This window comes from Mesorhizobium salmacidum (SeqCode) (assembly GCF_037179605.1).
In the GTDB taxonomy this organism is placed as follows: domain Bacteria; phylum Pseudomonadota; class Alphaproteobacteria; order Rhizobiales; family Rhizobiaceae; genus Mesorhizobium; species Mesorhizobium salmacidum.
The window spans coordinates 1-54,590 of sequence record NZ_JAPYKS010000002.1 but is presented as its reverse complement, the minus strand read 5'-3'; the positions used below and the strand labels follow the sequence as shown (position 1 = coordinate 54,590).

General features: G+C 63.1%; 57 protein-coding genes, 1 other RNA gene and 1 pseudogene (1 of these 59 running past the window's edge). 39 read left to right on the top strand and 20 right to left on the bottom strand.

From position 1 onward, the window contains the following. Nucleotides 1–944, bottom strand: partial view of a Dyp-type peroxidase gene (locus tag O7A60_RS02870; RefSeq protein ID WP_337104937.1) — the 5' portion only. 43 nt of this gene lie to the left of the window's left edge; only the first 944 of its 987 coding nucleotides appear in the window; its start codon is at nucleotides 942–944; its stop codon lies off the left edge, out of view. Nucleotides 945–1,077: 133 nt separating this feature from the next. Between O7A60_RS02870 and O7A60_RS02865 the strand changes: the two genes are divergently transcribed. Continuing rightward, nucleotides 1,078–5,091: an AsmA family protein gene (locus tag O7A60_RS02865; RefSeq protein ID WP_337104936.1), complete on the top strand. Its 4,014-nt coding sequence runs from the start codon at nucleotides 1,078–1,080 to the stop codon at nucleotides 5,089–5,091. Nucleotides 5,092–5,136: 45 nt separating this feature from the next. Here O7A60_RS02865 and O7A60_RS02860 read toward each other — a convergent pair whose 3' ends face one another. The 3 genes from O7A60_RS02860 to O7A60_RS02850 form a co-directional block, all read right to left on the bottom strand. Beyond that, nucleotides 5,137–6,018, bottom strand: a complete 882-nt coding sequence (locus O7A60_RS02860) for a sigma-70 family RNA polymerase sigma factor (RefSeq protein ID WP_337104935.1) — start codon at nucleotides 6,016–6,018, stop codon at nucleotides 5,137–5,139. Between the two features lie 23 nt (nucleotides 6,019–6,041). Then, nucleotides 6,042–6,356, bottom strand: a complete 315-nt coding sequence (locus tag O7A60_RS02855; protein WP_337104934.1) for a hypothetical protein — start codon at nucleotides 6,354–6,356, stop codon at nucleotides 6,042–6,044. 104 nt (nucleotides 6,357–6,460) lie between these two features. Beyond that, nucleotides 6,461–6,892 carry a MarR family winged helix-turn-helix transcriptional regulator gene (locus O7A60_RS02850; RefSeq protein WP_337104933.1) on the bottom strand — a complete coding sequence of 144 codons (432 nt, stop codon included), beginning with the start codon at nucleotides 6,890–6,892 and terminating at the stop codon, nucleotides 6,461–6,463. 166 nt (nucleotides 6,893–7,058) lie between these two features. Here O7A60_RS02850 and O7A60_RS02845 point away from each other — a divergent pair, with 166 nt between their 5' ends. Continuing rightward, on the top strand, nucleotides 7,059–8,861 hold the full coding sequence (locus tag O7A60_RS02845) for a chloride channel protein (RefSeq protein WP_337104932.1): 1,803 nt from the start codon (nucleotides 7,059–7,061) through the stop codon (nucleotides 8,859–8,861). Nucleotide 8,862: 1 nt separating this feature from the next. Here O7A60_RS02845 and O7A60_RS02840 read toward each other — a convergent pair whose 3' ends face one another. The 4 genes from O7A60_RS02840 to O7A60_RS02825 form a co-directional block, all read right to left on the bottom strand. Then, complete coding sequence (locus tag O7A60_RS02840; RefSeq protein WP_337104931.1) at nucleotides 8,863–9,087, bottom strand: ribbon-helix-helix domain-containing protein; 225 nt, start codon at nucleotides 9,085–9,087, stop codon at nucleotides 8,863–8,865. Beyond that, nucleotides 9,084–9,281 carry a DUF4169 family protein gene (locus O7A60_RS02835; protein WP_337104930.1) on the bottom strand — a complete coding sequence of 66 codons (198 nt, stop codon included), beginning with the start codon at nucleotides 9,279–9,281 and terminating at the stop codon, nucleotides 9,084–9,086. Before O7A60_RS02835 ends, O7A60_RS02840 begins: the two co-directional genes overlap by 4 nt. An 11-nt stretch (nucleotides 9,282–9,292) precedes the next feature. After that, nucleotides 9,293–9,829, bottom strand: a complete 537-nt coding sequence (locus O7A60_RS02830) for an SspB family protein (protein ID WP_337104929.1) — start codon at nucleotides 9,827–9,829, stop codon at nucleotides 9,293–9,295. Between the two features lie 147 nt (nucleotides 9,830–9,976). Further along, nucleotides 9,977–10,666 carry a TetR/AcrR family transcriptional regulator gene (locus tag O7A60_RS02825; protein ID WP_140715886.1) on the bottom strand — a complete coding sequence of 230 codons (690 nt, stop codon included), beginning with the start codon at nucleotides 10,664–10,666 and terminating at the stop codon, nucleotides 9,977–9,979. A 185-nt stretch (nucleotides 10,667–10,851) separates the two neighbouring features. Between O7A60_RS02825 and O7A60_RS02820 the strand changes: the two genes are divergently transcribed. Continuing rightward, entirely contained in the window at nucleotides 10,852–12,057 is a 1,206-nt protein-coding gene (locus O7A60_RS02820; protein WP_337104928.1) for a multidrug effflux MFS transporter, read from the top strand. Nucleotides 12,058–12,197: 140 nt separating this feature from the next. Here O7A60_RS02820 and O7A60_RS02815 read toward each other — a convergent pair whose 3' ends face one another. Beyond that, complete coding sequence (locus O7A60_RS02815) at nucleotides 12,198–12,635, bottom strand: VOC family protein (RefSeq protein ID WP_337104927.1); 438 nt, start codon at nucleotides 12,633–12,635, stop codon at nucleotides 12,198–12,200. A gap of 329 nt (nucleotides 12,636–12,964) precedes the next feature. Beyond that, nucleotides 12,965–13,325: a transfer-messenger RNA gene (ssrA, locus tag O7A60_RS02810) on the bottom strand. A gap of 167 nt (nucleotides 13,326–13,492) precedes the next feature. Here ssrA and O7A60_RS02805 point away from each other — a divergent pair. The 8 genes from O7A60_RS02805 to O7A60_RS02770 all read left to right on the top strand — a co-directional run bounded on the left by O7A60_RS02805 (nucleotide 13,493) and on the right by O7A60_RS02770 (nucleotide 19,085). Further along, nucleotides 13,493–13,804 (top strand): DUF2853 family protein, encoded by a 312-nt coding sequence (locus tag O7A60_RS02805; protein ID WP_149902293.1) that lies wholly within the window; start codon nucleotides 13,493–13,495, stop codon nucleotides 13,802–13,804. Nucleotides 13,805–13,976: 172 nt separating this feature from the next. Beyond that, nucleotides 13,977–14,771 carry a thymidylate synthase gene (locus O7A60_RS02800; protein WP_337104926.1) on the top strand — a complete coding sequence of 265 codons (795 nt, stop codon included), beginning with the start codon at nucleotides 13,977–13,979 and terminating at the stop codon, nucleotides 14,769–14,771. Further along, nucleotides 14,768–15,187, top strand: a complete 420-nt coding sequence (locus O7A60_RS02795) for a hypothetical protein (RefSeq protein ID WP_337104925.1) — start codon at nucleotides 14,768–14,770, stop codon at nucleotides 15,185–15,187. The genes O7A60_RS02800 and O7A60_RS02795 overlap by 4 nt, the downstream gene beginning before the upstream one ends. Continuing rightward, nucleotides 15,166–15,561: a hypothetical protein gene (locus O7A60_RS02790; RefSeq protein ID WP_337104924.1), complete on the top strand. Its 396-nt coding sequence runs from the start codon at nucleotides 15,166–15,168 to the stop codon at nucleotides 15,559–15,561. The genes O7A60_RS02795 and O7A60_RS02790 overlap by 22 nt, the downstream gene beginning before the upstream one ends. Nucleotides 15,562–16,034: 473 nt before the next feature. Further along, nucleotides 16,035–16,829: a molybdate ABC transporter substrate-binding protein gene (gene modA / locus O7A60_RS02785; RefSeq protein WP_337104923.1), complete on the top strand. Its 795-nt coding sequence runs from the start codon at nucleotides 16,035–16,037 to the stop codon at nucleotides 16,827–16,829. Between the two features lie 26 nt (nucleotides 16,830–16,855). Beyond that, entirely contained in the window at nucleotides 16,856–17,560 is a 705-nt protein-coding gene (gene modB, locus O7A60_RS02780) for a molybdate ABC transporter permease subunit (RefSeq protein WP_337104922.1), read from the top strand. Further along, nucleotides 17,557–18,669 (top strand): molybdenum ABC transporter ATP-binding protein, encoded by a 1,113-nt coding sequence (gene modC / locus O7A60_RS02775; protein ID WP_337104921.1) that lies wholly within the window; start codon nucleotides 17,557–17,559, stop codon nucleotides 18,667–18,669. Before modB ends, modC begins: the two co-directional genes overlap by 4 nt. 74 nt (nucleotides 18,670–18,743) lie before the next feature. Further along, the gene (locus O7A60_RS02770) at nucleotides 18,744–19,085 is read left to right on the top strand and encodes a winged helix-turn-helix domain-containing protein (protein WP_127279684.1); all 342 of its coding nucleotides are present in this window, start codon (nucleotides 18,744–18,746) and stop codon (nucleotides 19,083–19,085) included. A gap of 107 nt (nucleotides 19,086–19,192) precedes the next feature. Here the strand turns inward: O7A60_RS02770 and cobF are convergent, their stop codons facing one another. Next, nucleotides 19,193–19,954: a precorrin-6A synthase (deacetylating) gene (gene cobF, locus O7A60_RS02765; RefSeq protein WP_337104920.1), complete on the bottom strand. Its 762-nt coding sequence runs from the start codon at nucleotides 19,952–19,954 to the stop codon at nucleotides 19,193–19,195. 197 nt (nucleotides 19,955–20,151) lie between these two features. Here cobF and O7A60_RS02760 point away from each other — a divergent pair, with 197 nt between their 5' ends. The 5 genes and pseudogenes from O7A60_RS02760 (at nucleotide 20,152) to O7A60_RS02740 (ending at nucleotide 24,123) form a co-directional block, all read left to right on the top strand. Further along, the gene (locus tag O7A60_RS02760; RefSeq protein WP_337104919.1) at nucleotides 20,152–21,165 is read left to right on the top strand and encodes a DUF4424 domain-containing protein; all 1,014 of its coding nucleotides are present in this window, start codon (nucleotides 20,152–20,154) and stop codon (nucleotides 21,163–21,165) included. Beyond that, on the top strand, nucleotides 21,165–21,683 hold the full coding sequence (locus tag O7A60_RS02755) for a dihydrofolate reductase (protein WP_337104918.1): 519 nt from the start codon (nucleotides 21,165–21,167) through the stop codon (nucleotides 21,681–21,683). The genes O7A60_RS02760 and O7A60_RS02755 overlap by 1 nt, the downstream gene beginning before the upstream one ends. Before the next feature lie 166 nt (nucleotides 21,684–21,849). Further along, the gene (gene hflK, locus O7A60_RS02750; protein WP_337104917.1) at nucleotides 21,850–22,965 is read left to right on the top strand and encodes an FtsH protease activity modulator HflK; all 1,116 of its coding nucleotides are present in this window, start codon (nucleotides 21,850–21,852) and stop codon (nucleotides 22,963–22,965) included. Nucleotides 22,966–22,967: 2 nt separating this feature from the next. Then, nucleotides 22,968–23,936: a protease modulator HflC gene (hflC, locus tag O7A60_RS02745; RefSeq protein WP_337105194.1), complete on the top strand. Its 969-nt coding sequence runs from the start codon at nucleotides 22,968–22,970 to the stop codon at nucleotides 23,934–23,936. Between the two features lie 6 nt (nucleotides 23,937–23,942). Further along, nucleotides 23,943–24,123 (top strand): annotated as a pseudogene (locus tag O7A60_RS02740) (DUF2065 domain-containing protein). Between the two features lie 30 nt (nucleotides 24,124–24,153). Here O7A60_RS02740 and O7A60_RS02735 read toward each other — a convergent pair. After that, on the bottom strand, nucleotides 24,154–24,279 hold the full coding sequence (locus O7A60_RS02735; RefSeq protein ID WP_281405555.1) for a hypothetical protein: 126 nt from the start codon (nucleotides 24,277–24,279) through the stop codon (nucleotides 24,154–24,156). On the opposite strand from O7A60_RS02735, the gene O7A60_RS02730 reads away from it, so the two are divergent. From O7A60_RS02730 to O7A60_RS02720, 3 genes are read left to right on the top strand one after another with little or no spacing between them, the layout of a single operon-like run. Next, on the top strand, nucleotides 24,269–25,786 hold the full coding sequence (locus O7A60_RS02730) for a DegQ family serine endoprotease (protein ID WP_337104916.1): 1,518 nt from the start codon (nucleotides 24,269–24,271) through the stop codon (nucleotides 25,784–25,786). The two genes, O7A60_RS02735 and O7A60_RS02730, sit on opposite strands and share 11 nt — an antisense overlap. 52 nt (nucleotides 25,787–25,838) lie before the next feature. Then, nucleotides 25,839–26,264, top strand: coding sequence for a putative toxin-antitoxin system toxin component, PIN family (locus tag O7A60_RS02725; protein ID WP_337104915.1), 426 nt, complete (start codon nucleotides 25,839–25,841; stop codon nucleotides 26,262–26,264). Next, entirely contained in the window at nucleotides 26,261–26,521 is a 261-nt protein-coding gene (locus O7A60_RS02720; protein ID WP_337104914.1) for a toxin-antitoxin system HicB family antitoxin, read from the top strand. The genes O7A60_RS02725 and O7A60_RS02720 overlap by 4 nt, the downstream gene beginning before the upstream one ends. On the opposite strand, the gene O7A60_RS02715 is transcribed toward O7A60_RS02720, so the two are convergent. Beyond that, complete coding sequence (locus O7A60_RS02715; RefSeq protein ID WP_337104913.1) at nucleotides 26,522–27,085, bottom strand: GNAT family N-acetyltransferase; 564 nt, start codon at nucleotides 27,083–27,085, stop codon at nucleotides 26,522–26,524. Next, nucleotides 27,082–27,969, bottom strand: coding sequence for a phosphoserine phosphatase SerB (gene serB, locus O7A60_RS02710; RefSeq protein WP_337104912.1), 888 nt, complete (start codon nucleotides 27,967–27,969; stop codon nucleotides 27,082–27,084). The genes O7A60_RS02715 and serB overlap by 4 nt, the downstream gene beginning before the upstream one ends. Between serB and miaA the strand changes: the two genes are divergently transcribed. Further along, nucleotides 27,959–28,948 carry a tRNA (adenosine(37)-N6)-dimethylallyltransferase MiaA gene (miaA, locus tag O7A60_RS02705; RefSeq protein WP_337105193.1) on the top strand — a complete coding sequence of 330 codons (990 nt, stop codon included), beginning with the start codon at nucleotides 27,959–27,961 and terminating at the stop codon, nucleotides 28,946–28,948. The genes serB and miaA overlap by 11 nt on opposite strands. A 105-nt stretch (nucleotides 28,949–29,053) precedes the next feature. Then, a complete protein-coding gene (locus O7A60_RS02700) occupies nucleotides 29,054–29,848 on the top strand; it encodes a GGDEF domain-containing protein (protein ID WP_027141716.1) in 795 nt (264 codons plus the stop codon). A gap of 225 nt (nucleotides 29,849–30,073) precedes the next feature. On the opposite strand, the gene O7A60_RS02695 is transcribed toward O7A60_RS02700, so the two are convergent. Beyond that, the gene (locus O7A60_RS02695; RefSeq protein ID WP_337104911.1) at nucleotides 30,074–31,906 is read right to left on the bottom strand and encodes an ATP-binding protein; all 1,833 of its coding nucleotides are present in this window, start codon (nucleotides 31,904–31,906) and stop codon (nucleotides 30,074–30,076) included. Nucleotides 31,907–32,060: 154 nt separating this feature from the next. Between O7A60_RS02695 and O7A60_RS02690 the strand changes: the two genes are divergently transcribed. The 3 genes from O7A60_RS02690 to O7A60_RS02680 are packed head-to-tail and all read left to right on the top strand — an operon-like array spanning nucleotide 32,061 to nucleotide 33,517. Then, entirely contained in the window at nucleotides 32,061–32,624 is a 564-nt protein-coding gene (locus O7A60_RS02690) for a helix-turn-helix domain-containing protein (RefSeq protein ID WP_337104910.1), read from the top strand. Between the two features lie 4 nt (nucleotides 32,625–32,628). Continuing rightward, on the top strand, nucleotides 32,629–32,937 hold the full coding sequence (locus tag O7A60_RS02685; protein WP_337104909.1) for a hypothetical protein: 309 nt from the start codon (nucleotides 32,629–32,631) through the stop codon (nucleotides 32,935–32,937). Between the two features lie 49 nt (nucleotides 32,938–32,986). Further along, on the top strand, nucleotides 32,987–33,517 hold the full coding sequence (locus tag O7A60_RS02680; protein WP_337104908.1) for a GNAT family N-acetyltransferase: 531 nt from the start codon (nucleotides 32,987–32,989) through the stop codon (nucleotides 33,515–33,517). 6 nt (nucleotides 33,518–33,523) lie between these two features. Here the strand turns inward: O7A60_RS02680 and O7A60_RS02675 are convergent, their stop codons facing one another. After that, nucleotides 33,524–34,411: a LysR substrate-binding domain-containing protein gene (locus tag O7A60_RS02675; RefSeq protein ID WP_337104907.1), complete on the bottom strand. Its 888-nt coding sequence runs from the start codon at nucleotides 34,409–34,411 to the stop codon at nucleotides 33,524–33,526. A gap of 119 nt (nucleotides 34,412–34,530) precedes the next feature. Here O7A60_RS02675 and tmpA point away from each other — a divergent pair, with 119 nt between their 5' ends. Further along, entirely contained in the window at nucleotides 34,531–35,682 is a 1,152-nt protein-coding gene (tmpA, locus tag O7A60_RS02670) for a 2-trimethylaminoethylphosphonate dioxygenase (RefSeq protein WP_337104906.1), read from the top strand. After that, nucleotides 35,679–36,263: a (R)-1-hydroxy-2-trimethylaminoethylphosphonate oxygenase gene (gene tmpB / locus O7A60_RS02665; protein ID WP_337104905.1), complete on the top strand. Its 585-nt coding sequence runs from the start codon at nucleotides 35,679–35,681 to the stop codon at nucleotides 36,261–36,263. The genes tmpA and tmpB overlap by 4 nt, the downstream gene beginning before the upstream one ends. Nucleotides 36,264–36,451: 188 nt before the next feature. Here the strand turns inward: tmpB and O7A60_RS02660 are convergent, their stop codons facing one another. The 3 genes from O7A60_RS02660 to O7A60_RS02650 form a co-directional block, all read right to left on the bottom strand. Continuing rightward, entirely contained in the window at nucleotides 36,452–38,260 is a 1,809-nt protein-coding gene (locus O7A60_RS02660; RefSeq protein WP_337104904.1) for an NAD(P)/FAD-dependent oxidoreductase, read from the bottom strand. 281 nt (nucleotides 38,261–38,541) lie between these two features. Then, nucleotides 38,542–39,426, bottom strand: coding sequence for an AraC family transcriptional regulator (locus tag O7A60_RS02655; RefSeq protein ID WP_337104903.1), 885 nt, complete (start codon nucleotides 39,424–39,426; stop codon nucleotides 38,542–38,544). A gap of 122 nt (nucleotides 39,427–39,548) precedes the next feature. Further along, complete coding sequence (locus O7A60_RS02650; protein WP_140715927.1) at nucleotides 39,549–39,665, bottom strand: helix-turn-helix domain-containing protein; 117 nt, start codon at nucleotides 39,663–39,665, stop codon at nucleotides 39,549–39,551. 373 nt (nucleotides 39,666–40,038) lie between these two features. On the opposite strand from O7A60_RS02650, the gene O7A60_RS02645 reads away from it, so the two are divergent. The 11 genes from O7A60_RS02645 to O7A60_RS02595 all read left to right on the top strand — a co-directional run bounded on the left by O7A60_RS02645 (nucleotide 40,039) and on the right by O7A60_RS02595 (nucleotide 51,577). Next, a complete protein-coding gene (locus tag O7A60_RS02645) occupies nucleotides 40,039–41,835 on the top strand; it encodes an acetolactate synthase 3 large subunit (protein ID WP_337104902.1) in 1,797 nt (598 codons plus the stop codon). Between the two features lie 78 nt (nucleotides 41,836–41,913). Beyond that, nucleotides 41,914–42,489: an acetolactate synthase small subunit gene (ilvN, locus tag O7A60_RS02640; RefSeq protein WP_013894763.1), complete on the top strand. Its 576-nt coding sequence runs from the start codon at nucleotides 41,914–41,916 to the stop codon at nucleotides 42,487–42,489. Between the two features lie 118 nt (nucleotides 42,490–42,607). After that, nucleotides 42,608–43,204, top strand: a complete 597-nt coding sequence (locus O7A60_RS02635; RefSeq protein WP_337104901.1) for a LysE family translocator — start codon at nucleotides 42,608–42,610, stop codon at nucleotides 43,202–43,204. Between the two features lie 91 nt (nucleotides 43,205–43,295). After that, nucleotides 43,296–43,586 carry a type II toxin-antitoxin system RelE/ParE family toxin gene (locus O7A60_RS02630; protein WP_337104900.1) on the top strand — a complete coding sequence of 97 codons (291 nt, stop codon included), beginning with the start codon at nucleotides 43,296–43,298 and terminating at the stop codon, nucleotides 43,584–43,586. Continuing rightward, a complete protein-coding gene (locus O7A60_RS02625; protein ID WP_337104899.1) occupies nucleotides 43,583–43,903 on the top strand; it encodes an addiction module antidote protein in 321 nt (106 codons plus the stop codon). The genes O7A60_RS02630 and O7A60_RS02625 overlap by 4 nt, the downstream gene beginning before the upstream one ends. 299 nt (nucleotides 43,904–44,202) lie before the next feature. Then, nucleotides 44,203–45,462 (top strand): efflux RND transporter periplasmic adaptor subunit, encoded by a 1,260-nt coding sequence (locus O7A60_RS02620; protein ID WP_337104898.1) that lies wholly within the window; start codon nucleotides 44,203–44,205, stop codon nucleotides 45,460–45,462. Further along, nucleotides 45,459–48,620, top strand: coding sequence for an efflux RND transporter permease subunit (locus O7A60_RS02615; RefSeq protein WP_337104897.1), 3,162 nt, complete (start codon nucleotides 45,459–45,461; stop codon nucleotides 48,618–48,620). The genes O7A60_RS02620 and O7A60_RS02615 overlap by 4 nt, the downstream gene beginning before the upstream one ends. Nucleotides 48,621–48,699: 79 nt before the next feature. Continuing rightward, nucleotides 48,700–49,305 carry a nitrile hydratase subunit alpha gene (gene nthA / locus O7A60_RS02610; protein ID WP_337104896.1) on the top strand — a complete coding sequence of 202 codons (606 nt, stop codon included), beginning with the start codon at nucleotides 48,700–48,702 and terminating at the stop codon, nucleotides 49,303–49,305. Continuing rightward, nucleotides 49,302–49,961 carry a nitrile hydratase subunit beta gene (nthB, locus tag O7A60_RS02605; protein ID WP_337104895.1) on the top strand — a complete coding sequence of 220 codons (660 nt, stop codon included), beginning with the start codon at nucleotides 49,302–49,304 and terminating at the stop codon, nucleotides 49,959–49,961. The genes nthA and nthB overlap by 4 nt, the downstream gene beginning before the upstream one ends. After that, nucleotides 49,948–50,313, top strand: a complete 366-nt coding sequence (locus tag O7A60_RS02600) for a nitrile hydratase accessory protein (RefSeq protein WP_337104894.1) — start codon at nucleotides 49,948–49,950, stop codon at nucleotides 50,311–50,313. Before nthB ends, O7A60_RS02600 begins: the two co-directional genes overlap by 14 nt. Nucleotides 50,314–50,449: 136 nt before the next feature. Next, on the top strand, nucleotides 50,450–51,577 hold the full coding sequence (locus O7A60_RS02595) for an ATP-dependent DNA helicase (RefSeq protein WP_337104893.1): 1,128 nt from the start codon (nucleotides 50,450–50,452) through the stop codon (nucleotides 51,575–51,577). Between the two features lie 50 nt (nucleotides 51,578–51,627). Here O7A60_RS02595 and O7A60_RS02590 read toward each other — a convergent pair whose 3' ends face one another. Continuing rightward, entirely contained in the window at nucleotides 51,628–52,056 is a 429-nt protein-coding gene (locus O7A60_RS02590) for a SpoIIAA family protein (protein ID WP_337104892.1), read from the bottom strand. Between the two features lie 160 nt (nucleotides 52,057–52,216). Between O7A60_RS02590 and O7A60_RS02585 the strand changes: the two genes are divergently transcribed. Beyond that, nucleotides 52,217–52,957: a pyridoxine 5'-phosphate synthase gene (locus O7A60_RS02585; protein WP_337105192.1), complete on the top strand. Its 741-nt coding sequence runs from the start codon at nucleotides 52,217–52,219 to the stop codon at nucleotides 52,955–52,957. 95 nt (nucleotides 52,958–53,052) lie between these two features. Beyond that, the coding region (locus O7A60_RS02580) for a potassium transporter Kup (protein WP_337104891.1) at nucleotides 53,053–54,590 on the top strand (1,538 nt) is incomplete at its 3' end.

The window sequence follows — 54,590 nt, the reverse complement described above, 5'->3', positions numbered from 1 at the left end:
GTCTGCAGCATGGGGCGGGTCGGGGCAAAGAAGGTCGTGCCGGTGTGCGGCGTAGAGACATCGAGCAGCCGGTCGTAGGCGCCCGGCGGATCGCCGACATACATGCGCTGCAGCATTTTCTCGGTGACCCAGAGATACCTGCTGTAGCCGATGAAGTAGGTTCCGAACTCGTTCTGCCCTGGCCTGCCGAACGGCATGTTGTCGCGCAATATGTCGTATTCGTTGCCGTCGGCATCTTCGATGGTGGCCAGCGACTTGTGCGATTTGCGGGGCGCGTCGTCGTCATCGATTTCGATGTTGTCGATCTTGGTGCGGCCGATGATCGCCTCCTGCTCGGGAGTCGGAATGCGCGCCCAGGCCTGCATATCGTGCAGATATTTCTGGACCACGACATAGCTGCCGCCGGCGAAGTCGGCATCCTCGTCACCGACCAGCGCCGAGGCTGGCAGATCGAGGCCGGTCGGGTTTGCGGTGCCGTCGACAAAACCGAGCAGGTCGCGGGCATCGAAATAACGAAAGCCCGTCACTTCGTCGACGACGGTCACGCCGGGACCAAGCCTGTCGAGCAGGATACGTTCGAATTCGAAGCACATGTCGGGCCGCTCGGCGCGGATATGAAAGAGCAGGTCGCCCGATGTTGTTGGCGCCGAATGGACCGCGCCCTTGATCGGCGCGAACGGCTTCAGCTCCAGCGGTCGCCGGCCGGGGCTGAGCCGGTCCCAGAGATCGCTGCCGATGCCGGCGATGCACGACAGGCGCCCGCCAAGATCGCGGAATCCGACAGTCTTGACCAGGTCGTCGAGTTCGCCGAGCACGGAGCAAACCCTGGCCAGGGCCGGCTGTTCGCCGGCGACGGTGACGACAAGGAAAATCGCCGACTGCGATAGCGGGGCCTCGACACTCTGCGCATCGATCGGCACGCGATCCCAGTTCTTGCCCGACATCCGAGAATCTCCGCTTTTTCCAGAATTTGTTTCAGATCGTCCGACGTGACGCAACACAGGATGAATTGCCTCTTTATCGACACGCGGATGCGGGTAGAGTGCGGCAGAATTTCAATCAACCTGTTCGGAGCGGATGCTCGCACGCCTGTTCGTGATCTTCGGTGGCCTGTTCGTGCTGGTGCTGCTTGCGGCGCTGGTGGTGCCGTACTTCGTCGACTGGACCGGCTACCGCGCCGAGTTCGAGCGCGAGGCAAGCGCCATCCTCGGCCGCAAGGTCACCGTGCAGGGCGACGCCACGGCAAGGCTGTTGCCGTTCCCCTCGGTGACCTTTTCCAACGTCGCCGTCGCCGGTGGCCCCGACGGCCAGCCGGCCATGACCGTCGAGACGTTTTCGATGGATGCCGAACTGGCGCCCTTCCTGCGCGGCGAGGTGCTGATCTTCGACATGCGGCTGGTGCGGCCGAAGGCGACCATAGACATCGCCGCCAATGGAACCGTCGACTGGGCGATGCGCCCGTCCTCACCCTTCGACCCCGGCCAGATTTCGATCGAGAAGCTGACGGTGACGGAAGGGCAGGTCGAACTGCGCCATGCCGCAGGCGGCCGCAGCCACATCTTTTCCGACATCAACTCGACCATTTCGGCCAAGTCGCTGGCCGGCCCTTGGCACATGGACGGCACGTTGCGGCTGGACGGGTTGCGGACCACGGTCGCGGCGTCGACCGGCAAGGCCGAACCCTCCGGGCAGATGCGGTTGCGGGTGAAGGCGGACCCCGATGCCTATCCGCTGGTCATCGAGACCGACGGCAATGCCGGCATCGTCAACGGCGCCGCCGGCTATTCCGGCCAGTTCAAGATTTCGGGTGCCGACAAGAATGGTGCTGGCAAGAATTCAGCCGAGCTGCGCGGCACGGATGGCGAGACGGTCAAGGTCAGCGCCGGCAAGCCCGATCCGGGATTCCGGCTGAACGGCAAGTTCTCACTCGACCACCAGAAGCTTGGCGTCGATGAATTCCGTTTCGAGACCGGTCCGCTCGAGAATCCCTACACCGCCGACGGCAAGGCTTCGGTCGATCTCGGCCAGAAACCGAGCTTCGCCATCGAAGCCAATGGCGCGCAGGTGCAGTTCGACGAGGCGGTGGGTGCGCCGGCTGGCGCGGGCCTGACACTGGACCAGCGTATCGCCGGGCTCGAACAGGCGCTGCTCGATCTGCCGAAGCCGACCATTCCCGGCACGGTCGAGGTCAAGCTGCCGGCGGTGGTGGCCGGCGACACCACGGTGCGCGACGTTCATCTTTCCGCCGAGCCGGTCGGTGACGGCTGGTCGGTGAAATCACTGGCCGCGACCTTGCCGGGCCGCACCAGGCTGGAAGCCGATGGCAAGGTCATGCTCAACGTGCAGGGCCATTTCGGCTTCACCGGCTCGTTGCTGCTGGCCGTGGCGCAACCTTCGGGTTTCGCAGCCTGGCTGTCGAAGGATGTGGACGAAGCGATCCGCCGTCTGCCTGCCGCCGGGTTCAAGGCCAAGGTCGATCTCTCGGAAAACCATCAATCCTTCAGCGATCTCGAATTGATCCTGGGCAAGGCGAAGTTTTCCGGCCGCATCGATTCCAGCCAGCCTGACGACGCAAAGCCCTCGGTGCTGATGCGGCTCGAGGGCGGTGATCTCGATGTTGACGGGCTGGCGGCTTTCGCCTCGATCTTCGTCAGCGACAAGGGCGCCAACCGTTTTGCCAGCAGCGACCTCGATTTCCAGATCAAGGCCGGCCCGGTCAGCGCCGGTGGCTTGACCGCCGACACGGTCGATACCGCGCTCAGGCTGCGGGACGGGCTGCTCGAAATCGACAGGCTTTCGGTCGGCGGACTGGCCGGTTCCTCGATCAGCGCCACGGGCCGGATCAAGGATTTTCCGGCGAGCCCTACCGGCAAGCTCGACGCCTCGGTGGTCGCGGTCGACCTGAAGCCGCTGATCGATGTCGCCGCGCAGCACTATCCTGACAATGCCGTGCTGAAGGGGCTCGCGGGCCGCGCCGCCGCTTATCCCGACCTGTTCCAGGATGCGCGCATCGACCTCGTGGCCAGTGCGGCCGACAATGGCGATGGCACCACGGGCCTGGCGGTCAGCGGGCAGGGCAAGGCCGGCGGCTCGGCGTTTTCGGCGTCGCTGTCGGGAAGGGGCGCGGTGGACAAGCTTGCCGACGCGCCGGTGACACTGACTTTCACGGCCAGGAACCCGGACGCAACCGCCTTGCTGGCACTCTATGGCCTGCCGGCGCTGCCACTCGGCATGCTGGGCGAAGCAAGTACCGATATCCAGGCCAAGGGCACGTTTGGCGGCGGCCTGGCGACGAGCTTCAGCCTTGCCGGTAACGACTTCAAGGCCGGCTTCGAGGGAACGGTCGCGGACACGCCGCAAGGTCCGACGGCCAAGGGCAAGGTCAATCTCGACGCCTCCGACATCGAACCTTGGCTGATGACGACGGGCGTTGGCCTGCCCGGCATGGGCGCCGGCATGTCGACATCGCTGGCCGCGCAGGCCGATTACGGCAATGGCCTGCTGGTGCTCTCCGGGCTCAGCGGCGCCATCGACGAGGCGGCTGTTTCCGGCGACATCAACCTCGATATCAAGCAGGGGGTCGACGGCAAGGATGGCGTGCCGCATCTGGCCGGTGCGCTGGCGCTCGACGAACTTGACCTCGATCCGATGGCGGTGGCACTGTTTGGCGATTCCGCTTTTCTCTTGGACAAGAACGGCGCCGGCAAGAGTGACAATGCCGACAAGAGTGAGGCCGACAAGAGTGAGAAGGCCGGTGCATGGCCGTCGGCGCCGTTCAGCCAGAAGTCCAGCCTGCCGTTCACCGCCGATCTCGACCTGACCACGGCTTCGCTTGCCGCCGGCCCGTTGGCCACCGCCTATGACGCGGCCTTCTCGCTCAAGCTCGACCCGGAAGGCATTCGGGTCGCCGACCTCAAAGCCAAATTCCTCGGCGGGGCGCTCTCCGGCCTGTTCGAGTTGAAGAACAATGAGGGCACCGGGCTTTTCACCGGACAGATGAAACTGGCGGGTGCCGACCTGGCTGATGTGTTGCCGAATGCGGGCATCGGCGGCAGTGGCGATTTCTCGACGACGCTGTCGACCAGCGGCAAGTCGGTCGACGCGATGATCGCCGCTCTGTCGGGATCCGGCACGGCGACGCTGAAGGGCTTGCAGATCGCCGGCGTCAATCCTGATGCGTTCGGCGCATTCCTCGCCAAGGCGGATGCGATCGGCCGCGATATCGACGCGACCAAGACCGCTGGCTTCGTGCCTGACATCGCAGCCGACGGCAGCTTCGCCGCAAAGGACGCCGAGGTCGCCTTCACGATTGCCGGCGGCACGCTGCGAGCGCCGCCGATCAGCCTTGAAAATCCGGCGGCGACCTTGTCGGCCGACATCACGGCCGACCTTAATGCCAGCACGGTTTCGGCCAAGGGCGCGGTCACCTATCGGCCCGGCGACGAAGCGCTGGTCGGCTCCGAGCCGGTCGTGAATTTCACCGCCGAGGGGCCGTTCGGTGCCGTGAAGCGGCAGTTCGACAGCGAGCCGCTGGCGCAGTTCCTGACCCAGCGCGCGCTGGAAAAAGAACAGCAACGCGTCGAGGCGATGCAGGCCGCGCTGCTGGAGAAACAGCGGCTGCGGCGCGAGGTGCGCTACTACGCGGCACTTCAGGATGCCCGCGACAAGGCCGCGGAAGAATTGCGCCAGCAGGAGGAAGCGGCGCGCCTGAAAGCAGAAGCCGACGCCAAGGCGAAAGCGGAAGCCGACGCTCAGGCCCAGGCTGAAGCGGATGCCAAGGCGAAGGCCGACGCGGAAGCGAAAGCCAAGGCGGATGCAGACGCGAAAGCCAAGGCCGATGCCGAGGCTAAGGCGGCGGCGGAACAGCAGGCAGCGGACGAGGCGGAGAAGGCGCAGGCCGAGCAGGAGCGCCAGAAGGCGGAGGAGGCGATGCGCATTGCCTCTCAGGAAAAAGCCAGGCTCGAAGCCGAGCGCAAGGCGGCGGAACAGGCGCCCAAGGCCGAGCGGGTGCCCGCCAACGACAATCCGCCTCCGGCCAAGCCGAAAGCCAATCCGTTCACTGTCGACAATCTGCTGAAGTCGCTGCAGTAGGCGGTAGGACTGGGCTTTCCGGTTGCTCGCCGTCTGGCAATCGTCTCAAAGAAGAAACGTTTCGGCGCCGTCAGCGACGTATCTGGCGTGGCGGAAGTCGCGGATGGTGGCAAGCTTGTCGCCCTGCCAACCCAGCAGGATGAAGTATGTCGGCGCTGCCTTCGGGTCGTTGGGATCGCGCACGAGGATTGCCGGACGGTCTTCGACGAAACCAGGCGCGAAATGCCAATCCTGCACCCGGGAATAATTGCCGAAATAGGTTGCCACCTCCTTGCGGCCATTCAGCCTTGCCTTGCCAACCAGTTCCAGCCGCACTTCGTCGGCCAGCATATCCCGCACGGCGTCGAAATCGCGGGCGTTGAAGCGATCGACATAGGCGTCGAGCAACAGGCGCTCCGATGCACTCAGCCTGGGAACAGGACGATCGTCCTGTTCGTCGGCGATCTCACGCAACCGGCCTCGGCCACGGTGCAGCGCGGCCTTGATCGCGGGGATGCTGGTGTCGAGCATGGTGCTGATCTCCTGCAGCGAATAGCCCAGGACGTCCATCATGATGACGCTGCTTCGTTGCGCGACGGGAAGGCGCATGAAACTGTGCAATCCGGCTGCCGCGGCCTGCCGGTCGGCGATGGAATTTGCCGGGTCGGCGATCATGTCCGGCTCCTCGTCGGAGAAGGCCCTCTCGCGGGCGCGGCGGCGCAGGAAATCGAGCGCCGCATTGTGGGCGATGCGGAACAGCCAGCCTTCGGGATTGGCGATCGGGCCGGCATTGAGCAAGGCCTCGAATGCCTTGGCCAGCGCCTCCTGCAAGACGTCCTCGCCATCGACGACCGAGCCTGTCATGCGGGCGCAATAGCGGTGCAGCTTGGGGCGCAATTCGCCGAACAAGCGGTCGAAAGGCTCGCGGACTTCGCCTTGACTGTTCATGCACCGGCCGTTCTTGACGTGGTTTATTCAGGCTGCTCGTCCAGCATCCGATAATGGCCCACCACTGTCATCACGTCACGATGCGGCGGTTCGATGCAGCGATCCCTGATGCCATTTTGGAAGGCCTCGAAAGCGGCAAGCCCGGGGATGACGTCGGCATGCTCGTCGGTTTCGATCTCGACGAGATGGACGAAAGTGCCGTCGCCGGAGCGCCAGGTCATGTAGCGAACGCCTTCCGGCGATTTGCCGCGCAGTTCCTCGAACACGGCCTTGACTAGGCGCTCGTTCTCGTCGGCCCGGTCCGGCTTCGTCTTGTAGCGTATCAAATGGTGTTTCATAGCATCGGCTCCTTGGCTCTCACCTGTCCAAGACGCCGCGGCCAGGCCAAAGGATTCGCATTCGAAAAAAATAGCTCGGTATCGGCCCGCACGGACGCCGGGCGTCAGTCTTGGCCCCCATCGAGCAGGCGCCGCAGCATGGGTTCTATGCGCGAGAGCTCGTCGAGATGCGCGGCAGACAACTCGGCCAGGCAATCGTCGGCGCGCTCGGTCAGCCGCAGCAGTACGCGGCGATGATCGTCCTTGTCCTGATCTCGTGCGACCAGTCCTGCCTCGCCGAGGCGGTTGACCAGTTCGACGGCACTGTGGTGGCGGATGCGCAGGCGTTCCGCCAGGTCGCCCACCGTCACCGGCCCGCCGCCCGGATATCCCTTGATCGCCAGCAGCGCCTGGTGCTGGCGCGGGGTCAGGCCGGCCTCCTCGGCCTGCACCTGGCTGAATTCGAGGAAGCGGCGGATCAGGTAGCGGAATTCGGACAGCCGCTCGTAGTCGGATTGCCTGATGGCGGGGCGTGGTGTCTTGGGTGGCTGCGTCATATCGGAGATGTCTTCGTTTTCCGGTGAAAGCTCAAACGAAATTTCGGGCGGAATGAGCTTGAACAGATATATCGTGTTACGATACATATCCGACCGATAACCGGCTGGCCACTTCGACCGTGCCGCAAAAAATCAGACACGGCCGCCGCCGGGAAGCAAAGCCACCATGAAGACCCACAACACTAATCCCGGTCATCTCAGAGATTTCACCACGGATGCCAGAGTGCTGCTCGTCGCCGCGATAGCGGTGGTGGTGGCGACCGCCGGGCTGTTTGCCGGCATCGTGCTTCTGAAGCTGATCCGGCTGGCCACCAACCTCGCCTATTTCGGTCAGTTCTCGCTTGCCGAGCTGAAGCTGCAGGATACGCCGCTCGGGCTTGCCGCCGTCATCGTTCCGGTCATCGGCGCGCTGATCATCGGCCTGATGGCGCGCTATGGCAGCGAGAAGATCCGCGGTCACGGCATTCCCGAGGCGATCGAGGCGATCCTGCTCGGGCGCTCCAGACTGGATGCGAAGGTGGCTATCCTGAAGCCGCTGTCGTCGGCGATCTCGATCGGCTCCGGCGGGCCGTTCGGCGCCGAGGGGCCGATCATCATGACCGGCGGCGCCATCGGCTCGCTGATCGCGCAGATGCTGCCGGTCTCAGACAATGAGCGCAAGACGCTGCTGGTCGCGGGAGCGGCGGCCGGCATGACCACCGTGTTCGGCACACCGATCGCGGCCATCATGCTGGCGGTGGAACTGCTTTTGTTCGAATGGACGCCGCGCAGCTTCATTCCCGTGGCGGTGGCGGCCATCGTGGCGGAGGTGGAGCGCACGATCCTGCATATGCCGGGGCCGATCTTTCCGTTCCAGGGCAGCATGGCGGTTTCCCTCGTCGGCCTTGGCGGCTGGGTGCTGGTCGGCATCTGCGCCGGTCTGTTGTCCGGACTGCTGACGCAGATGGTCTATGCGTGCGAGGACGGCTTCCAGAAGCTGCCCATCCACTGGATGTGGTGGCCGATGCTCGGCGGCCTGGTGGTCGGCATAGGCGGATTGATCGACCCACGGGCGCTCGGCGTGGGGTATGACAACATCGCCGACATGCTGGACGGCCGCACGATCGCGACCGCGGCGCTCCTGCTGCTGGTGGTTAAGGCCGTGATCTGGTCGGTGGCGCTCGGCTCGGGAACCTCGGGCGGCGTGCTGGCGCCGCTGTTGATCATGGGTGGCGCAATGGGCGCGGTGCTTGCCGGGATCCTGCCGGCGGCGGACCCGGGCTTCTGGGCGCTGTTGGCCATGGCCGCCACCATGGGCGGCACAATGCGCGCGCCGCTGACAGCCACTTTCTTCGCCGTCGAGCTGACCGGCAACACGCATGTGCTGGTGCCGCTGATCGCGGCCTGTGCGGCGGCGCATGCCGTCACCGTGCTCCTGATGAAGCGTTCGATCCTGACCGAGAAGATCGCCAGGCGAGGGCACCACCTCGTGCGCGAATATCGCGTCGATCCATTCGCGCTCACCAGGGTGCGTGAGGTGATGACATCGGAAGTCGAGAGCGTGCCGGCGACGATGACGCTGCATGGCGCGGCCGCCTTCCTGACCGCGCCGGAAACCCGGCATCCGAGTTTTCCCGTGGTCGATGAAAACAGGCAGGTGCTCGGGCTCATCGATCCGCCGGCGATCCTGCGCTGGCGCCGCGCCGGCAAGCACCGGACGACGACGCTGGAGGAGTTGTTGGCCGGAAGCAAGGTGACGCTGGCCTATCCCGACGAATATCTGGAAGGTCTTTCGGACAAACTGTTGACGGCCAATGTCTCGCATCTGCCGGTCGTGGCGCGTGAGGACGGAAGGCTGGTCGGCTATGTCGGCTGGAAGGATCTGATGCGCGTGCGCTCTCGCAAGCAGGCCGAGGAGCGTGAGCGCTCGACCTTGCTCGGCTTCGGTACCAGACGCAGGAAAAAGGCAGACGTGGCTGACAGTGCCTAGTTCAGGCGTTCGTCCCGTGCTTCGCCCACTCCAGGACATAGAGCCTCAGCGCCGAGGACAGGTTGGCATCGCGCGGCCGGGTCGCGTCAATTTCGGCGACAAGGGCGGCGAGTGTCAGCTTTCTCGCCGCCGCGATGGCGAGGAGGTCGTCATAGAACGGTTTTTCGAGGGAATAGCTGGTGCGATGGCCGCGAATGGTCACCGAGCGCTTTTCGACGGCGCTCATTGACCGTCGGATTGGCTGGGCTTCTCGCGGCGATGGTCGGCAACGAACCTTTCGCTCTTGTCGGCGATCAGGCGGTCGCGTTGCTTTTCGGCCTTGGTGCGGCCGTGCAAGGCGCAATTCTGGCTGGCCATTTGTTCCTTGTCGGCCCGCGCCTTCTGTTTGCGGAGCTGACGAAGGTTGACGATATCGGCCATGGACCGCGAGCCTATTTTTTGCGGAAGGCGTCGAGTGAGACCACTTCTGCGCCCTTGGTGCCGGCATCGGCGGCCGCGGGCTTCTTCTCCGCTTCGGCGGCGGCCTTCTTCTCGGCCTTCGGCTTCTTCTCGGAGACGATGGTCAGCGGCTCGGGGGCCGGTGCTGCCGGTTCCTCTTCGGGCTGCGCGTCGGTCTTGACGTCGAATTCGAGTTCGAAATTGACCGAGGGATCGTAGAACCCACGGACGGCCGAGAACGGGATCTCGAGTTTCTCCGGCACGTCGGAGAAAGAGAGACCGACCTCGAAGCCGGTGTCGGTCACCTTCAGGTCCCAATACTGGAACTGGATGACGATGGTCATCTGCTCGGGATAGCGCTCGCGCAGGCGCGACGACACGCGCACGCCGGGCGCGCCGGTCAGGAAGGTGATGAAGAAATGATGATTGCCGGGGAGGCCGGTGCGCGCGACCTCGGCCAGGACCTTGCGCATGACGCCGCGCAACGCCTCCTGGGCCAGTATGTCGTAGCGGATGTGGTCGTCGGCCATGAGTTGGGTCGGGTTCCGTTGAATCGTCCGCATAGCTGTAATCAAGCTTGGGCGCGGCGTAAACCTGATATAGACCGCCGCCGCGCCGAAGCGAAGACTATTGCCAACGATTTGATCGGCAAGGCGGCTTCGCCGCAACCGCAAATGTTATGCGTTAGCCAGCGCAGTGTGCTTTTTCGCGCCGGCCGGGGAAGGGCGCTTGCCGAAAGCGCGCAGGAAGGTGCGCACGCCGTTCGTTGCCGATTGCACCACCTCGTCCTCGCGCGGCGTGCCGCCAAGCATGAAGGTGGTCTGCAATTCGGCATTGACGAGGCCGAGGAACTGGCGTGCCGCGACGTCGGGATCGTCGATCGTGAGGTGGCCGCCATAGGCGAGGCGGGCGAAACGGGCGGCGATTGCCGGCCATGTCCGGCCCGGGCCCTGTTTACGCCACTCGGCAAAGAGCTCGGGATAGCGCTCGCCTTCGGTCTGGATAAGCTTGCGCAGGAATTTTCCGTCGCGGTTGCAGATGCAATTCTGGTTCAGGCGCACGGCAAAACCGATCAGGTCCGCTTCGATATCCCCAGGCTGATCGGGGAAGGTGGCAATGGTGGCGAAGATGCCGGCGTTGCAGCGCTCGGTCAGGTCGCGCACGACGGCGATGAACAGCTTTTCCTTGTCGCCATGGTGGTTGTAGACGGTCTGGCGTGACACGCCCGCCTCAATCGCGATCAGGTCGATGTTGGCACCGGCGAAGCCTTCTCGGCAGAACACTCCGGCGGCGGCGTCGACGATCGACAGGCGCTTGGCCTCGTGGCCGCGTGGCGGGAAAGTGTCAGGAGAAACGCCCGGTCTCATGAAAATCTATATAGAGGTGATTGACGATTTAGACAAGGCTGTCTAAATTTGTGGACACGACATAAGGGGATTTCACTCCAGAGGGACGAATAAATTCTCTCCAGGAGTCGGAATCCCACGGGATGGAACGTCCTGGGGTAGACGTCGCCTGGCGGCGATAACCAGATTCGAAAGAAGCCAATATCATGAGTCCCAAATTCCTCCGCATCGCGGTCGTACTCGGCCTGTTGTCCGCCATCGGCCCGTTCGCCATCGACATGTATCTGCCCGCACTGCCGTCGATCGGCACAGATCTGCATGCCGGCACCGCCGCCGTGCAGATGAGCCTTTTGATCTTCTTCCTATCGATGGGCTTCGGCCAGATCGTCGTTGGGCCGATCTCCGACATGGTCGGCCGCAAGCTGCCGCTCTATGGCGGCCTGGGGCTGTTCATGGTCGGCGGCATCGGCTCGGCAATGGCGCCGACCATCGAGTGGCTGATCGCCTTCCGCTTCCTGCAAGGTCTTGGGGCCAGCGCCGGCATGGCCATTCCGCGCGCCATCGTGCGCGACCTGCACACCGGCAATGAGGCCGCCAAGCTGATGTCGCTGCTGATGCTGGTGTTTTCGGTGTCGCCGATCCTGGCGCCGCTGACCGGCAGCCAGATCATCGAGAATTTCGGCTGGCGCGCCGTATTCTGGACGGTGACCGGCGCGGCCGTGCTCGCCACCATTCTCCTGGCCACCTCGCTGAAAGAGACGCGGCCGGCGGAAGAACGGGTCGGTTCCTCCTTCGGAACCGCGCTTGCCGGCTACCGCTTCCTGATGGGCGACCGTAATTTCCTCGGCCTGGTGGCGATCGCCGGCTTCGGCATTGCGAGCTTCTTCGTCTACCTGTCGAGCTCGTCCTTCATCCTGATCGACCATTATGGGCTGTCGCCTTCGGTCTATAGCGTGTTCTTCTCGATCAATGCGGTTGCCTTCATCGGCATGTCGCAACTGACCGGCCTGCTTTCCGAACGGTTCGGGCTGAAGCGCGTGGTGTGGGTGGCGGTGACCGGCTACGCCACGACGATGGTTGTGCTGTTCGCCATCATGGCGACGGGCGTCGACCGGCTCGATGTGATGGCGGCCCTGCTGTTCGTCGGCTACGGCTTCCTCGGCCTGGTTATCCCGACCACATCGGTGCTGGCGATGGAAGAGCATGGCGAGATTGCTGGCACGGCGTCGGCACTGATGGGCACGCTGCACTTTGCCATCGGCGCGCTTGCCATGGGCGTTGCCGGCGTGTTCTTCGACGGCACGCCGTTTCCGATGGTCGCCGGCATCACGCTCTGCGCGGTGATATCGTTCGCGCTGGCGAAGGTCACGCTTGGCCGCTCGCGGGAAGCCGTCGAAGCGCCGGCGGAATAGGCAACCCTCGATGAATGAGGAAAGGCCGGGTCGATCCCGGCCTTTTTTGTGCCGGAGGCATAGCGGACCACACAAACTGCAGTCGTTTATCCCGGCGCAAAACCGGCGTTTGGCCCGGGTCCACGACTGCTCTCTGGCGCTCAGCTGAGTTCCTGGGCGAGTCCGATGAGAAGCCCTTCGGGCCCACGGATGTAGCAGAGCCGATACACATCCTTATACCGGACCACTTCACCCACGAGCTGCGCGCCGCTCGTGCGGAGCCGTTCAAGCGTATCGTCGATGTCGTCCACGGTGAACATGACGCGGAGGTAGCCCAGGGCGTTGACCGGGGCATTCCGGTGATCCGCGACGACAGGCGGCGTGAGGAAGCGGGAGAGCTCCAGCCGGCTGTGGCCGTCCGGCGTGCGCATCATGGCAATCTCGACATGCTGATCGCCCAGTCCGGTGACACGCCCGGCCCATTCTCCTTCGATCGTGGCCCGCCCTTCGAGCTCGAGGCCGAGTTCGCGAAAGAAATCGATCGTCACTCCGAGGTCTTCGACGACGATTCCTACATTGTCCATCCGCTTGAGCGCCATGTTTCCGATCTCCAAGATGTCGGTTCAATCCACAATATTTCGCCGGGTTCCAACAACGCGCATGAAAGGCCGGGCCGGTGGTCCGGCCGCTTTATGCTCGCGATGTCAGCGACAATCCAGCCGCGTCGAGGAGGAAGCGCACGCGCTCCTCGACTGGCGCCAGCGGCAAGGCCACCAATTCGTAGCCAAGTTCGGCACAAACGCCGGCCACTGATTGGCAAGTGCGCTCGGCCTCGTCGAGCGTTTGCCTGCGCTCTTCGTCCTGGGTGAAGAGGCGCGAAGTTTCGTCGGCACGAGCCGTTGTGCGTGACGGAAATTGGAGGGGGAGAAGTGGAGGTTTCTGTTGCCAGGTACCTCCGAACCCCGCCTAAAAGTGCGAACCCCTAGGGCTTGATTTGAAGCTATCGCACTGCATTAAGCAGCGAGACGTGCTTCCGCATAGTTGTCGTTGGCAACTATAAGTTTAGCCCGATAACGGTGGTACAATGCCGGGCAAAAGTACGATCTTTACACCTTCGTCGATCCTATTTCGCCCCCAGCAAAAACCGCTCTATCGTCGACAGCGGCTTTTGGTGGAGGCGCCGGGTACCGCCCCCGGGTCCGAACGGCTTATTTCATCGCCCATTTATCGCCATAGTCGGTCAAGCCGACAAAACGAATATAGGGGGCGTTGCGTGGAAATGAAAGGCCGCAATGGTGGTTTGTCCCTGTGTCAAATCGCGACGCCGAGGGTTGACTTGGGCGCGGTCTCAACCGAAGCTTTGCGAGCGGTGAGGAGTTACCGACCTAGCGCACAAGTTGCCAAGCGCCACAGCCCTCATCGATCGGATCCGTGGCGCCGACGAGGGGGAATTTTGATGGCCGACTATCTTGCGGATGTGAAGAAGTATGACGCCGCGGCAAACGCCGATGCGGTCGAAAAGATCGTCAAGCATCTGGGCATTGCGCTGAGGAACCGCGACTCCTCCCTGGTGTCCTGCACGGACCCGAAAGAATTGGCGCGGGTCAAGGAGAGTTGGGTGGCCAAGAAGCTCGGCGTCAGCGACGGGGCGAAAGCCGACGCTGCGATCGAAAAGACCTGCAAGGCGATGCACGCCGACAACACCAAGAACCGTGTGACCTTTTACTATCTGGTGGCCAAGGATCTGGGCAAGCTCGGCTCCCTCTAGGACCTTTTTTGGTCACTCCCTTCTGGCGGCCGGCTGGCGATTTTCCGCGTTTCCGGTTCGCCAGAGCGAGCGCTGAGACAGTTTCTCCCCTGGATTGGGAAACTTCAGACAAGCGTGGCGTCAGCGCCCACATGCGCTATGATCGGCAAATCTCGAATCGAGCCCGGAACCGATGCGCCAGTATCTCGACCTCTTGCAGCACGTGCTGGACAACGGCGCCGATCGCGGCGACCGTACCGGCACCGGCACGCGCTCCGTCTTCGGCTACCAGATGCGCTTCGATCTGGCGCGCGGCTTTCCGGTCACCACCACCAAGAAGCTGCACCTGAAGTCGATCATCCATGAACTGCTGTGGTTCCTGGCCGGCGACACCAACATCAAATACCTGACGGACCATGGCGTTTCGATCTGGGACGAATGGGCCGACGAGAATGGCGACCTTGGTCCGGTCTACGGCAAGCAGTGGCGGTCCTGGCCTGACGGCCACGGCGGTTCGATCGACCAGATTGCCAATCTTCTCAAGGAGATCCGCCGCAATCCTCAATCGCGGCGACTGATCGTCTCGGCCTGGAATCCCGCCGAGGTGGAAGCCATGGCGTTGCCGCCTTGCCACTGCCTGTTCCAGTTCTACGTGTCCGAGGGCCGGCTTTCCTGCCAGCTCTACCAGCGCTCCGCCGACATCTTCCTCGGCGTGCCGTTCAACATCGCGTCCTATGCGCTGCTGACGCTGATGGTGGCGCAGGTGACGGGGCTGAAGCCAGGCGATTTCGTCCACACGCTCGGCGACGCGCATCTCTACTCCAACCATTTCGAGCAGGCGCGCGAACAGTTGCAGCGCACGCCGCGGGCGCTGCCGACGATGTGGATCAATCCGGAGGTGAAGGACCTGTTCGCCTTCCGCTTCGAGGATTTCCGGCTGGAAAACTATATCGCCGATGCCTCGATCAAGGCGCCGATAGCGGTATGACACTCGAAAGGAGCGTGCTGCAGGCCATAGCCAACGCGAAGCTGTACGACGCAGAATTTTTGTTTCAGAATGAGCGCTATTCGAATGCGTACTATCTCTTTGGTTACGCTGCAGAAATTGCGATCAAGTCAAGAATTTCGAGGCTTTTTCGATCAGATGCCATTCCTGACAAAAAATTCGTTCAAGACATTTACAGCCATGACCTCAACAGGCTCATAGCGTTGGCGGGTCTTTCTGCAGACCTTACAGAAAGCCGGACGGCATCGCCTGTGTTCGATGGCCATTGGTCAGCGGTCTCAGATTGGAATGAAGCTTCGCGTTACGATATGATAGATGTGTTTGAGGCGACGGCTATGCGGAACGCTATGGTCGATGAAGAACAGGGAATATTCAGATGGCTTCAGGAGCGTTGGTAAGGACCGACATTGATGCCGGCATCAACTTAATTCGCGCACTTGATGACAAGGGATTCGGAGTCGCGGCCGCGCTTTGGTTGTACAACGGGGACGTCGACAATTGGCGCATGATCATCGCCTATCGCGGCCCCAGAAAGGATCTTGAGAAAAAATATCTCGATGCGGCAACCATCGCCGCCGACTGGCGTAAGGCACGTCCGCAAGAACCCATTCTAGATCTTAGCAAGGTCAAGATCACATCGGCTGACGACCGGCTGATCGCCGGCCTAGGTATCGCCATGCGGGTTGATGGACTGGGTGAGGTGCGATTTTCTCATAACACCATCAATGGCATCTATGTCGAAGATGCTTTGATTCATAGACTTGCTGCCTGACAAACTTCGATAGGGGCTGAGATCTTCTATCCACCTCGAAGTCCGCGCCTGCTGCGGCGCGATCGGCTTGGAAAAGGCGCGGTCAGGCTTGAGATCGAGCAGCGGCGTGCCCTCAACGCTATCCATGTCGGACACCGGCGTCGATCCCTCGACGTCAGCGAGCGCAACGTAAATGCACCGCAAGGTTCCGTCGTTGTCCGAGCTCTGCTTGACGAGGTCGCGTCTGGCAGATGCAGCCAATAGAGCGCCTCCAGCCGCTCGAATTCTTCACGTCTTCCAGAGCCTGCCGCCCCGTTTCGATCCGACGGCCACGGCAATCCCTCATGACCTAGCGCGGCGTGACTAGGCGGGAGGCCCAAGGCGCGCCAAGACGGTGCTTTCCAGCAGTGCAGGCCTTCCCTTGTTATATCCATGCGGATATATCGGTTGGCAGGCTTGAGCGGACCGGATTTCAAACCCAGGGAGAGTTTTCGATGACGCGCAAAGGTTTCGGGTTGAGGACGATCGCCATTGGCGGTTTTGCAGCGGCGTTGATGGCGGCAATGCCGGCAGCGCACGCGGAAGACAAGGTCGTGGTGTTCGCGGCGGCCAGCCTCAAGGACGCGCTCGACGCGGTGAACAAGGCCTGCGAAGCCGATGTCGGCGAGGCCGCGACCGTCTCCTATGCCGCGAGTTCGGCGCTGGCCAAGCAGATCGAGGGCGGGGCACCGGCCGATGTCTTCATCTCGGCCGATCTCGATTGGATGAAATATCTCTCCGACAAAAAGCTGACCAAGCCCAATACGGAAGTGAAGTTGCTCGGCAACAAGATCGTGCTGGTGGCGCCGAAGGATTCGACTGTCGAAGCCGAGATCGAGAAGGGCTTCGATCTCGCCAAGCTCGTCGGCGACGGCAAACTCGCCATGGGCGACTTCAAGGCCGTGCCGGCCGGCAAATACGGCAAGGCGGCACTCGAATCGCTCGGCGTCTGGTCCTCGGTCGAGGGCAAGGTGGCGCAGGCCGAGAATGTCCGTGCGGCCCTGAAGCTGGTTTCGACCGGCGAAGCGGCCCTCGGTATCGTCTATGCCACCGACGCGCACGCCGAAAAGGGCGTCAAGGTGGTCGGCACCTTCCCAGAGGATTCACACCCGCCGATCATCTATCCGGTTGCCCAGACCGCCGATTCGAAGGACAAGGATACACCGGCCTTCCTGAAGTGCCTGCAATCCGCCAAGGCCGGCGCACTCTTCAGGGAACAGGGTTTTACCGTGCTCACGCCGAGCAACTGAGTTCGAAAAGGCCCCGATACCGCAATATGACCTGGCTGCTGGACCTCACTCCCGACGAATGGAATGCGGTCCGGCTGTCCATCAAGGTGGCGACGGCTGCGATGCTGGCCAGTCTGCCGCCGGGCATAGCGATCGCGCTGCTGCTTGCCCGGGGGAAATTCTGGGGCAAGACACTGCTCAACGGGCTGGTGCATCTGCCGTTGATCCTGCCCCCCGTGGTGACCGGTTATCTCTTGCTTTTGACTTTCGGCAGGCGCGGCCCGGCCGGTGCATTCCTCGCCGAACATTTCGGCATCGTCTTCTCGTTTCGCTGGACGGGTGCCGCCCTTGCCTGCGGCGTCATGGGCTTTCCCCTGATGGTGCGCGCGATTCGGCTGTCGATCGAGGCGGTGGACCGTAACATGGAGGCGGCCGCGGGCACGCTCGGCGCCAACCCTCTGTGGGTGTTCGGCACCATCACGCTGCCGCTGATCCTGCCCGGGCTGATCGCCGGCGCCATTCTGTCCTTCGCCAAGGCGATGGGCGAGTTCGGCGCCACGATCACTTTTGTCTCCAACATCCCCAACGAGACGCAGACGCTGCCGACGGCAATCTACACCTTTACCCAGGTGCCGGGCGGCGACGAAGGGGCGCTGCGGCTGACGCTGATTTCCATCATCATTTCGATGGCGGCACTGGTCGCCTCGGAAGTGCTGGCGCGGCGCGTCGGCCGGCGGATGGACATCGAATGAGCGTCCTTGTCGACATCGGACATCGGCTTGGCGATTTCGCCATCGATGCCCGCTTCGAGAGCGCCGGACGGCTGACGGCGCTGTTCGGGCCATCCGGTTCGGGCAAGACGACGCTGATCAACATGATTGCCGGGCTGATCCGGCCCGACAAGGGGCGCATCGAGGTCGACGGCCGGGTGCTGGTCGATACCGGTGCCGGCATTTTCGTGCCAAGGCACAAGCGCCGCATCGGCATGGTGTTCCAGGATGCGCGCCTGTTTCCGCATATGAGCGTACTGAGCAATCTGCGCTACGGCCGTTGGTTCACGCCGGCGGCGGAACGCTACGCGGATATGGACAGTGTCGTCGAACTGCTCGGCATCGGCCCGCTGCTGGGGCGACGGCCGGCAAGGCTCTCGGGCGGCGAGAAACAACGCGTGGCGATCGGCAGGGCGCTGCTTGCCAGCCCCAGGCTGCTGCTCATGGACGAGCCGCTGGCCTCGCTCGACGAAGCCCGAAAGGCCGAGATCCTGCCCTATATCGAGCGACTGCGCGACGAAACGAAAATCCCGATCGTCTATGTCAGCCATTCGGTTGGCGAGGTGGCGCGGCTGGCCAGCGATGTGGTGATGCTGGCGCAGGGCAAGGTCATCGCCAGCGGGCCGACCGAGGCAGTCATCCAAAGGCTCGACCTGTTGCCGGCCGAAGAGCGCGGCGAGGGTGGCGCCGTGCTGGATACGAAGGTGCTGCGTCACGACGAGACTTTCGGCATGACCGTGCTCGGTTCGGCCGCCGGCGAGATCCGCGTTCCGCGCCTTGAGATGAAGCCCGGGGCTCCCGTGCGCATCCGCATTCGCGCTCGCGACGTAATGATCGCCACGGAGAAACCGACCGGCCTCAGCGCGCTCAACATCCTGCCGGGCACGATCGTCGCGATCCGCCCAGGCGAGGGGCCGACGGTCGAGATCGGCATCGACTGCGATGGCGCAACCGTGCTGGCTCGCATCACGGAACAGTCGCGGCAGGCGCTGAAGCTGCGGCTTGGCGGCAAGGTCTTCGCGGTGGTCAAGACCGTGAGCTTCGACCGGGCGAACACCGGCGCCGGCTTGCCGCTCGAGGTCGACGGCTGACAGGGGTGGTGATCGCCGCTATATTGTTTTGGAATAACGGTCGCCGAAGCTGAAGCGATCGCGGAGGAGCAAAAATGCCGTCGCTGAGCTTGCGGATAAATCTCGATCCGGACGGACGGATAGGCCCTGGCAAGATCGAGCTTCTGGAGCACATCGCCACGTTCGGTTCGATCTCGGCCGCCGCGCGCGGCATGGAGATGTCCTACAAGCACGCCTGGGATCTGGTCGAGGACATGAACCGGGTGTTTGGTAAGCCGCTGGTTTCGGCGCAGACCGGCGGCCGCAAGGGCGGCGGGGCGCAGCTGACGACGGTCGGCCTGGCGGTGGTCAGCCGCTTTCGCGCCATCGAGCGCGCGGCGTCCGCCGCGGCGGCGACGCATATGGATGCGCTGCAGGCCGAGATTGAAGCGGGGTAGGGAACAGTCAGTAGTCAGTAGTCAGTAGTCAGTAGTCAGTAGTCAGTAGTCAGTAGTCAGTATTCAGTATTCAGTAGTTGGTTGGCCTCACTACTCACTACTCACTACTACTCCTGCTTCCGCAGCAAATACGTGTCCATGATCCAGCCTTTTTCCCGGCGGGCTTCGTCGCGGCGCTTTTCGATTTCGGCGCCGACATCGCCCAGGCGGCCGGAGATGATGATCTCGTCCGGCGTGCCGAGATAGGCGCCCCATTGGATGAAAAGGTTCTGGTCGGCCAGCGTGTTGAAGGCGCATTTGCCGTCGAGCATGACGACGGCGCTGCCGGCATTGTCCGGCATGCCTTCCTCGGTCAGGCGGCGGCCGGTGGTGATCAGCACGGGATCGCCGATGCGGTTCAGCGCCGTTTTGTGGCTGGCGGCCAGCGCCTGGATGGCAGTTATGCCGGGGATGACTTCCAGCTCGAAGGCGACACTGCCCCTCAGGCGCACGCGCTGCAGGATGCGCAGGGCGCTGTCGTAGAGCGAGGGGTCACCCCAGATCAGGAAGGCGCCGCAACCGTCCCCGGCGATCTCGTCGCGGATCAGCCCCTCGTAGATGGCGGCGATCGCCTCATGCCAGTCGTCGACCGTCGAGCGATAGGAAGACGTTGGTTCGGCGCGCACCGGCACGTCGAACTCGACCCGGCGTGAGGTCGGGTTGGTGACGAAGCGGTCGCAGATCCCGCGCCGCAGGTCGGCAAGGTCTGTCTTGTCGGCGCCCTTGTCGGGAATAAACAGGACGTCCGCCCGGTTCAGGCCCGATATGGCCTGAACCGTCATGTGGTCGGGATTGCCGGCGCCGATGCCGATGACGAGAAGCTTGCGCATGCGGCGAACTCCTGCCCGATCGTGACCTGTTAGTCCAGACCGCGTGCGTGTCCAGACCGCATGCATGTCCAGACCGCGTGCGTGTCCAGACCGCATGCGTGTCCGGACCGCATGCGTGAGCACTGACGCGGAAGGGCTTTGAAACGCCGCATTGAAAGGGCTAGGGTCCCGCGGGCATTCTCGCCGAGGGGGCTTTCATGCTGCGATATGTTTTGACCACCGTACTGGCCCTGTCGGCGGCGCCTGCATTGGCCAATGATTCGATTGCCGAGCTTGGCACCGGCGGCCTGATCCTGTCGCGCAACGACGCCGTGGCGATGCAAAGTGAGGATCTTTTCATCTCGCCCGAAAAGGTGACGGTGGATTACGTGTTCCACAACAACACCGACAAGGATGTCGACGCGATCGTGGCCTTCCCGATGCCCGACATTTCGGGCGATCCCGAAGAGATGCCGGCGATCCCTGAAAACCAGAGCGACAACTTCCTCGGCTTCGAGGTGACGATCGACGGCGCGCCGGCAAAGCCGCAACTCGAGCAGAAGGTGCTCGCGCTTGGCATCGACATCAGCGCCGATTTGAAGGCGCAAAACGTGCCCTTCAATCCGTTCGGCGATGCCGCCAAGGCGGCGCTGGCGAAGCTGCCTCAAGCGGTGGCTGACGACTGGGTCAACCGCGGCATCATCATCGAGGATGCGGACGCCGACAGTGGCCAAAAACCCGGCTATTCGCCGTTCTGGCAATTGCGCTCGACCTATTGGTGGCGCTCGGCCTTCCCGGCTAACAAGGACGTTCACGTCTCGCACCGCTACAAGCCGAGCGTCGGCGGCACGTCGTCTGTCAGTTTTTTCAATGAGGGCCAGTTCCAGGGTTCATACGCAGCCTACAAGACCCGCTACTGCATGGACGGCGCATTCGAGAATGCGGTGCGCAAGGCGGCGAAGGACAATGCGGACGGTTATCCCAAATTCTACGAAAGCCGCATCGCCTATATCCTGACCACCGGCGGCAACTGGGCGGCGGGCACCATCGGCAAGTTCAAGCTGACCGTCGACAAGGGCAACCCGAAAGCCCTGGTCTCGTTCTGCGGCGACAACGTCAAAAAGGTCGGGCCGACGAGTTTCGAGATGACGGCGCACGATTTCTATCCCGAGCACGATATCGATATCCTCCTGCTCGAACCGTCGGACAGCAATGGCGGGGACGCAAATTGATGCATGTCGCGATCTACGTCGCCATTGCCGAGAACGGCGTAATCGGGCGGGATGGTGGGTTGCCCTGGCGGCTCTCCACCGACCTCAAGCGCTTCAAGGCCGACACGATGGGCAAGCCCATCATCATGGGCCGCAAGACCTATGAAGGCATCGGCCGGCCGCTGCCGGGCAGGCTGAACATCGTCGTCACCCGCGACAAGGCGTGGCGCGCCGAGGGCGTCGAGGTGGCGCATACGCTGGAAGCCGCGATCCAGCTGGCAACGGTGCGCGGACGCTGCATGACAGGCGTCGACGAGGTCTGCATCATCGGCGGCGGCGAGATCTATGCCCAGGCGCTGCCGCTGGCGGACCGCCTGCACGTCACCCATGTGCTGGCCGCCGTCGACGGCGACGCGTATTTCCCGCCGATCGACCCTGATACATGGCGCGTGGTCAGTTCGCAGGAGGTTCCGTCAGGAGAAAAGGACAGCCATGCGACGCGCTATACAGTTTACGAGCGCCGCCGCGGGATGGTTTGAAGACAAAAACGGCATTTAAGGACGACAAAGGGTCGCTACCGGCCCAAAACGGATGAAGTCGACGGGCATCGCGTTGAAAGCGTGCCGTGGCGTCCCTATAGAAGAACGACACTGGATTTGCGCCGTACCTGCGGCGCTTGAGGGAATTCCAAGCGAAAGGACATTCATGCCCTGGAACGACAAAGGTGGCGGAGGCGGCGGCCCGTGGGGTGGCGGCGGCAACAATCAGGGACCCTGGGGGCAGGGACCCAAGGGGCCGAGCGGCCCGCAGGGGTCGCCTCCCGACCTCGAGGACATCATTCGCCGTGGCCAGGATCGGCTGAGGCGCGCGCTGCCCGGCGGCGGTGGCGCCAGTCCGGCCGTGTTCGGGCTGATCGCCGCGGTGCTGGTCGTTTTGTGGGCCTTCCAGGCGGTCTATACCGTGCAGCCCGACGAGGTCGCGGTCGAACTTCGCTTCGGCAAGCCGAAGGCCGAGCTTTCCCAGCCTGGCCTGCACTTCCATTGGTGGCCGCTTGAAACCGTCGAGACGGCCAAGATTTCAGAGCAGCTCGTCGACATTGGCGGTGGCAACACCAGCGGCAACGGCCTGATGCTCTCGGGCGACCAGAACATCGTCAATGTACAGTTTTCGGTGGCCTACCAGGTCTCCGACCCCCGCGCTTACCTGTTCGACGTTTCCGACCCGGACGGCATGCTGCGGCAGGTTGCCGAGAGCGCCATGCGCGAAGCCGTCGGCCGCCGGCCGGCACAGGACATTTTCCGCGACGACCGCCAGGGCATTGCGGCCTCGGTGCGCGAGATCATCCAGACGACGCTGGACGGCTACAAGGCCGGCCTCAACGTCAACGCCGTCTCCATCGAGGATGCAGCGCCGCCACGCGAGGTGGCAGATGCGTTCGACGAGGTGCAGCGTGCCGAGCAGGACGAGGACAAGTTCGTCGAGCAGGCCAATCAGTATTCCAACCAGAAGCTCGGCCAGGCACGCGGCGAGGCAGCCCAGGTCCGCGAAGACGCGGCCGCCTACAAGAACCGTGTGGTGCAGGAAGCCGAAGGTGAGGCCCAGCGCTTCATCTCGGTCTACGACGAATATGCCAAGGCCCCCGATGTCACGCGCAAACGCCTTTATCTGGAAACCATGGAGAGGGTTCTGAAGGACTCGAGCAAGGTCATCGTCGAGCAGGGCAACGGGCAAGGTGTCCTGCCCTATCTGCCGCTGCCCGCATTGCAACCGAAACCGCCGGCGCCGGCTGCCCCCGCCGCGAGCACGGGAGGTACCCAGTGATGATGGCCAACCGTCTTCCTATCTTCGTCGTCGTAGCGGCGGTCATCCTGTTCCTGATCTATTCCTCGGTCTTCGTGGTCAATGCGCGCCAGCAGGCGCTGGTGCTCCGTTTCGGCGAGATCGTTGACGTTAAGAGCGAGCCAGGCATCTACTTCAAGGCGCCGTTCTCGTTCTTCGACGCCGACACGGTGCAGCTGATCGAGAACAGGGTGCTGCGCTTCGATCTCGACAACATTCGCGTCCAGGTGTCGGGCGGCAAGTTCTATGAGGTCGATGCCTTCATCGCCTACCGCATCTCGGATCCGCGCGTCTTCCGTGCGGCGGTGTCGGGTCAGATCGAACTGGCCGAAGCGCGGCTCAGGACACGTCTCGACGCTGCGTTGCGCCGCGTCTACGGCCTGCGCGATTTCGAGGCCGCGCTCTCCGAAGAGCGTGCCGTGATGATGCGCGAAGTTCGCGATCAGCTCAGGCCCGACGCCACGTCGCTCGGCTTGCAGATCGAGGATGTCCGCATCCGCCGCACCGATCTGACCGCCGAAGTTTCACAGCAGACCTATGACCGCATGAAGGCGGAACGCCTGGCGGAGGCCGCGCGGCTGAGGGCACGCGGCAACGAAGCGGCACAGCGCATTACGGCACGCGCCGATCGTGAAGTGGTCGAGATCGTTGCCGAAGCGCGGAAGGAGTCCGAGATCCTGCGCGGCGAGGGCGAAGCTCAGCGCAGTGCCACCTTCGCGGGAGCCTATCAACGTGATCCGGCCTTCTTCGACTTCTACCGGTCGATGAATGCCTATGGCACCGCGCTGGACAGCACCGGGACCACCATGGTGCTGTCGCCAAGCTCGGAGTTCTTCCGCTACTTCCGCGATCCCGACGGCAAGGAAGGGCCGGCGAAGCCGACATCGCCGGCACCCGCCGCACCGGCGGCGGCACCTGCCGCGCCGACGACACAGCCCAGCACCGGCCAGTAACGGCCGGTGCAGGACTTCTTCGCGGCGATAGGCCTGGTCCTTGTCATAGAGGGCCTGGTCTATGGCGGCTTCCCCCGCTTTGCGAGGAAGCTCGCGGGCGAAGTGCTGTCGATGCCGGAGAATGCATTGCGGGCTGGCCGCCATCGCCATCGGTGTCGGCATCGTCTGGCTGGTGCGGGGCGGGTAAAGGCGTCCGGTTTGCGGAATAACACTCGATTTACACTCCGCCGATAGCCATAGCCGCAAACGTGCCGTATTTCTTGCCATCATGGCGCGACACGGCGTTTTCGTCGAAGCGCTTTTCTCTTTCAGAAATGCCGGGAGGCTTCTCGATGACATCCAACACCCTTTTGCGCGCCGCTCGACGGACGTTGGTCGCCGGTACGGCAGCGCTTGTCCTGGGCACTGCCGCCATCCCGTCCTTCGTGACGCCGACATTCGCCGCCGACGGGCCTGCCTCGGTCGCCGACCTGGCGCAAGGCGTGCTCGGCGCGGTGGTCAACATCTCGACCTCGCAGACGGTGAAGGGCACCGAAGGGCCGGGCGCCGTGCCGATGCCGCAGCTGCCCGAAGGCTCGCCGTTCCAGGACTTCTTCGACGACTTCTTCAAGAACCGCGGTGGCGACAAGGACAATGGGTCCCAGAAGGTGCAATCGCTCGGTTCGGGTTTCGTCATCGACGCCGAGCAAGGCATCGTCGTCACCAACAACCACGTGATCGCCGATGCCGACGACATCGAGGTCAATTTTTCCGATGGCGTGACCTTGAAGGCGACGCTGGTCGGCACCGATACCAAGACCGACGTCGCGGTGCTGAAGGTCGATCCGAAAGGCCACAAGCTGACGGCGGTGAAATTCGGCGATTCCACCAAGATGCGCGTCGGCGACTGGGTGATGGCGGTCGGCAATCCGTTTGGCCTCGGCGGCACCGTCACCGTTGGCATCGTCTCGGCACGCAACCGAGACATCAATTCGGGCCCTTATGACGATTTCATCCAGACCGATGCGGCGATCAACCGCGGCAATTCGGGCGGACCGCTGTTCAACAGCGCCGGCGAGGTCATCGGCATGAACACCGCGATCATTTCGCCCTCCGGCGGCTCGATCGGCATCGGCTTCTCCATTCCCTCGCAGCTCGCCTCGGGCGTCGTCGAGCAGTTGCGCCAATATGGCGAGACGCGGCGCGGCTGGCTCGGCGTGCGCATCCAGCCGGTGACGGACGACATCGCGGAAAGCCTGGGCATGGCGACCGCCAAGGGCGCGCTGGTGGCCGGCGTCATCAAGGGCGGACCAGTCGACAACGGCACCATCCAGGCCGGCGACGTCGTCATCAAGTTCGACGGCAAGGACATCCATGAAATGCGCGACCTGCCGCGCGTCGTGGCCGAAAGCCCAGTGGGCAAGGCCGTCGACGTGCTGATCGTGCGCAAGGGCGTCGAGCAGACGGTGAAGGTGACGCTCGGCCGGCTCGAGGATGGCGAGAAGCTCGCCAGCGGCGAGAATGGCAACACCGACCAGAACAAGGGCGGCGACAAGGCTCCGGCTGTCTCGACCGCCGCAGTGCTTGGCATGACGGTCGGCGAACTCAATGACGAGACGCGCAAGAAGTTCAGCATCGCCGGAGATGTCTCCGGCGTCGTCATCACCGACGTGGCAAAGGACTCCGCCGCCGCCGAACGCGGTATCCAGCCGGGCGAAGTGATCACCGAAATCGCGCAGGAATCGGTCGCCACGCCCAAGGACGTCATGGACAGGATCGGCGCGCTGAAGGAGCAGGGGCGCAAGAACGCGCTGCTGATGCTGGCTTCGAAGACCGGTGAGCTCAGGTTCGTGACGATCCGGATGGATTGACGTCCGGCAGGTCTCGTGTTGAAACATCCCATGGGATGTATTATTTTGAGTTGTGAAGCGGATTGTCCTGGACACAAACGTTCTGACGGCAGGCGTGCGAAGCAGGAATGGTGCTTCGTTCGCCGTCCTCCGGTTGGTTGCTGATCGGCGGCTTTGTCCGTTGGTGACGACGGCACTGTTTCTTGAATACGAAACGGTTCTATCTCGTCCCGAACAATGCGCGATTCATGGATTGTCCGCTGCCGACCTGGACCGCCTGCTGGCTGGCTTTGCCGCGTTGGCAGAACCAGTAGAGTTGCATTTCCTCTGGCGCCCGCAACTGAATGATCCGAAGGATGAAATGGTGCTCGAGGCTGCAATAAATGGCCGTGCGGATGCCTTAGTCACCCATAATCGCCGGGATTTTGTGGCTGCGGCAGGTCGTTTTGACGTCCCAGTTATCAGTCCTGCCGAACTGCTGGAAGGATTTCGAATATGAGCAAGGCAACCTATCCTTTGAAGCTTCCACAGTCGGTCAAGGAAGCAGCCGCGCGCTTGGCAAAGGCCGACGGTGTATCGCTCAATCAGTGGATCGCTTCTGCCGTGGCGCAGAAGGTCGGAGCAATGGAAACGGCGACCGATTTCCTGCGTCGCAGGGCAGGTGGTGCATCGGGCGACGACTTCGCAAAAATGCTCGACCGCGTCGCCGCCGCATCGCCACAACCTGGCGACGAACTCCCTTCGGACAGGCATTGATCAGCCGCGGTTCGCCTGCCAGTCTTGGCGAGACAGCCGGTAGAACACATTCCGCTTGAGCGCGGGATGGCTGTCGGGAATGCTGGGATGATCGAAATCGGCGGAGGGATCGGCTGTCATGCCGAGACGTTCCATGACGGCAGTCGAGCGGCGGTTGTCGGCGACGGCGAAGGAAACGATTTCGTCGAGGGCCAATGTCTCGAAACCGTAGGCCAGCCATGCCTCGGCGGCCTCGGTGACATAGCCCTTGCCCCAAAATTCGGGCGCCAGCCGCCAACCGATCTCGATCATGCTGGCCGGCAGGAACGGCAGGTGATCGGTTCCGGTTATGCCGACAAAGCCGATGCATTCGCCCGTGGCAGGGATCTCAGCGGCGGCGAAGCCAATGCCGTCGCGATCGATGGCGGCGCGGAACTCATTCATCTTGGCGTCGGCGGCGGCACGGTCGCGGCGAAACGGGAAGAACTCCATCACGCGTTCATCGGAATTGATGCGATGGAACAGTTGGCGGTCGCGATCCTCCCAATTGCGCAGGATCAGTCGTTTGGTACGGATTGGTTTCATTGCACGAATTCTTCCCGCCGGTAGCCCTGCAGATAGAGCAGCGCGGTTAGGTCGGCATGGTCGATCCGGACTTTTGCCTGCGCCGCGACGCTGGGCTTGGCATGGAGCGCGACACCGGTGCCGGCCAGGCGGATCATGTCGAGATCGTTGGCGCCGTCGCCAACGGCGATGGCATCGGCCGGCGTCAAGCCAAGGCGCGCACAGATTTCGAGCAGCGCCTCGGCCTTGGCGGCGCGGCCGAGGATCGGCTCGCCGACCAGCCCGGTGAAGCGTCCATCCTGGTCGAGCAGGCTGTTGGCGCGGTTTTCCTGAAAGCCAAGCATCGCAGCGATGCGCGTGGTGAAGACCTCGAAACCGCCCGAGACGAGTGCCGTCCAGGCGCCGTTGGCGCGCATGGTCTGGACCAGCGCGCGGCCGCCCGAGGCCAGCGTCAGCCGATTGGCGACGATATGCTCGACCACGGCGGCATCGAGACCCTTGAGCAGTGCCACGCGCTCGCGCAGCGCCGGCTCGAAGGCGATCTCGCCATTCATCGACCGCGCGGTGATGGCCGCCACGTGATCCTTGACGCCGATCTCGTCGGCCAGTTCGTCAATGCACTCCTGGTCGATCATGGTCGAATCCATATCGGCGATAAGGATTTTCTTGCGGCGTGTTTCAGCCTGCTGGACGATCACATCGATGGGCTCAACGGCCAATGCGGCACGAAGCCCTGCAGTCGTTTCATCAGCCTGCGCCGCTGGCGGCAGGGCAAGATCACAGGCAATGCCTTCGGCCAGCCAGACGACAGCGCTTGCGCCCACCGACCGTGAGGCCATATTCGCAAGCGACGGCGACAGAGCGCGGTCAGCGGGATGGGAAACAAGCGTGGCAATGAGCGGCATCGAGGATTCCGGCGCGGATGCGGGCGAAGGCCGCGTGAAGAACGCGATCCTGATAGCTGGGCCGACCGCCAGCGGCAAGTCGGCGCTGGCGCTCGAACTGGCCGAACGCACAGGTGGCGTCATCGTCAACACCGATTCCATGCAGGTCTATTCGGTTCTCGACGTCCTGACCGCCCGGCCGGAGGCGGCCGAGCTCGCAAGAGCGCCGCATTTTCTCTATGGGCATGTCCATCCCGGCTCCGCCTACTCGACCGGCGCCTGGCTGCGCGACGTGATGAAACTGATCGACGACGGCACGTTCTCCGAACGGCCTGACGGAACCCTCTCGCGGCGGCCAATCTTTGTCGGCGGCACCGGCCTTTATTTTCGCGCGCTGACCGAGGGTATTTCGGAAATGCCCGACATTCCGCAGCGGATCCGCGATCGCTGGCGCTATGAGTTGAAAGAGCAAGGCGCGGTCAAGCTGCACGCCCTGTTGTTGCGTGAGGATTCGAGAGCCGCCATGCAGCTGAAGCCAACCGACAGCCAGCGCATCGTGCGGGCGCTCGAGGTGCTCGACGCGTCCGGCCGATCGATCCTGGAATGGCAGGCCGAGCGCGGCCGGCCGCTGATCGACAGGCAGAGCGCGCATTTCCTGGTCATCGAGCCGGATCGGGCGGCGTTGGTCGACCGCATCGAAAGACGTTTCGACCGGATGCTGGACAAGGGCGCGCTGGAGGAAGTCAAGCAGCTTGCGGCCCTTCATCTGGATCCGGACCTGCCGGCGATGAAGGCGATCGGGGTTCGCGAACTGCAGGCTGCAATGGCAGGGCAATCGAGCTTTCCCGAGGCGATCGAGCGCGCCAAAATCGCGACAAGGCAATATGCCAAGCGGCAGGGGACCTGGTTTCGCCATCAGCTGGGGCCGGAATGGCAGAGACTGCGCCCCGGTGACGATTGCGAAACCACGATCCAAACACTTGTTGCTAATGCAACTTAAAAAGCTGACCTTGAGGGCAAGGTTCCCGCTGAAGTTGCCGGAATTAACGCTCCGTAAGGCGGTCGGTGCCATAAGGTCGGCGGGCACTTTTCCATCGGGGAGCAGATGCGTTTCCATAAGGCGGAATCCGCTTTTTTCGTCTTTATTTTCGTGATCCTCGCTGCTGGCCTGGTGACGCTGCACGCCTATGGGCTCTTGCAATCCTTCGCCACCGAGCTCCATACGCCTTCGGGCCTGGACAAGGTCATCTACCTCAACAAGCTGTTGTTCGCGACGGGCGTTCTGCTCGCGACCGCGCTGTTTTTCGGCATCTTCTTCATCTACCCGCTGATCCGCAAACAGGCGACGGAAGAAGGCAAGCTGCGCGCCATGACGGTTTCGCTCAGTGCCCGCTCGGAGACGTTCGAGCATGCCGCCCTGACGGACGGTCTGACGGGCATGCAGAATCGCCGCTATTTCGACGACGCGCTGAAGGAATATCTCGAGGAGTTCCGGCGCATCGAAAAGCCGGTCGGGCTGATGATCCTCGATCTCGACCATTTCAAGCAGGTCAACGATACCCACGGCCACGACGTCGGCGACGAGGTGCTCAAGGCTGTCGCCAGATGCCTCAAGGACATGACACGTTTCCACGATGTGGTGGCGCGCCTGGGCGGTGAGGAATTCGCCGTTGTCACGCCCAACATGGAGGCGGACCTCCTGGCCAAATTCGCCGAGCGCATCCGCAAGGCGATCGCCAACATGTCGATCCTCTCCGGCAACAATGTCCGGCTCAAGATCACGACCAGCGTCGGCCTCGCCGTCTGGGACCGCAAGGAAACCGCCGAGGAATTCTACCGCCGCGCCGACCGCCAGCTCTACGAAGCCAAGAGGCAAGGCCGTAATCGCGTCTGCGCCTAAAATCCCGTCACTAAATTCGTGATGCTGGCCGTTTGATGCCGACCTCTGCGCTTCCGTTGCTCACGGACCAAGAGTCCGCTCCGCTACGGTTCTCGAAGTCGACACCAATCGACTCAGCCTGACGAATTTCCTGACGGGATTTACCCAAGCTATCCAACGAAGACGGATCGTCCGCTTGCGCGGATTCTCAGGACTTTTCGTAGACGGGGGGCGGGGCGCTCAGCCTCAATCGTTCTGCGGACGCAGGCCGAAGGTGGCTGGCTTGAGGCCGTAGCGCGTGTCGAAATCCTCGTCCGACTGCACGCGCGCCGCCGCTGGCGGTTTTCGGTAATCGGGGTCGCCGGCCTGCCGGCCGGAATCGACCACCTCGGCGAAGGCCATTGCCTGGCTCTGCGGTTTCGGCACGTTGCGCAGCCGCTCGACGATCGCCACCAGATCGACCTCACCGGCCTTCGACGTCACTTCTTCCTCGCGCTTGGCCGTGCCGGGAAGCAGGTGAGCGGGCAATCTCTCGAATTTCAGCCGCATGGTCGTCGCCACGCCTTCGCCGAAGGCGATCGCTTCGCGCTGGCCCATGGAAGACAGGAACGCGAGCGTGGAGGCGGACGAGTCGGCGATTGCCGAGCGAATGATCGCCTGGTCCTGCTCGTTGGCGAGCCGCATGGCGAAGAAGGTCGAGCATTGCGACAGAATGGTCGGGTCCAGCTCGCCTGGGCGCTGGGTGACGACGCCGAGATAGCAGCCATATTTGCGGCCTTCCTTGGCGATGCGCGACAGCGCATGCCTGGTCGGTGCGAAGCCGAGGCGCGGATCGGCTGGCATATAGCGATGCGCTTCCTCGCATAAAAACAGGAGCTGCAGCTTGCCTTCGCTCCACAGAGCGAGGTCGAAGGCCAGGCGCGCCAGCACCGAACAGACGGAATTGACCACTTCCGAGGGCATGCCGGCCATCTCGAAGCAGGTTACCGGGCGGCCATGATGCGGCACGCGGAAGATGTTGCCGATCGTCTCGTGGATGGTGTCCTCGATCAGGCGCGAATTGAACATGAAGCGGTAGCGCGGATCGGCAGCCGCCGATTCGATGCGCGTCTTCAGCGATTTGAGGGTCGGGCGATCGGTCTTGCTTTCGAGCATGCCCATGCGCTCGTCGATCTGCTTGAGCAGGTCGGCGATGCGGTAGGGTACCGGCGTATCGGCGGTCAGCGCATCGCTGCCGCGCCTCAGGTAGGCGCCTGAACCGGGGTTGCGATAGAGGTTCTTGGCGAGCGGAACGAGGTCGCGAAGGGCGTCGATCTCTTCCGGCACCGTTTCGCGTCCGCGAAACAGCACTTCGGCGAATTCCTCCAGCGTGAACATCCAGAACGGCAGGTCGAGCGTCTTGGAATCGACCCTTACGCAATATTCGGGCAGCGAGGCCGCGAACTCATTGTGCGGATCGAGGATCAGGATGCGCAGGTCCGGTCGCGCCGCGATCGACTTGCGAAGCAGCAGCGACACGGCGGTCGACTTGCCGACGCCGGTCGTGCCGACAATGGCGAAATGGCGCGCCAGCGTGTCGTCGATGGCGATGTTGGCGGCGATGGCCTCGTCCTGCGCCAGCGAGCCGATGGTGATGGAATGGCGGCCGGCCAGGTCATAGACCGCCTGCAGGTCGCGGGTGCGGATGCGGTGCGCGACGGCGCCGATATGCGGATAGCTGGTGATGCCGCGGTCGAAGATCGGCTTGGCGCCGGGTTCGGCGCCGTCGCGCACTTCGCCGATCAGCTCGATGCTGACCTCGATGGCGTTCTGGCCCTCATTGCTCCAGGCGCGATCCGACTTGCCGATCGCATAGACCAGGCCAACGGTGCGCGTCGTGCCCAGATTGATGGAGATCATCTTGCCGACCGTCCACAGGCCGGTGATAGCGCCGTCGACGTCGTCGGCATAGGCGCTGATGGTGGCGCGCGCGCCGTCGCATTGCACGACATTGCCCAGGATGCGCCGATCGTTCTGCTCTGCGTTGCGGCGCTCTTGCGATGTCGGTTCTCCGACGGAAGCCTCGCGTTCGACATACATGGACAGGCCAATCCCCATTTCCCTGGAGACCGGACGCTACAGGAACGGGGTTAAGGTCGGATGAGGTCGGATGGTGTAGAGAGGATTAAGGACGCGATGAAAATTATCGTGAGATGGCTCTTCACTCGCGTTCTTGTTTCGTTATAATGGACGAATGGATGATATAGCGAACGACATTTCCTCGACCATCGGCAGGCGCATTCACGCCGAGAGGATCATGCGGGATTGGTCGCTGGCCGAACTCGCCGAACGATCGGGCGTTTCCAAGGCGATGCTGAGCACGATCGAGCGCGGCATGACCAGCCCGACGGCCGCGCTTCTGGTGCGCATTGCGGCGGCCTTCGGCATGACGCTTTCGACACTTATAGCGCGCGCGGAATTGCAAGGCGGCGGGCTGCTGCGCGCGGCCGACCAGCCGGTGTGGCGCGACCCCGATACAGGCTATGTCAGGCGGCATCTGTCGCCGGCCTGCGACATGCCGCTTGAACTGATCAAGGTCCATCTGCCGGCGGGCGCGAAAGTCAGCTTGCCCGCGGCTTCCTACGCCTTCATCAAGCAGCAGATCTGGCTGATCTCGGGACAACTCGAATTCACCGAAGGCGATCAGGTGCACAAGCTCGAACCGGGCGACTGCCTGGCGCTCGGGGCCCCGTCGGACTGCACCTTCCATGCGCTGGGGCCGGGCGCCGACTATCTCGTCGCGCTGGTCAAGGGCTGACATCATGGCAAGACGGCCAAAGCGCTCCCACAATGGGGGGCCGCCTCTCGACGACTACAAGGGACCGCCATGGGGTAAGGGCGATCCTTACATCTTCCTGGCCTGGCAGACGGCGCACGCCAAGGCATGGAAGGCGCCGAGCCGCGAAGTGATGCTAATGCGCATGGACAAGGCTGAACGGCTGGGCCTGACCTATGAGGAATACACGCTCGAAATCCTCGAGCGCGGTCGGCATCTCAGGGAAGAGGACACCGAACGCATCAGCGCCATCAAGGCCGCGCGCAAGCGGCGGCGTGCCCGCCATCTCGACTGACCCCAGCGCTACTGATCGATCCCAGCAAATCGTTTCCAGAGGACCAGATATGAATGCCATGGAAATCGGACCGTTGACCGCCAGCCAGGAAACACTCGCACTGCTGACGGATCTGCTGGTCGAAACGGTTGCCGCCGGCGGATCGGTCAGTTTCATGCATCCGCTGGCGCCGGAGGCGGCAAGGGCATTCTGGGAGACGTCGCTGGCCGCGGCGGCACGAGGGCAAAGAGTGGTGCTTGGGGCATGGGACGGCGGGGCTCTGGTCGGCACTGTCACGCTGCTGCTCGACTGTCCTCCCAACCAGCCGCATCGGGCCGAGATCGCCAAGCTGATGACATCAGCCGAGCAGCGGGGCAGGGGTGTCGGGACCCGCCTGATGCGGGCCGCCGAACGCCTCGCGGCGGAGAAGGGGCGCACGCTGCTGGTTCTGGATACGGCGACGGAGGAGGGTGCTTCAGGACTTTATGAGAAGCTCGGCTTCACCCTGGCCGGCGAGGTACCGGATTATGCGCTGAAGCCGCATGGCGGGCTGACGGGCACGCTGATCTATTGGAAGCGTATCGGCACAGCGACGCGGTAGCGCCAGTCAGGTCCGCGCCTTTCCGGCAAGGCGCTTTAGCAGCCAGTGGCGGAAATCCTGCTCGGCACTGGTCAGGTGCGCGGTTGACGGCCTGGTCAGAAAATGCCCCGACGTGCTGGGAAGCTCAAAATCGGAAAGCGGGACCAGCGCCCCGCCGTCGAGCGCCGCGTCGATCAAGGGGCGGGACCCCAGCAGCACGCCGGCGCCGGCGCTCGCCGCCTCCATGGCGGCGACGAAACTGTCGAAGCGGTGCGACCGCTGGGGATGGCCAGCCAATCCGGCCGCCGCGAACCATTCCGCCCACATCTCGCGCGCGCCGGCCACGAGAAGCAGCGGCAGCGATGTCCAGTCGGCGGCACTGGCGAGGGCCGGACTTGCCACCGGCACAAGCCGCTCGGCGGTCAGCCTCTCGGCCTCGCGACCAGGAAAGGATCCGTTGCCAAAACGGATGTCGAGCGCCGAGCCCGGCAGATCGTAGTCGGTCGGGCGGTGGATCGTCACCAGATCGAGCTGGACGCGCGGCAGCGCCTCGGCGAGATCGGGCAGCGCCCGGACCAATGCCAGCAAGGCAAACGAGATCGGCACCCGGATCGAGACGGTCCGGACGGCGCGCGGTTCGAACAATTCCGTGGTGCTGCTGCCAATGGTGGCGAAGGCAGATTGGATGTGCGGCAGGTAGGCGGCGCCCTCGGGCGACAGCGCGACCCCACGCGCCAGCCGCGAGAACAGCCGCGTCTTCAGCCGTTCCTCGAGCAGCCGGATATGCTGGCTGACGGCCGCCTGGGTCAGGCCGAGTTCGGCAGCCGCCGCGGTGAAATTCGACAGCCGTGCCGCAGCCTCGAAACTGCGCAGCCAGTCGAGGGGAGGCAGCGTGGGGATAAGTCTCCGAGCCATCACGAAATTTCGGCCTTTGGCTAAAAAATGATAATTTGAGTTATGCCTTGGGTACGCTCAACATGCAATCGAAGCCCCCGGATCTGGCCGTGGGCGGATAGACACAGGGCCTGATCTCCATGTTGACCCACGCGCTGATCGGCGACGAAGGCAGAACAATCGAACTTGGCTGGCAGGACGGAAGGCGCACTCGCTTTCACGCCATTTGGCTGCGCGACAATGCGCTCGACGACAAGACGCGCAGCGCCGGCAATGGCCAGCGGCTCGTCACCATCCTCGACATTCCGGCCGGCACGAGAATTGGCGCTGCTTCGGTCAAGGCCGGAGCACTGGAGATCAGCTTCGAACCGGAGGGAAAGACGGTCAGCTTTCCCGCCCAATGGCTGCGTGCAAATGCCTATGATCGCGACGAGACACGCCAGCCCGGTTGGACAGGCGATGTCATCCAGCGCTGGACCAGGGCGACGATGCAGAACTCGGTGCCGCGCGCCAGCTATCCGGCGGCCTTCCATGGCCGCGGTGTCCTGCGCGAATGGCTTTCGGCGGTGAGGACCTACGGCTTTGCGGTGATGGACGGGCTGCCGGCCGAATCCGGGGCGCTGTGCAAGGTTTCCGACCTGTTCGGCTACATCAGGGAAACCAATTACGGACGCTGGTTCGAGGTGCGCGCCGAGGTCAACCCGAACAACCTCGCCTACACCAATCTCGGCCTGCAGGCGCACACCGACAATCCCTATCGCGATCCGGTGCCGACACTGCAGATTCTGTCCTGCATCGAGAACACGGTGGAGGGTGGCGAATCCAGCGTCGTCGACGGTTTTGCCGTTGCCGCTGCCTTGCAGGCGGAAAACCCCGAAGGTTTTCGGCTGTTGAGCTCCCATGCGGCGCGGTTCGAATACGCAGGTTCGTCCGGCGTGCGGCTGCAGTCCAAACGGCCGATGATCGAGCTTGGACCCGACGGCGAACTGATCTGCATTCGTTTCAACAACCGCTCGCTGGCGCCGACCGTCGATGTGCCGTTCGCCGACATGGATCGTTACTACGCCGCCTACCGCCGCTTTGCCGAGCTGATCGAGGATCCGTCCTTCGAAGTGACCTTCAAGCTGGAACCGGGCCAGGCCTTCATCGTCGACAACACTCGCGTCATGCATGCCCGCAAGGCGTTTTCGGGCACCGGCAAGCGCTGGCTGCAGGGATGCTACGCAGACAAGGACGGCCTGTTGTCGACGCTCGCGGCGATCGAACACGGCTTCAAGGAGGCCGCGGAATGAGCAGCCAGGATCTGAACGCGGACACCATCGTCGAGTTCATCGCCGACATTTTCGAGCGCCGGGGTGCCGAATCCTATCTCGGCGAGCCGGTGACGATGTCCGAGCACATGCTGCAGGGAGCTTGGCTGGCGGAACAGGATCGAGCGCCCGAGGTGCTGGTGGCCGCCGCGCTGCTGCACGACATCGGCCACTACACCAGCGAGTTCGGCACCTATTCGCCCGACGATGTCGAAGACAAGCACCATGACGAGGCCGGCGGCGAGGTGTTGGCGCCGTTCTTCCCGCCGGTCATCGTCGAATGCGTCCGGCTGCATGTCGCCGCCAAGCGCTATCTCTGCGCCACGGACCCGACCTATTTCTCCAAGCTGTCGCCGGCTTCGGTTCACACCCTGTCGCTGCAGGGCGGACCGATGAGTGCCGACGAGGTGGCCGAGTTCCGCGAGAACCCGTTCCATGAGGAAGCGGTGCGGGTTCGCATCTGGGACGAGGGCGGCAAGGTCGCCAATATGCGGACACGGGCGTTTCGCGACTATGTGCCGTTGCTGCAGCGCGTCGTGCACGACTTCGCCAATCGCGCCTGACCAATCACCGGGAGGAGACAGCCATGTGCCTCTGCTTCGATGGCGGAAGCGCGGTAGCCCGGAGACCTGCCGCGAGTGTTCGGCAGACGAGTGTGCCATCGCCGACCAGCGGTGAGCCCGGCGGGCTCACTGCTGCCGTTTCGTTCGGTGTCGCCGAAGGCTCACCATCGTGATGCGGGGAATACGGGCTATCCCTTGTGATGGACCTCCTGCAATCCGTAGACCGGTGTGGGCAAGCCAACCTGTCTGGCCTTCAGTTGCAGCGCCAGATATTGCGAATAGTGGCGCGACTGATGGAGGTTGCCGCCATGGAACCACAGCGCCTCCTGCTGGGTCGGCTTCCACATGTTGCGCTGCTCGCCTTCCCAGGGGCCGGGATCCTTGGCGGTGTCGGAGCCAAGACCCCAGACCTTGCCGACCTTGTCCGCCACCTCCTGGGAAATGAGGTCCGCGGCCCAGCCGTTCATCGAGCCGTAGCCTGTGGCGTAGATCACGAGATCGGCCGGCAATTCGGTTCCATCGCCGAATTTGACCCCGGTTTGCGTCAGCTCCTCCACCGCCGCGCCTGGTCCGCTCTTGAGCTTGATCGAGCCGTCGATGACGAGATCGCAGGCGCCGACATCGATATAGTAGCCTGAACCGCGGCGCAGATATTTCATGAACAGACCCGAGCCGTCATCGCCCCAGTCGAGCAGGAAGCCAGCCTTTTCCAGATCCGCGTAGAAGTTGGCGTCGCGTTCCTTCATCTGCTGGTAAAGCGGAATCTGGAATTCGTGCAGGATGCGGTAGGGCAGGGAGGCGAAGATCAGGTCGGCCTTGCGCGTCGTCATGCCGCTCTCGACCGCTCGCTCCGAATAGAGCGCGCCGAGCCCGATATCCATCAGCGTGTCGGACTTGACGATGTGCGTGGAGGAACGCTGCACCATGGTGACGTCGGCGCCACCCTCCCAGAGAGCCGCGCAGATGTCGTGGGCGGAGTTGTTGGAGCCGATGACCACGACCTTCTTGCCGCGGTATTTGTCCGGGCCGGGATGGGTCGAGGAATGCTGCTGCTCGCCCTTGAAGATGTCCTGGCCCTTGTATTTCGGCCAGTTCGCCTTGCCGGACATGCCGGTGGCCAGCACCAACTGCTTGGGCTTGAGGACGATCTCTTCGCCGTCGCGTTCGACCACGACGGTCCATTCCTTGGCCTTCTCGTCGTATTTCGCGGATTTCGCCGAGGTGGAGGACCAGTAGTTCAGCTCCATCACCTTCGTGTACATCTCGAGCCAGTCGCCGATCTTGTCCTTGGGCGCGAAGACCGGCCAGTTCTTTGGGAAGTCGATATAGGGCAGATGGTCGTACCAGACCGGATCGTGCAGGCAGAGCGACTTGTAGCGCTTGCGCCAGGAATCGCCGGGGCGCTCGTTCTTCTCGATGATGATGGCTGAAACGCCGAGCTGGCGCAGGCGCGCGCCGAGCGCGATGCCGCCCTGGCCGCCGCCGATGATCACGACATAGGGCTGCTTGCTGCGGCCGAGTTCGGCGAGTTCATCGTCACGCTCCTCGCGCCAGGATTTCCTGTCCTTGCCGTGGCCGTGCTTGGCGCCGAGCGGCCGGGTGAAGCCCGCCTTCTCCTCATGGCCCTTGAGTTCGGCCATGCTGGTGAGCAAGGTCCAGATCAGCTCGCCCTTGAACCGCACCAGGCCGAAACCGCGCGCCACCTCGGTCTCGAAGGTGATCCAGGCGGTGATGACGCCGCCCGCCTCGGTCGCCTCCTCGCCTTCGGCCACTTTCCAGTTGCCCGGCCGGGTCTCAGCCAGCGTTGCCTTCAGCATGTCGCGGACCTGGTCCTGGCCCTCCATCGTCCTCAGGTTCCAGGTGAAGGTGACGAGGTCGCGCCAGTAGCAATCCGCCTGGAAACAGTTGACCGCCGCGTCGATGTCGCCGGTATCCAGCGCCTTGCCAAACTTGTCGAGCAGCGCTTGCGCCTTCGTTGTGGGTGTTCTCTCGAGCATGGTTTCTCCTCCAGTTGTCAGGTTCATGGCGCCTCCTCCAGGCGCCAGATGGTGCCTCAGGCCATCGCAAAGGGCATGCCAACCACGCTGCACGGTAGAAATCGTAGTGAAATCAGTCCGGCCCAACGAATTCCGGTATTGCGGGCCGTTGCGGCGGTGTTGCGTGCGCCATGGTACGCCACAGTCGATGCAACACCAGACCGTGAGCCCATAAAGACCGAGATTCGGATGAATCGCGGCCTGTCCACTTCTTGCGATCGGGGGGCAGGCCCGTCAGAGCGCTATTTTAGCGGCAGAAACAATTCCACGACGACGTCATGCACCGGCACGTTCGGGAAGAATGAAAAGTGTCGTCGGCAATAGATCGGGAAGTCACGCGCTTCCTCGCCGCTGGCAGGGAGCCAGTCGCGATAGAGGTAGAGCGCGGCGGGTTCCAGATTGTGGGTATTGTGGACGACGCGCAACACCGCGCAGCGTCCGCCAGGGATCACACCAGCCTTCATCTGCTCGTCATCGGCATCGATCGGCTGGTCGGTCCCGACGCACAGGTCCATGCTGTAATCGGCTGGAACCGCGGGAATTCTCTCGGAACGGAAGATGTTGAAGGTCGGGCTCGTCTCGGGCGACAGGCCAGCAGCCTTGCGCCAGGTGATGAACCGCTGGATAGTGTCGCCGAGTGTCGCGCGGTCACCTCGATGCTCCATGATCGCCACCGGCGTTGGAGGCCTATCGCGGATCGTGACGTCGTCTTGTTCATAGGTAATCTGCATGAGCTTGCTCCTTGCGTTGTCCAAGGGCCCGAAGGCCGCAAGCCACGGTGCCCAGTCCGGCGACTTCCGGAATGATGAAGGCGATTGCCCGAACCGTTGCCGAAAGGCGCGGGCGAAGGCGTCCGGTGCATCGTAACCGGCATCCATCGCTATCTCCGTGACGCTCTGGGCCTCGTTCGAGGCCAGCCGGTGCGAAGCACGCTTCATACGGGCAAGCTGGACATAGCGATGCACCGACAACCCGAAGGTCGCCGTGAACTGCCGGTGGAAATGGTATTTGGAAAATGCCGCGATGCCGCTCAACGCGTCCAGGTCCAGATTGCCGTCCAAATGCTGGTCGATGTGATCCAGCACGCGTTGCATCCGGGCATGGTAGTTTTGAAGCGACGCCTTCATCGTTCCGTTCTCCGTGGCAGCACCAAATATGGGCAGGCAGACCTGAAGCGCTCGACCGATCTTGCGGTTTTGTCACAGGTCGCAGAACGGCGCCAAGGACCGTTTACGAGCGGGTCTACAGCCTAGTTGGGAGCATCGACCCGCAGCCGCTTCATGCGGCGATGCACCGTCGTGCAGTCGCCGCCGAGGCGCCGCGCCGCCTCGGAGATGTCCCAGCCGGCGGCTACGAGAGTATCCATCGGCGACGCGCGCTCATCCTCGGGGGGATGGAGCACGCGGCGCTGCCAGTCGGGCGGCCGGGGCAGGCGGCGTCGCATGGTGGGTCGATGGGATGGGCTCAACTGTACTAGGTAGCGCGTAGCGAAGCCCCATCTCACAGGCGAGTGAATTCGCATCATCCCCCATTGACGACCCCGCGAGTTCGCCTTTATGGTCCGCCACCATGAAAACGGCACTCATTCTCGTAGGAAGGCGCGTGGGCAAGGCGGTGTAACCGCCGGGCGAAGACCTCCCATGCGCACCACACAGGCTCCCTCGGGGGCCTTTTTTATTGCCTGAAACACGACTAAACGACCAGCAACGCCCAAATGGCGACAGTACGGGATCAGACCGATGAGCAATGGACAGAACGAGCGGCGCGAAATGGCAAGTAGGGAAATGACTGGCGCCGAAATGGTGGTGCAGGCGCTGAAGGACAATGGCGTCAAGCATGTCTTCGGCTATCCGGGCGGCGCCGTTCTCCCGATCTACGACGAGATTTTCCAGCAGGACGAGGTCGAGCACATTCTCGTGCGGCACGAACAGGGCGCCGGCCACGCCGCCGAGGGCTATGCGCGGTCGACCGGCAAGGCCGGCGTCATGCTGGTGACATCAGGCCCCGGCGCCACCAATGCGGTGACGCCGCTGCAGGACGCGCTGATGGACTCGATCCCGCTGGTCTGCCTGACCGGCCAGGTGCCGACTTCGCTGATCGGCTCCGACGCGTTCCAGGAATGCGACACGGTCGGCATCACGCGGCCCTGCACCAAGCACAACTGGCTGGTGAAGGACGTCAACGAACTCGCCGCGACCATCCACGAGGCCTTCCATGTCGCGACGACCGGCCGTCCCGGCCCGGTGGTGGTCGACATCCCGAAGGATGTGCAGTTCGCCAAGGGCTTTTATGTCCCGCCGCAGATCGCGCCGCGCACCAGCTACCAGCCGAAGGTCAAGGGCGACCTGGAGAAGATCAAGGCCGCGGTCGAACTGATGGCCACCGCCAGGAAGCCGGTCATCTATTCGGGTGGCGGCGTCGTCAATTCCGGCGCGGAAGCGAGCCATCTCCTGCGCGAACTGGTGGACCTGACAGGTTTCCCGATCACCTCGACGCTGATGGGTCTCGGCGCCTATCCGGCTTCGGGCAAGAACTGGCTGGGCATGCTGGGCATGCACGGCACCTACGAAGCCAACATGGCCATGCATGATTGCGACGTGATGCTCTGCATCGGCGCGCGTTTCGACGACCGTATCACCGGCAGGCTGAATGCCTTCTCGCCGAATTCGCGAAAAATCCATATCGATATCGATCCGTCCTCGATCAACAAGAACGTCCACACCGAAGTGCCTATCATCGGCGATGTCGGCCGGGTGCTGGAAGACATGGTGCGGCTGTGGCGGGCAACCGCCAAGACCGACAAGAAGGCGCTCTATCCCTGGTGGGAGCAGATCGCCAAATGGCGCGCGCGCGATTCACTCGCCTTCAAGATGAACAACGACGTGATCATGCCGCAATACGCCATCCAGCGGCTCTATGAACTGACCAAGAACATGGACACCTACATCACCACCGAGGTCGGCCAGCATCAGATGTGGGCGGCGCAGCACTATCATTTCGAGAAGCCGAACCGCTGGATGACGTCGGGCGGGCTGGGCACGATGGGTTACGGCTTGCCGGCGGCACTCGGCGTGCAGATCGCGCATCCCGATGCACTGGTCGTCGACATTGCCGGCGACGCCTCGGTGCAGATGACCATGCAGGAGATGAGTGCCGCCGTGCAGCACGACGCACCGATCAAGATCTTCATCCTCAACAACCAGTATATGGGCATGGTGCGGCAGTGGCAGCAGCTGCTGCACGGCAACCGGCTGTCGCATTCCTACACCGAGGCGATGCCGGACTTCGTCAAGCTGGCCGAGGCCTATGGCGGCCACGGCATTCGCTGCGACAAGCCCGACGAACTGGACGACGCGATCAAGGAGATGATCTCGGTCAGGAAGCCGGTGCTGTTCGACTGCCGCGTGGCGACACTCGCCAACTGCTTCCCGATGATCCCTTCGGGCAAGGCGCACAACGAGATGCTTTTGCCCGACGAGGCGACCGACGAGGCCGTGGCCAATGCCATCGACGCCAAGGGCCGGGAACTGGTGTAGACGACGAGCCAAGGCAGGGCTTGTCAAAAAAAGCCGTGCGAAAACAGATAATTAGATCCAGAATTTGAGATTCATGTCATGAACGCACAGCACCTTCAACCCACCGGTTCCGCCTACTTCATCGCCAAGGAAACGGAACGGCCGGAAAACCACACGCTTTCCGTGCTGGTCGACAACGAACCGGGCGTGCTTGCCCGGGTCATCGGCCTGTTTTCCGGGCGTGGCTACAACATCGAGAGCCTGACCGTCTCGGAGACCGAGCATGAAAAACACCTGTCGCGCATCACTATCGTGACGCGCGGCACGCCGCATGTGCTGGAGCAGATCAAGCATCAGCTCGAGCGCATCGTGCCGGTGCACCGCGTGGTCGATCTCACCGTGCGTTCGCACGAGTTCGGGCAGGAGCGGCCGCTGGAGCGGGAACTGGCGCTGGTCAAGGTTGCCGGTACCGGCGAGGCCCGCGTCGAGGCGCTGCGCCTCGCCGACGCCTTCCGCGCCAGCGTCATCGACGCCAACACCGAGCATTTCATCTTCGAGATCACCGGCAAGGGGTCCAAGCTCGACCAGTTCATCGCCATCATGAAGCCGCTCGGCCTGGTCGAGATCTGCCGTACCGGCGTGGCGGCGATGAACCGCGGCCCGCAGGGGATGTAGCCGACTTAATCCATCCGAATTTTCCACGAGTGCAGGACTGGCGTGACCAACGGTCGGCACTGGCTTTTGTGCAGCCGTCGGAAAGAGACAATAGTACTGACATATCTGGGAGGATATCATGTCCCTCGACGCATTCCTCGCACTGCTTGTCTACGCCTTCGTGACCTCGATCACGCCAGGGCCGAACAACCTTATGCTGCTGGCATCAGGCGTGAATTTTGGACTGGTCAGAAGCGTGCCGCACATGCTGGGCATCAGTATCGGGTTTCTTGTGCTGCTCCTGGCCGTCGGGCTCGGCCTGGGGGCGGTGCTGACCGCGTTTCCCGCGCTGCACACCGGGCTGAAGATCGCCGGTGCCGTCTATCTGCTCTACCTTGCCTGGAAGATCGCCATGTCGCGCTCGCTCAGCGGCAAAGGCGAGACGGATGCGCGACCGATGCGGTTCATCGATGCAGCGGCTTTCCAATGGGTCAATCCCAAGGCCTGGGTGATGGCCATCACCGCGATGGCCGTCTACACCAATCCCGAGCGACCATTCCTGTCCGTCATTCTGATTGGCATGGCTTTCACCGTGGTCAACCTTCCCAGCGTCTCGGTTTGGGCTGGATTCGGCACGGCGTTGCGCGGTTTCCTTTCGGATCCGGTGCGGCTGAAATGGTTCAACATCGCCATGGGCGCGCTGCTGGCGGCGACGCTTTGGCCGATGTTGCGGTAAGTTAAAGCCTTCAAAGCGCGGCACGCGCGTTCTGTAAATTCTGGTTCACATCTGCTTTGACTGTTTGTGAACTATGGATTACAAGCGATCCATGATTGAAGTCCGGAAAACAGCTGAATTCGTCGGCTGGTTCAAGTCCCTCAAGGATGTCCGCGCCAAGGCTCGCATTCAGATTCGGATCGATCGCGTCGAGCTTGGCAACCTTGGCGATGCCAAGTTTTTCGATGGCATCGGCGAATTGCGGGTCGACTATGGTCCGGGCTATCGCATCTATTTCGTCAAAGCGAGCAACACGATCATCATCCTGCTCTGCGGCGGCGACAAGTCATCACAAAAGGCCGACATCAAGAAGGCCATTGGCATGACGAAGGAGGTCAAATGACCATCGAAACCACCAAATGGGACGCTTCAGAATTCCTCGACGGCGAGGAGGCAATCTTAGCCTATATCGAAGCGGCCTTCGAAGACGGCGATCCCGCCCTTATCACCCATGCGCTCGGCAACGTGGCCAGGGCTCGGGGCATGACATCCATTGCCAAAGACGCTGGCGTGACGCGCGAGGCGCTGTACAAGGCTCTAAGCGACAAGGGCGATCCCAAGCTTTCAACCCTGCTCGGCGTCATGAAGGCGCTCGGGCTCAGATTGACGGCCGAGCCCGCACCAAGGGACAATCCTGCCGGGGCACGCCTCGCAGGCTAACTCGCCACAAAGGCGATGCAACCACGTGGCGTCTGCTGGCTTCGACGGGGTGGCTTGCCCAGTCACTCACGGCGGCCGGACGAAGTGCGTGATCTCGTCTCCCAACGCTGAATGTGTCCTGTTAGCCCGGCGGCACAGCTATTGTGCAGTGCACATTAAATCTTCGTAATGCCGTGTTTTGGCCCTTTTCCGACAAACCCGCGTCCTATCTATTCGGCGAAATCGCGGCAATGAGCCGTGAATTGCGCTAGAATACGACCACCTGGCTATGGCGTGTCGAACGGAGAGGTCTTTTGTCGATGCGTGGAAAAGTCATTCTGTCGTTGCTGGCGGTCGCCTGTGCGGGTGCGGCCTGGCTCTATCTGTCGCCGGACGCGCTGAACAAGGCTCAGCAGATCATCGGCACGAAGCAGGTCGCCGCGACAGACAAGCCGGCGGCCGACAAGGCGGGCGGCGGCAAACAGGGCGGTGGCGGCAATGGTGCCCGTTCGACCTCTATCGTTTCGGCGACGGCAACGACGGCTGACTTTCCGGTCCGCCGCTATGCCATCGGCTTCGTCTCCTCTCCGGCCGTGGTCAACATCAACGCGCGTGTCTCCAGCCAGATCGTGTCGATCGACGTCAAGGACGGGCAGATGGTGAAGGCAGGCGACCTCCTGTTCTCGCTCGACGACCGGGCGCTGAAGGCTCAACTCGCCAAGGACCAGGCAGCGCTTGCCAAGGACCAGGCGCTGCTTGCCAGCTCGAATTCCGACCTTCAGCGCGCCAAGGACCTCGTCGCCAAGCAGGCCGGTACGCAGCAGACCTACGACCAGGCCGTTGCCGCGCAGAAAGCGGCGGCGGCCACCGTCGATGCCGACAAGGCAACGATCGACGCGGACAATGTCCAGCTTGGCTTTGCCGCCATCGCCGCGCCGATCGCCGGCAGGCTGGGAGCGGTGAATGTCGCCGTCGGCGACCTCGTGACTGTCAGCAACGGCAACAGCAGCACGGCGACGCCACTGGTGACCATTACCCAGATGGACCCCTTGCAGGTCAACTTCAATCTGCCGGAAAGCAACCTTGCGCTGCTGCACAAGGCGCTTGCCAATCCACAGCAGAACGCGGTGACGTTGACCCAAAGCGGCGACCCGACGCCGATCGGCAAGGGTACGCTCGATTTCGTCGATTCCAGCGTCGACACCGCGTCGGGCACGATCGCCACACGGGCAAGCATTCCCAATGCCGATCTTTCCTTGTGGCCCGGCCAGTATGTGAATGTCGTCCTTGACGCCGGCATCATGCCGCAGATGACCTCGGTTCCGACCGTCGCGGTCCAGCCCAGCCAGAAGGGACCGTTCGTCTATGTGGTCAAGCCGGACAACACCGTCGAGATGCGGCCAGTGCAGGTGGCGCTGACCGAAGGCCAAAACAGCGCCATCAGCCAGGGGCTGAAAAGCGGCGAGAAGGTTGTCACCGAAGGCCAGACAAAGCTGAAGGACGGCGCCGCAGTGCATGAAGGCAAGGAAGCCGCGCCCAAGGTCGCCCAGGCGAACAACGCCGGCGAGGCAGGCCAATGATCTCCGAATTCTGCATCCGCAGGCCAGTCGCCACCCTTCTGATGTCGTTCGCCCTCGTGCTGGGCGGGCTGTTCGCGTACAAATTCCTGCCGGTCGCCGCATTGCCGAGCGCCGAATTTCCGGTGGTCAACGTCTCGGCCTCGCTGCCTGGCGCGTCGCCGGAAACCATGGCCACATCGGTGGCGACGCCGCTGATCAAGCAGTTCGCCACCATCGCCGGCATCGATTCCATCTCGACCACCAACGCACTCGGCCAGACCTCGATCGCCATCCAATTCGTCCTCAACCGGAATATCGATGCGGCCGCGGCCGACGTGCAAGCCGCGATCGCGCGCACCCAGAAATCACTGCCGCCGCAGATGACGTCGCCGCCGAGCTATCGGAAGGTCAATCCGGCCGATGCGCCTATCCTGCTGATGTCGCTGGTCAGCGATACGGTTCCGCTGACCGACCTCGATGCCTTCGCCGAAAACGTCATCTCGCCGTCGCTGTCGACCATCGACGGCGTCGCGCAGGTGTCGATCTTCGGCCAGCAGAAATACGCGGTGCGCATCCAGATCGATCCGACCGCGCTTGCCGCGCGGGGCATTTCTATCGATCAGCTGCAAGCGGCTGTGGCTTCGGCCAACAGCAACACGCCGCTCGGCGTGCTGCAGAACAACAAGCAGCAACTGACCATCACCGCCAACACGCAGCTTACCGATGCGGCCGGCTTCTCCAACCTCATCATCGCCACCAAGAACGGTCATCCGGTGCGGCTGGGCGAGGTGACCCGTGTCGTCGATTCGGTGCAGACCACCACGACCGCGAGCTGGTACGACGGTACCCGCGCGATCATCATGGCCGTGCAGCGCCAGCCCGACGCCAATACGGTCGATGTCGTCGACAAGGTCAAGGCTATGCTGCCGTCCTTCAAGGACCAGATGCCGGCCGCTGCCCAGATCAAGCTGCTCAACGACCGCTCGAGCTCGATCCGTCAGGCCGTCGACGACGTGCAGTTCACGCTGCTGTTGACCATCGCGCTGGTGGTCCTGGTGATCTTCGTGTTCCTGCGCCGGGTGACGGCGACCATCATCCCGGCCGTGGCGGTGCCGATCTCGCTGATCGCTACGCTCGGCGCGATGTTCCTGTTCGGCTTTTCCATCGACAACATCTCGCTGATGGGCCTGACGCTCGCCGTCGGCCTCGTCGTCGACGATGCCATCGTGATGCTCGAAAACATCTTCCGCCACATGGAAGAGGACGGGCTGTCGGCCTTCGATGCGTCGCTGAAGGGAGCGCGCGAGATCGGCTTCACCATCATCTCGATCTCGATCTCGCTGGTGGCGGTGTTCATCCCGGTGCTCCTGATGGGCGGCGTGATCGGGCGCATCTTCAACGAGTTCGCCGTCGTGGTGACCGTCGCCATCCTGGCCTCGATGTTCGTGTCGCTGACGCTGACGCCGATGCTATGCTCGCGGCTGCTGTCGGTGACCAAGGCCGACCGCGAGGCGCACGGCGCCGGCCACAAGCGCGATTTCATCACGCGCGGCTATGACTGGATCCTGAGCTTCTGCCTACGGCACACCTTCCTGGTGTTCCTCGTCTTCATCGGCACCGCGGCAGCCTCGGTGTGGCTGATCGAGGTCTCGCCGAAGGGCTTCTTCCCGCAGGAGGATATCGGCCAGATTTCGGTGACCACGATCGCGCGCCAGGACATTTCGTTCGACGCCATGGCCAAGCTGCAAGGGCAGGTGGCCAGCGTGTTCTCGAAGTCGCCCTATGTCGACCATGTGGCGTGGTCGGCGGGCAGTGGCAACAATGCCCTCAACCAGGGGCAGCTCTTCGTCCAGCTCAAGGGCAAGGACCAGCGTCCCGATATCGAGAAGGTGCTTTCGGACCTGCGCAAGCAACTGGCCGGCGTGGCGGGCATCGAGACCTACATGCAGCCGGTGCAGAATCTGCGGCTCGGTTCGCGGTCGTCGGCCAGTGCCTACCAGCTCGTGGTTCAGGGCCTCGATACCGGACAGACCGATATCTGGGCACAGAAGATGAATGACGCGATGGCGGCTGACCATGCGACCTTCGCCGATGTCACCAGCGACCTGCAGAACAATGCGCTGCAGGCGTCGCTGGTGGTGGATCGCGACAAGGCCGCGCAGCTCGGCATCGATACCGACACGCTCCGCTCGGCCCTTTATGGCGGGTTCGGCACCGACCAGGTTTCAACGATCTTCGGCTCGGCCGACAGCTACGAAGTCATCACCGAACTCGATCCCAAGATCGAATGGTCGCCGGAGCGGATGCTCGCCATCCAGATGCGGACGGCGAGCGGCAGCCTGGTGCCGCTCGGCGCCTTCGCCCGGGTCGACCGCACGGCCGGCGCCTTGACGGTCAATCAGCTCGGCCAGCTTCCGGCCGTGACCATCTCCTACAACCTGCCGCAGGGCGTGGCCCTGGGCGACAGTGTGAAACGCATCGACGCGCTGAAAGAGCAGATCGGCATGCCGACGGCAATCTCTACTACGTTCGCCGGCACGGCCAAGACCTTCCAGGATTCGCTCGCCAACCAGGGCCTGCTGGTCGGCGGCGCTATCCTGACCATCTATATCGTGCTCGGCATTCTGTATGAGAGCTTCATCCATCCGCTCACCATCTTGACGGGCCTGCCGTCGGCTGTGCTCGGGGCGGTTGTCGCCTTGCGCTTCGCCGGCATGGATCTGTCCGTCATCGCGGTGATCGGCATCCTGATGCTGATCGGCATCGTCAAGAAGAACGGCATCATGATGGTCGATGTCGCGCTTGAACTGCGACGAGAAGGCATGTCGGCCACCGACTCCATCCACAAGGCCTGCCTGATGCGATTCAGGCCGATCATGATGACGACGCTGGCAGCACTGATGGGCACGTTCCCGATCGCGCTCGGCACCGGCGCCAGCGCGGAACTTCGCCAGCCGCTGGGCGTAGCCGTCGTGGGCGGCTTGCTCGCTTCGCAAGCGCTGACTTTGTTCGTGACGCCGGTGATCTATGTCTACATGGAGAATTTCTCAGGCTGGCTGGTCGGGCTCATGCCGAAGCGCAAAGCCGAGTTGCATCTGGTCGAAGAGGGCGATCAGCCTTCGCTGTTCGGCACCAATGACGACATCCCGGGCGAGCCACAGAAGACGGCCGCCGAGTAGCGGGCGGACAAAGCTCCGGTCCCTGTTGGCCCAAGCCATGGAGCTTGCGGCCGGCGGGTCGGAACCGTAATTTGCGGCCATGTCCCACGATCATGACCACGACAACGAACTCGATCCGTTTGCCGCGCGGGTGCGGGCGCTGGAAACCATCCTGACCCGCAAGGGGCTGATCGATCCGGCCGCGATCGACGTCATCGTCGATACCTACGAGACGAAGATCGGCCCGCGCAACGGTGCCAGGGTGGTGGCCAAGGCCTGGAGCGATCCCGCCTTTGCCGAGTGGCTGAAGCGCGATGCGACGCGGGCAATCGAATCGCTGAGCTATACCGGCCGGCAAGGCGAGCACATGCAGGCGGTGTTCAACACCGTGGACACCCACAACCTCGTCGTCTGCACGCTGTGCTCCTGTTATCCGTGGTCGGTGCTTGGCTTGCCGCCGGTGTGGTACAAGGCGCCGCCCTATCGGTCGCGCGCGGTGATCGATCCGCGCGGCGTGCTCGAGGAATTCGGGCTGGTGCTGCCGGCCGGGACGAAGATACGCGTCTGGGATTCGACGGCGGAACTGCGCTATCTCGTCGTGCCAATGCGGCCGGAGGGCACCGAAGGCTGGAGCGAGGAGCGGCTGGCGGAACTGGTGAGCCGCGATGCCATGATCGGCACCGCGCTGGCGAGTCAACGGGCATGAACGGGCCGCAAGATCTCGGCGGACAGATGGGGTTCGGGCCGATAGCGCCCGAAAAGGATGAACCCTATTTCCATGCTCCGTGGGAGCGGCGGGCGCTCGGCGTGACGCTCTGCGCTGGCGGCATGGGCGCCTGGAACATCGACGAGAGCCGGCACGCGCGGGAATCGCTGCATCCGGCCGACTATTACAGCTCCAGCTACTATCAGATCTGGATCAAGGCACTGGAGATCCTGCTTAAGCGGCATGGTTTCGTCAGCGAGCGGGACCTCAGGGTAGGCGAGGCGATCGATCCGGCGGCGACTCCGAAACGGGTGCTGAAGGCGGAAAACGTTCCGGCCGTGCTGGCCAAGGGCGGTCCGTGTGACCGGCCGGTCGAGACAGTGCCGCGCTTCAAGGCTGGTGATTCGGTGCGGACCAAAAACTTCAATCCGACCGGCCATACCAGGCTGCCGCGCTATGCGCGCGACAAGAACGGGACGATCGAGGCCGTGCGCGACGGCTTCGTCTTCCCCGACAGCAATGCGCATGGGCAGGGCGAGAATCCGCAGTGGGTCTATACCGTGGTTTTCGACGGCACGGAAATCTGGGGCGAGGGCGCCGACCCGACACTGACCGTCTCGATCGACGCCTGGGAGAGTTATCTTGAGCCGGCGTGAGGCGAAAAGGCCTGCCGCCGGTTTGCCCGCCGGCCTCGACGCACCGGTTTTCGCCGAGCCATGGCAGGCCGAAGCCTTCGCCATGACGGTGGCGCTGCACGACAAGGGCCTGTTTTCGTGGAGCGAGTGGGCGGATGCCCTGTCCGCCGAGGTGAAAAAGCCAGATGCCGCGGCGGACGGCCATGATTACTACGAGCATTGGCTGGCGGCGCTTGAAACCCTGCTTGCTTCCAAGGGGCTGGCCGCCAAGCCTGACGTCGATGCGATGGCGCGGGCCTGGGAGCGCGCCGCGCACGCCACGCCGCATGGCAAGCCGATCCTGCTGGAGAACGACCCGCGCGCTGCCAACTGAATGCAGGCTGTTTCGTTCCCTTTACGTTCTTGCTTGCGGCTGATAGCCTGGAACCAGGGGGGAGTTCGCCACCAGCTATGTCGATGGTGGTGACGGCTATCTTGTGTTTGCCTCGCGAATCCGGTCACACGATCAGATGGAATTTTCACCCCAACAGGATGAGGCGCTGCAAGCGGTCGCCCGCTGGCTGAAGACCGGCAAGCCGCAGTTGTTCCGGCTGTTCGGCTATGCCGGTACCGGCAAGACGACGCTGGCGCGCTATTTCGCCGAGCATGTCGACGGCCAGGTGCAGTTCGCCGCCTTCACCGGCAAGGCGGCGCAAGTGCTGCGCTCCAAGGGGGCGGTCAACGCCCGCACCATCCATTCGCTGATCTACCGGCCCAAGGGCGAGGAATCGGTGGCTGACGAGGTGACCGGCAAGACGTCGATGTCGCCGACCTTTTCGCTCAACCGACAGAGCCCGATCTCACGCGCGAAACTGGTCGTCATCGACGAATGCTCGATGGTCGACGAACAGCTCGGCCGCGACCTGATGAGTTTCGGCACGCCGATCCTGGTGCTGGGCGATCCCGGCCAGTTGCCGCCGATCTCGGGCGGCGGCTTCTTCACCGATCACGAGCCCGACTTTCTGCTGACCGAGATCCACCGGCAGGCGCGCGACAATCCGATCCTGCGGCTGGCGCTCGATGTGCGCGAGGGCCGCGAATTCATGCGCGGCGACTATGGCAGCGCGCAGGTGATCGGCAAGGAAGACGTCAACCAGGAACTGGTGCTGAGGGCTGATCAGGTGCTGGTCGGCACCAACCGGACGCGGCGGCGCTATAACCAGCGCCTGCGCGAGTTGAAGGGCTTCAATGCCGATTATCCACAAGCGGGCGACAAGCTGGTGTGCCTGCGCAACGACCCCGCCAAGGGCCTGCTCAACGGCTCGCTGTGGAAGGTGATGACCTCGTCGCGCGAGACGGTGAAGCCCGGCATCAACCTTCTGGTGTCGCCCGAAGAGGACGATCCGGATCGCGGTGTCGCCAAGATCAAGCTGCTCAAGTCGGCGTTCGAGGATCCGGACGCCGAAATCCCCTGGCAGCAGAAGAAGCGCTTCGACGATTTCGACTATGGCTATGCGCTGACCGTGCACAAGGCGCAGGGTTCGCAGTGGAACGAGATCGTGCTGTTCGACGAAAGCTGGGCCTTCAAGGAAACGCGCCAGCGTTGGCTTTATACAGCCATCACCCGGGCTGCTGAACGACTGACCATCGTCAGATAGAAGGGATTGGCGTCAGATAGAAGGGGGTCGGCGGGTAGGTGGAAAACCGTTCATCCTCTTTCTGGAGCGGCCGTGGCCTCCTGCCCCGTCGGTCGCGCCCCGAGCCATTCCCAGGCAGCAGCTTCGTCCTCGATCTTGAAATGCCTGAATTCGACGGGCGACGAAGCGGGCAAGGCGCGCCGTGCGTTCGGCGTCCAGTCAGGGGCGCCGATCGCCGCGCAACGGCCAATATGTTCCAATGCGTGGACGGCACCCTTCTTGATGGTCTCATCGGAGATGTCGGCCCAGTCGACGCCCTCGTGATCGACTATGCGCACGGCCACGTCGATTCTCTGATGGAGCAAGTAGGCCGCCTCGAGCAGGCCAAACAGGTTCTCGGCATCGGCGGCCGAGACATGGCCGACCACATCGATGGCAAAGAGGTCGTCGCGGCTGGTCTCGATGCGGCGGATCGCCGGCACGGATTGGAGGAAATTCAAGGTAGCGCCTCCTTGTCGTGGAGTATGTTGGTCTTCTGGAACACCGGAAAGGCCCTATCTGTTCCCGTTAAAGACGCTATAGATGCGCCGTCTCAAATGCGCCGTGCCGGAACGAATGAGCGTGGCGCGCCTCGATAGCCTGTTTCACGGACGCCAGCCCATGCCCGCCAAGCTTTCCGTCAACCTCAACGCCATCGCCATGCTGCGCAACCGGCGCGACCTGCCATGGCCCAGCGTAATCGGCGTCGGCCGCCTTGCCCTTGCCGCCGGAGCGCATGGGCTGACGGTGCATCCGCGCCCCGACGAACGTCACACCCGGCATTCCGACCTGCCCGAGATCAGGGCGCTGATCGACGACGAGTTCCCGCAGGCGGAATTCAACATCGAGGGCTACCCAAACGAGGATTTCCTGGCGCTTGTGGAGAAGCACCAGCCTGAGCAGGTGACGCTGGTGCCCGACGATCCGGCACAGGCAACCTCCGACCACGGCTGGAACTTCATCGCCGATGCGGCGTTCCTGGCGCCGATCGTCAAGCGTCTGAAGAAGGGCGGTTTCAGGGTCTCGCTGTTTTCCGACGCCGATCCCGCCGGCGTAGGGGCTGCGCGCGATACGGGCGCCGATCGTATCGAACTTTATACTGGCCCTTATGGCAGCTACCATTCCGATTCCGGTAAGGCGGCCAAGGAATTGGAAAGGCTGGGAAAAACCGCTGACGTGGCATTTGCCGCCGGCCTCCAGGTCAATGCCGGGCACGATCTGACGGTGGCCAATCTGCCCGCGCTGGCAAAGCGCATTCCGGCATTGGCCGAAGTGTCGATCGGACATGGGTTGACAGCCGACGCATTGGAGTATGGCATGGCCGGCACGGTGGGGCGGTTTCTCAGGGCTTGCGGCTGGTAGGGGTAATGCTTCGTATTGGTATGGCAGCCATCGCGTGCATTTGATAGTTTATCGCCGCATGCATAGAGCACCGCGCGCTTGTCGGAGAGTGGTCGATGGCCCTTGCCAATAGCGGGAGCGAGGCTGAAACCGTCGAGCAATCGAGCCATGCCGCGGTCGAGCAGCACAGCACCAAGGTTCTGATGCTGGGCGCGCTCGGTGTCGTCTATGGCGACATAGGCACGAGTCCGATCTACGCCTTCCGAGAGGCGCTTCACGCTTCGCCCGGCATCGCAACGCGCGTTCACGTGCTTGGCGTGCTGTCGCTGATCGTCTGGGCGCTGACGATCATCGTGACCATCAAATACGTCGCCTTCGTGCTTCGTGCCGACAACAAGGGCGAAGGCGGCACGCTGTCACTGATGTCGTTGGCACGCAGCGCCTATCCCAAAGGCGCCCGGCTGATCCTTGTGATCGGCCTTTGCGGCGCGGCGCTGTTTTTCGGCGATTCGATCATAACGCCGGCCATCTCGGTGCTGTCGGCGGTCGAAGGCCTGACGGTGGTGACCCCGACGCTGGACGCCTATGTCGTGCCGGTCACACTGGTCATCCTTGCCATCCTGTTTTCCGTGCAGCGCTTCGGCACGGGAAAGGTGGCGGCGGTGTTCGGGCCGGTGACGGCGCTGTGGTTCCTGGCCATCGGCGTTGCGGGCATCTATCACTTGATGGATGACCCATCGATCCTGCTGGCCATCAATCCCTATTACGCGGTCGCCTATCTGGCCAGCACGCCCACCGCCGCCTTCGTCACAGTCGGCGCTGTCTTCCTGGCAGTGACCGGGGCCGAGGCGCTCTACGTGGATCTCGGCCATTTCGGACGCAGGCCGATCGTGCTGGCATGGTTTTCCGTGGTGTTTCCCTGCCTGCTGCTCAACTATTTCGGGCAGGGCGCGTTTGTGCTCGCCCATGGCGGAAAACCGACCAATCCGTTCTTCGAGATGCTGCCAGACTGGGCGCTGATGCCGATGGTGGGACTTGCAACGGCGGCTACCGTCATCGCCAGCCAGGCGGTCATCTCAGGGGCTTTTTCGCTCACCCGCCAGGCGGTGCAGCTCAATCTTCTGCCACGCATCGAGGTGCAGCATACGTCGGAAATGCAGTCCGGGCAGATCTACATGCCGCGCGTCAACCTTCTTATTGCGTTGGGGGTGATGCTGCTGGTGGTCGGTTTCGGCGGTTCGAGTTCGCTGGCTTCCGCCTATGGCATCTCGGTGACCGGCGAAATGTTGATGACGACGATCCTGCTGTTCGTGGTGATGCGCAAGATGTGGAAATGGAAGCTGGCGCTCGCCCTGGCGCTAACCTTGCTGTTCGGCATCATCGACAGCGGCTTCTTCCTGGCCAACGTCGTGAAGATCGTGGAAGGCGGCTGGGTCTCGATCACCGTTGCCTGCCTGATGGGGCTGATCATGTGGACGTGGATACGCGGCACCCGCTATCTCTTCGACAAGACGCGCCGCAACGAGATCCCGCTCAATTTTCTTGCAGGCAATCTGCTGAAGAAGAAGCCGCAGCTCGTCTCGGGCACCGCGGTGTTCCTGACCAGCGATCCGCTCAGCGCGCCGACCGCCTTGATGCACAGCCTGAAGCACTA

Excerpts from the sequence above, each read along its gene's own strand:
- O7A60_RS02865 (WP_337104936.1), top strand. The coding sequence starts at position 1,078 with ATGCTCGCACGCCTGTTCGTGATCTTCGGTGGCCTGTTCGTGCTGGTG.
- O7A60_RS02860 (WP_337104935.1), bottom strand. The coding sequence starts at position 6,018 with ATGAACAGTCAAGGCGAAGTCCGCGAGCCTTTCGACCGCTTGTTCGGC.
- O7A60_RS02855 (WP_337104934.1), bottom strand. The coding sequence starts at position 6,356 with ATGAAACACCATTTGATACGCTACAAGACGAAGCCGGACCGGGCCGAC.
- O7A60_RS02850 (WP_337104933.1), bottom strand. The coding sequence starts at position 6,892 with ATGACGCAGCCACCCAAGACACCACGCCCCGCCATCAGGCAATCCGAC.
- O7A60_RS02845 (WP_337104932.1), top strand. The coding sequence starts at position 7,059 with ATGAAGACCCACAACACTAATCCCGGTCATCTCAGAGATTTCACCACG.
- O7A60_RS02840 (WP_337104931.1), bottom strand. The coding sequence starts at position 9,087 with ATGAGCGCCGTCGAAAAGCGCTCGGTGACCATTCGCGGCCATCGCACC.
- O7A60_RS02835 (WP_337104930.1), bottom strand. The coding sequence starts at position 9,281 with ATGGCCGATATCGTCAACCTTCGTCAGCTCCGCAAACAGAAGGCGCGG.
- O7A60_RS02830 (WP_337104929.1), bottom strand. The coding sequence starts at position 9,829 with ATGGCCGACGACCACATCCGCTACGACATACTGGCCCAGGAGGCGTTG.
- O7A60_RS02825 (WP_140715886.1), bottom strand. The coding sequence starts at position 10,666 with ATGAGACCGGGCGTTTCTCCTGACACTTTCCCGCCACGCGGCCACGAG.
- O7A60_RS02820 (WP_337104928.1), top strand. The coding sequence starts at position 10,852 with ATGAGTCCCAAATTCCTCCGCATCGCGGTCGTACTCGGCCTGTTGTCC.
- O7A60_RS02815 (WP_337104927.1), bottom strand. The coding sequence starts at position 12,635 with ATGGCGCTCAAGCGGATGGACAATGTAGGAATCGTCGTCGAAGACCTC.
- O7A60_RS02805 (WP_149902293.1), top strand. The coding sequence starts at position 13,493 with ATGGCCGACTATCTTGCGGATGTGAAGAAGTATGACGCCGCGGCAAAC.
- O7A60_RS02800 (WP_337104926.1), top strand. The coding sequence starts at position 13,977 with ATGCGCCAGTATCTCGACCTCTTGCAGCACGTGCTGGACAACGGCGCC.
- O7A60_RS02795 (WP_337104925.1), top strand. The coding sequence starts at position 14,768 with ATGACACTCGAAAGGAGCGTGCTGCAGGCCATAGCCAACGCGAAGCTG.
- O7A60_RS02790 (WP_337104924.1), top strand. The coding sequence starts at position 15,166 with ATGGCTTCAGGAGCGTTGGTAAGGACCGACATTGATGCCGGCATCAAC.
- modA (WP_337104923.1), top strand. The coding sequence starts at position 16,035 with ATGACGCGCAAAGGTTTCGGGTTGAGGACGATCGCCATTGGCGGTTTT.
- modB (WP_337104922.1), top strand. The coding sequence starts at position 16,856 with ATGACCTGGCTGCTGGACCTCACTCCCGACGAATGGAATGCGGTCCGG.
- modC (WP_337104921.1), top strand. The coding sequence starts at position 17,557 with ATGAGCGTCCTTGTCGACATCGGACATCGGCTTGGCGATTTCGCCATC.
- O7A60_RS02770 (WP_127279684.1), top strand. The coding sequence starts at position 18,744 with ATGCCGTCGCTGAGCTTGCGGATAAATCTCGATCCGGACGGACGGATA.
- cobF (WP_337104920.1), bottom strand. The coding sequence starts at position 19,954 with ATGCGCAAGCTTCTCGTCATCGGCATCGGCGCCGGCAATCCCGACCAC.
- O7A60_RS02760 (WP_337104919.1), top strand. The coding sequence starts at position 20,152 with ATGCTGCGATATGTTTTGACCACCGTACTGGCCCTGTCGGCGGCGCCT.
- O7A60_RS02755 (WP_337104918.1), top strand. The coding sequence starts at position 21,165 with ATGCATGTCGCGATCTACGTCGCCATTGCCGAGAACGGCGTAATCGGG.
- hflK (WP_337104917.1), top strand. The coding sequence starts at position 21,850 with ATGCCCTGGAACGACAAAGGTGGCGGAGGCGGCGGCCCGTGGGGTGGC.
- hflC (WP_337105194.1), top strand. The coding sequence starts at position 22,968 with ATGGCCAACCGTCTTCCTATCTTCGTCGTCGTAGCGGCGGTCATCCTG.
- O7A60_RS02730 (WP_337104916.1), top strand. The coding sequence starts at position 24,269 with ATGACATCCAACACCCTTTTGCGCGCCGCTCGACGGACGTTGGTCGCC.
- O7A60_RS02720 (WP_337104914.1), top strand. The coding sequence starts at position 26,261 with ATGAGCAAGGCAACCTATCCTTTGAAGCTTCCACAGTCGGTCAAGGAA.
- O7A60_RS02715 (WP_337104913.1), bottom strand. The coding sequence starts at position 27,085 with ATGAAACCAATCCGTACCAAACGACTGATCCTGCGCAATTGGGAGGAT.
- miaA (WP_337105193.1), top strand. The coding sequence starts at position 27,959 with ATGAGCGGCATCGAGGATTCCGGCGCGGATGCGGGCGAAGGCCGCGTG.
- serB (WP_337104912.1), bottom strand. The coding sequence starts at position 27,969 with ATGCCGCTCATTGCCACGCTTGTTTCCCATCCCGCTGACCGCGCTCTG.
- O7A60_RS02700 (WP_027141716.1), top strand. The coding sequence starts at position 29,054 with ATGCGTTTCCATAAGGCGGAATCCGCTTTTTTCGTCTTTATTTTCGTG.
- O7A60_RS02695 (WP_337104911.1), bottom strand. The coding sequence starts at position 31,906 with ATGTATGTCGAACGCGAGGCTTCCGTCGGAGAACCGACATCGCAAGAG.
- O7A60_RS02690 (WP_337104910.1), top strand. The coding sequence starts at position 32,061 with ATGGATGATATAGCGAACGACATTTCCTCGACCATCGGCAGGCGCATT.
- O7A60_RS02685 (WP_337104909.1), top strand. The coding sequence starts at position 32,629 with ATGGCAAGACGGCCAAAGCGCTCCCACAATGGGGGGCCGCCTCTCGAC.
- O7A60_RS02680 (WP_337104908.1), top strand. The coding sequence starts at position 32,987 with ATGAATGCCATGGAAATCGGACCGTTGACCGCCAGCCAGGAAACACTC.
- O7A60_RS02675 (WP_337104907.1), bottom strand. The coding sequence starts at position 34,411 with ATGGCTCGGAGACTTATCCCCACGCTGCCTCCCCTCGACTGGCTGCGC.
- tmpA (WP_337104906.1), top strand. The coding sequence starts at position 34,531 with ATGTTGACCCACGCGCTGATCGGCGACGAAGGCAGAACAATCGAACTT.
- tmpB (WP_337104905.1), top strand. The coding sequence starts at position 35,679 with ATGAGCAGCCAGGATCTGAACGCGGACACCATCGTCGAGTTCATCGCC.
- O7A60_RS02660 (WP_337104904.1), bottom strand. The coding sequence starts at position 38,260 with ATGCTCGAGAGAACACCCACAACGAAGGCGCAAGCGCTGCTCGACAAG.
- O7A60_RS02655 (WP_337104903.1), bottom strand. The coding sequence starts at position 39,426 with ATGAAGGCGTCGCTTCAAAACTACCATGCCCGGATGCAACGCGTGCTG.
- O7A60_RS02650 (WP_140715927.1), bottom strand. The coding sequence starts at position 39,665 with ATGGATACTCTCGTAGCCGCCGGCTGGGACATCTCCGAGGCGGCGCGG.
- O7A60_RS02645 (WP_337104902.1), top strand. The coding sequence starts at position 40,039 with ATGAGCAATGGACAGAACGAGCGGCGCGAAATGGCAAGTAGGGAAATG.
- ilvN (WP_013894763.1), top strand. The coding sequence starts at position 41,914 with ATGAACGCACAGCACCTTCAACCCACCGGTTCCGCCTACTTCATCGCC.
- O7A60_RS02635 (WP_337104901.1), top strand. The coding sequence starts at position 42,608 with ATGTCCCTCGACGCATTCCTCGCACTGCTTGTCTACGCCTTCGTGACC.
- O7A60_RS02630 (WP_337104900.1), top strand. The coding sequence starts at position 43,296 with ATGATTGAAGTCCGGAAAACAGCTGAATTCGTCGGCTGGTTCAAGTCC.
- O7A60_RS02625 (WP_337104899.1), top strand. The coding sequence starts at position 43,583 with ATGACCATCGAAACCACCAAATGGGACGCTTCAGAATTCCTCGACGGC.
- O7A60_RS02620 (WP_337104898.1), top strand. The coding sequence starts at position 44,203 with ATGCGTGGAAAAGTCATTCTGTCGTTGCTGGCGGTCGCCTGTGCGGGT.
- O7A60_RS02615 (WP_337104897.1), top strand. The coding sequence starts at position 45,459 with ATGATCTCCGAATTCTGCATCCGCAGGCCAGTCGCCACCCTTCTGATG.
- nthA (WP_337104896.1), top strand. The coding sequence starts at position 48,700 with ATGTCCCACGATCATGACCACGACAACGAACTCGATCCGTTTGCCGCG.
- nthB (WP_337104895.1), top strand. The coding sequence starts at position 49,302 with ATGAACGGGCCGCAAGATCTCGGCGGACAGATGGGGTTCGGGCCGATA.
- O7A60_RS02595 (WP_337104893.1), top strand. The coding sequence starts at position 50,450 with ATGGAATTTTCACCCCAACAGGATGAGGCGCTGCAAGCGGTCGCCCGC.
- O7A60_RS02585 (WP_337105192.1), top strand. The coding sequence starts at position 52,217 with ATGCCCGCCAAGCTTTCCGTCAACCTCAACGCCATCGCCATGCTGCGC.